Annotated in this window: 59 protein-coding genes and 1 tRNA gene (1 of these 60 running past the window's edge); 34 read left to right on the forward strand and 26 right to left on the reverse strand. The window is 45.8% G+C overall.

Translation table 11 applies throughout. The features are described 5' to 3' along the window. Positions 1-250: 250 nt before the first annotated feature. On the reverse strand, positions 251-448 hold the full coding sequence (locus B5F34_RS17865) for a hypothetical protein (RefSeq protein ID WP_239448846.1): 198 nt from the start codon (positions 446-448) through the stop codon (positions 251-253). 665 nt (positions 449-1113) lie between these two features. Here B5F34_RS17865 and B5F34_RS06615 point away from each other — a divergent pair. The 21 genes from B5F34_RS06615 (at position 1114) to B5F34_RS06715 (ending at position 20768) form a co-directional block, all read left to right on the forward strand. Beyond that, on the forward strand, positions 1114-2262 hold the full coding sequence (locus B5F34_RS06615) for a LegC family aminotransferase (RefSeq protein WP_087336365.1): 1149 nt from the start codon (positions 1114-1116) through the stop codon (positions 2260-2262). Then, positions 2262-3209 (forward strand): ATP-grasp domain-containing protein, encoded by a 948-nt coding sequence (locus B5F34_RS06620; RefSeq protein WP_087336367.1) that lies wholly within the window; start codon positions 2262-2264, stop codon positions 3207-3209. The genes B5F34_RS06615 and B5F34_RS06620 overlap by 1 nt, the downstream gene beginning before the upstream one ends. Then, positions 3193-3504: an HAD hydrolase family protein gene (locus B5F34_RS06625; RefSeq protein WP_087336369.1), complete on the forward strand. Its 312-nt coding sequence runs from the start codon at positions 3193-3195 to the stop codon at positions 3502-3504. The genes B5F34_RS06620 and B5F34_RS06625 overlap by 17 nt, the downstream gene beginning before the upstream one ends. Continuing rightward, positions 3501-4505 (forward strand): N-acetylneuraminate synthase, encoded by a 1005-nt coding sequence (gene neuB / locus B5F34_RS06630; RefSeq protein ID WP_087336371.1) that lies wholly within the window; start codon positions 3501-3503, stop codon positions 4503-4505. Before B5F34_RS06625 ends, neuB begins: the two co-directional genes overlap by 4 nt. Continuing rightward, positions 4502-5659, forward strand: coding sequence for a UDP-N-acetylglucosamine 2-epimerase (gene neuC, locus B5F34_RS06635; protein WP_087336373.1), 1158 nt, complete (start codon positions 4502-4504; stop codon positions 5657-5659). Before neuB ends, neuC begins: the two co-directional genes overlap by 4 nt. Positions 5660-5663: 4 nt before the next feature. Beyond that, positions 5664-6353 (forward strand): acylneuraminate cytidylyltransferase family protein, encoded by a 690-nt coding sequence (locus B5F34_RS06640; protein WP_087336620.1) that lies wholly within the window; start codon positions 5664-5666, stop codon positions 6351-6353. Continuing rightward, the gene (locus tag B5F34_RS06645) at positions 6350-7402 is read left to right on the forward strand and encodes a nucleotidyltransferase family protein (protein WP_087336375.1); all 1053 of its coding nucleotides are present in this window, start codon (positions 6350-6352) and stop codon (positions 7400-7402) included. The genes B5F34_RS06640 and B5F34_RS06645 overlap by 4 nt, the downstream gene beginning before the upstream one ends. Positions 7403-7408: 6 nt before the next feature. Then, positions 7409-8833, forward strand: a complete 1425-nt coding sequence (locus B5F34_RS06650; RefSeq protein WP_087336377.1) for a polysaccharide biosynthesis C-terminal domain-containing protein — start codon at positions 7409-7411, stop codon at positions 8831-8833. 3 nt (positions 8834-8836) lie between these two features. Further along, entirely contained in the window at positions 8837-10354 is a 1518-nt protein-coding gene (locus tag B5F34_RS06655; RefSeq protein ID WP_087336379.1) for a hypothetical protein, read from the forward strand. Continuing rightward, a complete protein-coding gene (locus B5F34_RS06660) occupies positions 10355-11332 on the forward strand; it encodes a glycosyltransferase (RefSeq protein ID WP_087336381.1) in 978 nt (325 codons plus the stop codon). Next, on the forward strand, positions 11329-12456 hold the full coding sequence (locus B5F34_RS06665) for an EpsG family protein (RefSeq protein ID WP_087336383.1): 1128 nt from the start codon (positions 11329-11331) through the stop codon (positions 12454-12456). The genes B5F34_RS06660 and B5F34_RS06665 overlap by 4 nt, the downstream gene beginning before the upstream one ends. A gap of 8 nt (positions 12457-12464) precedes the next feature. Beyond that, a complete protein-coding gene (locus B5F34_RS06670; RefSeq protein WP_162609299.1) occupies positions 12465-13526 on the forward strand; it encodes a glycosyltransferase family 4 protein in 1062 nt (353 codons plus the stop codon). A 9-nt stretch (positions 13527-13535) separates the two neighbouring features. After that, a complete protein-coding gene (locus B5F34_RS06675; protein WP_140392974.1) occupies positions 13536-14633 on the forward strand; it encodes a hypothetical protein in 1098 nt (365 codons plus the stop codon). A gap of 24 nt (positions 14634-14657) precedes the next feature. Then, positions 14658-14888, forward strand: coding sequence for an acyl carrier protein (locus tag B5F34_RS06680; protein WP_087336389.1), 231 nt, complete (start codon positions 14658-14660; stop codon positions 14886-14888). 15 nt (positions 14889-14903) lie between these two features. Further along, entirely contained in the window at positions 14904-15656 is a 753-nt protein-coding gene (locus B5F34_RS06685) for an SDR family oxidoreductase (protein ID WP_087336391.1), read from the forward strand. Between the two features lie 12 nt (positions 15657-15668). Continuing rightward, positions 15669-16679 (forward strand): ketoacyl-ACP synthase III, encoded by a 1011-nt coding sequence (locus B5F34_RS06690; RefSeq protein WP_087336393.1) that lies wholly within the window; start codon positions 15669-15671, stop codon positions 16677-16679. Positions 16680-16684: 5 nt separating this feature from the next. Next, positions 16685-17458 carry a polysaccharide deacetylase family protein gene (locus B5F34_RS06695; protein ID WP_162609300.1) on the forward strand — a complete coding sequence of 258 codons (774 nt, stop codon included), beginning with the start codon at positions 16685-16687 and terminating at the stop codon, positions 17456-17458. Between the two features lie 8 nt (positions 17459-17466). Beyond that, positions 17467-18264 carry a glycosyltransferase family 2 protein gene (locus tag B5F34_RS06700; protein ID WP_087336397.1) on the forward strand — a complete coding sequence of 266 codons (798 nt, stop codon included), beginning with the start codon at positions 17467-17469 and terminating at the stop codon, positions 18262-18264. Then, positions 18257-19039: a hypothetical protein gene (locus B5F34_RS06705; RefSeq protein ID WP_087336399.1), complete on the forward strand. Its 783-nt coding sequence runs from the start codon at positions 18257-18259 to the stop codon at positions 19037-19039. The genes B5F34_RS06700 and B5F34_RS06705 overlap by 8 nt, the downstream gene beginning before the upstream one ends. A gap of 241 nt (positions 19040-19280) precedes the next feature. After that, the gene (locus B5F34_RS06710) at positions 19281-19658 is read left to right on the forward strand and encodes a hypothetical protein (RefSeq protein WP_087336623.1); all 378 of its coding nucleotides are present in this window, start codon (positions 19281-19283) and stop codon (positions 19656-19658) included. 222 nt (positions 19659-19880) lie between these two features. Continuing rightward, complete coding sequence (locus B5F34_RS06715; RefSeq protein ID WP_087336626.1) at positions 19881-20768, forward strand: Rpn family recombination-promoting nuclease/putative transposase; 888 nt, start codon at positions 19881-19883, stop codon at positions 20766-20768. 129 nt (positions 20769-20897) lie between these two features. Here B5F34_RS06715 and B5F34_RS06720 read toward each other — a convergent pair whose 3' ends face one another. Continuing rightward, positions 20898-21092, reverse strand: coding sequence for a hypothetical protein (locus tag B5F34_RS06720; RefSeq protein WP_087336402.1), 195 nt, complete (start codon positions 21090-21092; stop codon positions 20898-20900). Positions 21093-21329: 237 nt separating this feature from the next. Here B5F34_RS06720 and mtaB point away from each other — a divergent pair, with 237 nt between their 5' ends. Further along, positions 21330-22670, forward strand: a complete 1341-nt coding sequence (gene mtaB, locus B5F34_RS06725) for a tRNA (N(6)-L-threonylcarbamoyladenosine(37)-C(2))-methylthiotransferase MtaB (protein WP_087336404.1) — start codon at positions 21330-21332, stop codon at positions 22668-22670. Between the two features lie 12 nt (positions 22671-22682). Next, a complete protein-coding gene (locus B5F34_RS06730; RefSeq protein ID WP_087336629.1) occupies positions 22683-23735 on the forward strand; it encodes a glycosyltransferase family 2 protein in 1053 nt (350 codons plus the stop codon). A gap of 302 nt (positions 23736-24037) precedes the next feature. Here the strand turns inward: B5F34_RS06730 and B5F34_RS06740 are convergent, their stop codons facing one another. The 3 genes from B5F34_RS06740 to B5F34_RS06750 all read right to left on the reverse strand — a co-directional run bounded on the left by B5F34_RS06740 (position 24038) and on the right by B5F34_RS06750 (position 29174). Next, complete coding sequence (locus tag B5F34_RS06740) at positions 24038-27013, reverse strand: PEP/pyruvate-binding domain-containing protein (protein WP_087336409.1); 2976 nt, start codon at positions 27011-27013, stop codon at positions 24038-24040. Between the two features lie 139 nt (positions 27014-27152). Continuing rightward, positions 27153-28028 (reverse strand): Rpn family recombination-promoting nuclease/putative transposase, encoded by an 876-nt coding sequence (locus tag B5F34_RS06745; RefSeq protein WP_087336411.1) that lies wholly within the window; start codon positions 28026-28028, stop codon positions 27153-27155. Positions 28029-28190: 162 nt separating this feature from the next. After that, entirely contained in the window at positions 28191-29174 is a 984-nt protein-coding gene (locus tag B5F34_RS06750; protein WP_087336632.1) for a GNAT family N-acetyltransferase, read from the reverse strand. A 249-nt stretch (positions 29175-29423) separates the two neighbouring features. Between B5F34_RS06750 and B5F34_RS06755 the strand changes: the two genes are divergently transcribed. Genes B5F34_RS06755 through B5F34_RS06775 form a run of 5 tightly spaced genes read left to right on the forward strand, consistent with a single transcriptional unit; the run spans position 29424 to position 32342 of the window. Further along, entirely contained in the window at positions 29424-29969 is a 546-nt protein-coding gene (locus B5F34_RS06755) for a nitroreductase family protein (protein ID WP_087336413.1), read from the forward strand. After that, positions 29966-30298 carry a hypothetical protein gene (locus B5F34_RS06760; protein ID WP_087336415.1) on the forward strand — a complete coding sequence of 111 codons (333 nt, stop codon included), beginning with the start codon at positions 29966-29968 and terminating at the stop codon, positions 30296-30298. The genes B5F34_RS06755 and B5F34_RS06760 overlap by 4 nt, the downstream gene beginning before the upstream one ends. Positions 30299-30313: 15 nt before the next feature. Further along, positions 30314-31150: a Rossmann-like and DUF2520 domain-containing protein gene (locus B5F34_RS06765; protein WP_087336416.1), complete on the forward strand. Its 837-nt coding sequence runs from the start codon at positions 30314-30316 to the stop codon at positions 31148-31150. A 27-nt stretch (positions 31151-31177) separates the two neighbouring features. Beyond that, positions 31178-31708 (forward strand): HAD-IIIA family hydrolase, encoded by a 531-nt coding sequence (locus tag B5F34_RS06770; RefSeq protein ID WP_087336418.1) that lies wholly within the window; start codon positions 31178-31180, stop codon positions 31706-31708. A 52-nt stretch (positions 31709-31760) separates the two neighbouring features. Further along, positions 31761-32342, forward strand: coding sequence for a Maf-like protein (locus tag B5F34_RS06775; RefSeq protein ID WP_087336635.1), 582 nt, complete (start codon positions 31761-31763; stop codon positions 32340-32342). A 251-nt stretch (positions 32343-32593) separates the two neighbouring features. Here the strand turns inward: B5F34_RS06775 and B5F34_RS06780 are convergent, their stop codons facing one another. The 11 genes from B5F34_RS06780 to B5F34_RS06830 all read right to left on the reverse strand — a co-directional run bounded on the left by B5F34_RS06780 (position 32594) and on the right by B5F34_RS06830 (position 41153). Continuing rightward, positions 32594-33178: an LUD domain-containing protein gene (locus B5F34_RS06780; protein WP_087336420.1), complete on the reverse strand. Its 585-nt coding sequence runs from the start codon at positions 33176-33178 to the stop codon at positions 32594-32596. Then, complete coding sequence (locus B5F34_RS06785) at positions 33175-34569, reverse strand: lactate utilization protein B (RefSeq protein WP_087336422.1); 1395 nt, start codon at positions 34567-34569, stop codon at positions 33175-33177. The genes B5F34_RS06780 and B5F34_RS06785 overlap by 4 nt, the downstream gene beginning before the upstream one ends. Beyond that, positions 34566-35306, reverse strand: coding sequence for a (Fe-S)-binding protein (locus B5F34_RS06790; protein WP_087336424.1), 741 nt, complete (start codon positions 35304-35306; stop codon positions 34566-34568). Before B5F34_RS06790 ends, B5F34_RS06785 begins: the two co-directional genes overlap by 4 nt. Before the next feature lie 71 nt (positions 35307-35377). Beyond that, positions 35378-35929 (reverse strand): radical SAM protein, encoded by a 552-nt coding sequence (locus B5F34_RS06795; RefSeq protein WP_087336426.1) that lies wholly within the window; start codon positions 35927-35929, stop codon positions 35378-35380. Continuing rightward, positions 35913-36248 carry a 6-carboxytetrahydropterin synthase QueD gene (gene queD, locus B5F34_RS06800; RefSeq protein WP_087336430.1) on the reverse strand — a complete coding sequence of 112 codons (336 nt, stop codon included), beginning with the start codon at positions 36246-36248 and terminating at the stop codon, positions 35913-35915. Before queD ends, B5F34_RS06795 begins: the two co-directional genes overlap by 17 nt. A gap of 416 nt (positions 36249-36664) precedes the next feature. Next, positions 36665-37693 (reverse strand): FAD:protein FMN transferase, encoded by a 1029-nt coding sequence (locus tag B5F34_RS06805; protein WP_087336433.1) that lies wholly within the window; start codon positions 37691-37693, stop codon positions 36665-36667. Between the two features lie 69 nt (positions 37694-37762). Further along, entirely contained in the window at positions 37763-38344 is a 582-nt protein-coding gene (locus B5F34_RS06810; RefSeq protein ID WP_087336436.1) for a manganese efflux pump MntP family protein, read from the reverse strand. A gap of 26 nt (positions 38345-38370) precedes the next feature. After that, positions 38371-39144 (reverse strand): DUF6048 family protein, encoded by a 774-nt coding sequence (locus B5F34_RS06815; protein ID WP_087336438.1) that lies wholly within the window; start codon positions 39142-39144, stop codon positions 38371-38373. After that, positions 39107-39595, reverse strand: coding sequence for a DUF6452 family protein (locus tag B5F34_RS06820; RefSeq protein ID WP_087336439.1), 489 nt, complete (start codon positions 39593-39595; stop codon positions 39107-39109). The genes B5F34_RS06815 and B5F34_RS06820 overlap by 38 nt, the downstream gene beginning before the upstream one ends. Positions 39596-39599: 4 nt before the next feature. After that, positions 39600-40556: a glycosyltransferase family 2 protein gene (locus B5F34_RS06825; protein WP_087336441.1), complete on the reverse strand. Its 957-nt coding sequence runs from the start codon at positions 40554-40556 to the stop codon at positions 39600-39602. Positions 40557-40586: 30 nt separating this feature from the next. Then, positions 40587-41153 carry a DUF4199 domain-containing protein gene (locus tag B5F34_RS06830; protein ID WP_087336443.1) on the reverse strand — a complete coding sequence of 189 codons (567 nt, stop codon included), beginning with the start codon at positions 41151-41153 and terminating at the stop codon, positions 40587-40589. Positions 41154-41633: 480 nt separating this feature from the next. Here B5F34_RS06830 and B5F34_RS06840 point away from each other — a divergent pair. Then, positions 41634-41707, forward strand: a tRNA-Thr gene (locus B5F34_RS06840). Between the two features lie 117 nt (positions 41708-41824). Here the strand turns inward: B5F34_RS06840 and crcB are convergent. Continuing rightward, positions 41825-42196 (reverse strand): fluoride efflux transporter CrcB, encoded by a 372-nt coding sequence (gene crcB, locus B5F34_RS06845; RefSeq protein WP_087336447.1) that lies wholly within the window; start codon positions 42194-42196, stop codon positions 41825-41827. A 315-nt stretch (positions 42197-42511) separates the two neighbouring features. Between crcB and B5F34_RS06850 the strand changes: the two genes are divergently transcribed. The 3 genes from B5F34_RS06850 (at position 42512) to gcvT (ending at position 46682) form a co-directional block, all read left to right on the forward strand. Then, positions 42512-43921 (forward strand): amidophosphoribosyltransferase, encoded by a 1410-nt coding sequence (locus B5F34_RS06850; protein WP_087336449.1) that lies wholly within the window; start codon positions 42512-42514, stop codon positions 43919-43921. 156 nt (positions 43922-44077) lie between these two features. Further along, positions 44078-45304, forward strand: a complete 1227-nt coding sequence (gene pepT, locus B5F34_RS06855) for a peptidase T (protein WP_087336451.1) — start codon at positions 44078-44080, stop codon at positions 45302-45304. A gap of 292 nt (positions 45305-45596) precedes the next feature. Further along, entirely contained in the window at positions 45597-46682 is a 1086-nt protein-coding gene (gene gcvT / locus B5F34_RS06860) for a glycine cleavage system aminomethyltransferase GcvT (protein WP_087336453.1), read from the forward strand. A gap of 97 nt (positions 46683-46779) precedes the next feature. Here gcvT and B5F34_RS06865 read toward each other — a convergent pair whose 3' ends face one another. From B5F34_RS06865 to B5F34_RS06875, 3 genes are all read right to left on the reverse strand, one after another. Then, positions 46780-47925: a 6-bladed beta-propeller gene (locus tag B5F34_RS06865; protein ID WP_087336455.1), complete on the reverse strand. Its 1146-nt coding sequence runs from the start codon at positions 47923-47925 to the stop codon at positions 46780-46782. A 30-nt stretch (positions 47926-47955) separates the two neighbouring features. After that, positions 47956-49485: a M48 family metalloprotease gene (locus B5F34_RS06870; RefSeq protein ID WP_087336457.1), complete on the reverse strand. Its 1530-nt coding sequence runs from the start codon at positions 49483-49485 to the stop codon at positions 47956-47958. A 150-nt stretch (positions 49486-49635) separates the two neighbouring features. Continuing rightward, complete coding sequence (locus B5F34_RS06875; RefSeq protein ID WP_087336459.1) at positions 49636-49890, reverse strand: type B 50S ribosomal protein L31; 255 nt, start codon at positions 49888-49890, stop codon at positions 49636-49638. Between the two features lie 183 nt (positions 49891-50073). Here B5F34_RS06875 and B5F34_RS06880 point away from each other — a divergent pair, with 183 nt between their 5' ends. Then, on the forward strand, positions 50074-51096 hold the full coding sequence (locus tag B5F34_RS06880) for an endonuclease (protein ID WP_087336460.1): 1023 nt from the start codon (positions 50074-50076) through the stop codon (positions 51094-51096). Positions 51097-51224: 128 nt separating this feature from the next. Here the strand turns inward: B5F34_RS06880 and B5F34_RS17725 are convergent, their stop codons facing one another. Next, positions 51225-51377: a hypothetical protein gene (locus tag B5F34_RS17725; RefSeq protein WP_204245587.1), complete on the reverse strand. Its 153-nt coding sequence runs from the start codon at positions 51375-51377 to the stop codon at positions 51225-51227. 177 nt (positions 51378-51554) lie between these two features. Here B5F34_RS17725 and B5F34_RS06885 point away from each other — a divergent pair, with 177 nt between their 5' ends. After that, a complete protein-coding gene (locus B5F34_RS06885) occupies positions 51555-52559 on the forward strand; it encodes a class II fructose-bisphosphate aldolase (RefSeq protein WP_087336462.1) in 1005 nt (334 codons plus the stop codon). A 296-nt stretch (positions 52560-52855) separates the two neighbouring features. On the opposite strand, the gene B5F34_RS06890 is transcribed toward B5F34_RS06885, so the two are convergent. The 5 genes from B5F34_RS06890 to B5F34_RS06910 all read right to left on the reverse strand — a co-directional run. Further along, complete coding sequence (locus tag B5F34_RS06890) at positions 52856-54655, reverse strand: beta-N-acetylglucosaminidase domain-containing protein (RefSeq protein WP_087336464.1); 1800 nt, start codon at positions 54653-54655, stop codon at positions 52856-52858. Between the two features lie 140 nt (positions 54656-54795). Further along, positions 54796-55956: a sodium ion-translocating decarboxylase subunit beta gene (locus B5F34_RS06895; protein WP_087336466.1), complete on the reverse strand. Its 1161-nt coding sequence runs from the start codon at positions 55954-55956 to the stop codon at positions 54796-54798. Positions 55957-55958: 2 nt separating this feature from the next. Beyond that, entirely contained in the window at positions 55959-56399 is a 441-nt protein-coding gene (locus B5F34_RS06900; RefSeq protein WP_087336468.1) for a biotin/lipoyl-containing protein, read from the reverse strand. A gap of 34 nt (positions 56400-56433) precedes the next feature. Then, positions 56434-57363, reverse strand: coding sequence for an OadG family transporter subunit (locus B5F34_RS06905; RefSeq protein WP_087336638.1), 930 nt, complete (start codon positions 57361-57363; stop codon positions 56434-56436). Positions 57364-57387: 24 nt separating this feature from the next. Then, on the reverse strand, positions 57388-57671 hold the 3' portion of the coding sequence (locus B5F34_RS06910; RefSeq protein WP_087336470.1) for an acyl-CoA carboxylase subunit beta. Its footprint extends 1270 nt past the window's final position; only the last 284 of its 1554 coding nucleotides appear in the window; its start codon lies beyond the right edge, outside the window; its stop codon occupies positions 57388-57390.

Here is a 57671-nt window from a genome sequence, read left to right on the forward strand (position 1 = left end):
TGGAAGATATTTTCCATGAGCCTGATTTTACCAAGGCCGAAGTGGTGGAAGCCATCAAACGCTTCCTGCCGAACTTTGAGCATGTGGAGAAAGGAAAGAATCTGGATCAGAAAATGTAATGCGTACATATGCGTCTGTCCAATTTTGAGTTGCTACGGATTGTAGCTATGTTGATGGTTGTGAATCTTCATACTTTTTTTCAACCGGAAACATTGAGCATAAATGACCTTACTGTTGGAACATTGGCAGATTATTTTCGAGAAGCTACTTCTATTTCGGCTGTCAATCTTTTTGTTGTGATTTCTGGATATTTTTCCATCAAATGGCGGTTAAAGAGTTTTGCTTCTCTGATTTTCCAAGTATTCTTTTGGGTATTCGCTTTATATACTCTTCTTTTGTTCTTAGGTGAAATTGATTTCTCTTTAAAGACATTTTTAGTTCGTCTCAATTTTGTTGTTACTGCCTATTGGTTCATAACTGCCTATATAGGCTTGTATCTGTTGGCACCTCTTTTGAATATGCATTCAAAGTATATGAATGTAATAGGGGGGGTAAAAAATATTTACTATATATAGTACTTTTCTTTTGTCTGCAATTTTATTATCAATTATTGGGAAACTCTAATTTTTTAGGCGGTTATTCCATACTGAGTTTTTGTGGCTGCTATATGATAGGACGATATATTCGTATGACAGATTTCCATCTGTTACGTCGTTCAGCTATTATAGGTATATTATTGAGTACTTTACTGATAATGATTTCTACCATCATCGGTGCATTTTATGGTAAAAATCTTTGGTATTATAATAATCCTTTTATCATAGCGCAAACAGTTTTTATATTTTGTCTTTTCAAGGGATTTAGATTTCAAAGTAAGGCAGTCAACTGGTGTTCATCTTCGGCATTGGCAGTCTATTTATTGCACATGCATCCGGATATAAAACAACGGTTTTATGATATTGCAGAAAGTCTATACGGTTATTCAATTGGAAAACATATAATTGGGCTTCTAGTTATTTTTACGGTCGTATTTGTAACTGCTATTATAGTAGATAAGGTACGGTTGATATTGTTTGAATATCTGTATAAAAGTACAGAAAATTATATTCTAAAATGGAAAGAAAAAAAGAAATAACCGATTTTATTCATCACTTGTTCGGGACAGAGGAAACCGTTCCCCTGCATGCCCCGCTCTTCATCGGCAACGAGAAGAAGTATTTGGAAGAGTGCATAGACACTACTTTTGTATCCAGTGTAGGCAAGTTCGTGGACCGTTTTGAGGCGGACATGGCTGCCTATACGGGTGCCAGGAGGGCCGTTGTGTGCGTGAGCGGTACGAACGCCCTGCACATGGCGATGATGCTTATCGGCGTAGAGCGTGACGACGAGGTGCTGACCCAGGCTCTGACTTTTATTGCCACCTGCAATGCTATCAGCTACATCGGTGCCCACCCCGTGTTTATTGATGTGGACATGGATACGTTGGGACTTTCTCCCAAGGCTGTGAAAGATTGGTTGGTAAGGAATGCAGAGGTTAAAAACGGTGTGTGCTATAATAAGCATACCGGGCGCAGGGTGAAGGCTTGTGTGCCCATGCACACCTTCGGCCATCCTGTCAAAATAGACGAACTGGTAGCCGTCTGTGAAGAATGGCACATTGAGTTGGTGGAAGATGCCGCCGAGAGCATCGGTAGCCTGTACAAAGGTCGCCATACCGGAACGTTCGGCAAGGTAGGGGCCATCAGCTTCAACGGCAACAAGACCATCACTACCGGAGGCGGCGGCATGCTTCTGTTCCAGGATGAGGAGTTGGGCAAATTGGCCAAGCACCTGACCACCCAGGCGAAGGTGCCCCATCGTTGGGCTTTCGTGCATGACCATATCGGTTACAATTACCGCATGCCCAACATCAATGCCGCCTTGGGCTGCGCCCAGTTGGAGAACATAGACCGTTATGTGGCGAGCAAACGGGAAACGGCTGCCATCTATGCAGATTTCTTCAAGAACATTCCTGACATCACTTTTTTCACCGAGTCGGCTGATTGCCGTTCCAATTATTGGCTGAACGTGGTGATGTTGAAGGACAAGGTCGCCCAACAGGAGTTCTTGGAATATACCAATGACCACGGTGTAATGACCCGTCCAGTGTGGGAACTAATGAATCGTCTGGAGATGTTCAAGCACTGTGAGACGGACGGGCTGAAGAATACGCAGTGGCTGGCGGACAGGATTGTGAATATACCGAGTAGTGTAAGATTATAATGGGTACGTTGAATATATTATTTTTAGGTGGTGCAAAGCGGGTATCGCTTGCCAAACATTTGAAAAAATGTGGCGATAGCATAGGGGTTGGTATAAATATTATTTCTTATGAACTTGAGGATAAACTTCCCATAGCTTTTGTTGCTAAGGTAATAATAGGGCTGAAATGGAATGATAAAAAAATAATTTCAGATTTACAGAGGGTGATAAGCGATGAACACATAAATGTAGTTTTACCATTTGTGGATCCTGCTATACTAATCGCTGCGCAATTAAAAATACTTTGTCCAGATCTTTTCATTCCTGTTTCTGAGATCTCAATTTGTCAAACAATGTTTGATAAATTGTTGGCGGCGGAATGGTTTCATGAGAATAAAATACCACAACCCGATTTTTATACGGACATTGATGACATTCACTATCCCGTTATCTTGAAACCTCGTACAGGATCGGCTTCAAAAGGTATTTCAGTCTGTTCAGGTCGAAAAGAGTTGCCAACAAATGTATTATCCAAGTATTTAATCCAGAGTTATATTAAAAATCCAATAGAAATATCTGTTGATTGTTATGTTGCAAAGGGAGGGGAGATTCTATCAGTTGTGCCTCGTATTCGTCTAAGCACTTTAGGAGGTGAAGCTGTTAAGAGTCAGACATTACGTGACAAGGCTATCATAGATTTGTCTTGCAAAATTCTATTGTTAGGCAATTTTAGAGGCCCCATTACTATTCAATTTTTAAAAGATGAGAATGGGAAATTGTATGTAATGGAGATTAATCCTCGTTTAGGAGGAGGGGTTGTTACAAGTATAGGAGCTGGTTCAGGTATCCTCTCAATGCTTATAGGCGAAGCATTACAACTTGATGTTGAGCCAAAATGGGATTGGAAAGATAAGACTATAATGGTAAGATATTTTCAAGAAGTGATTTTTTATGCAGATAATAATTGATATGGATGGTACTATTTGTACTGAAGAACGTCAATTTAGCCGTTGTTTAGCGAAGCCTAAAGAAGGGGCTATAGAAGCAATTAATTCTTTATATGAAGCTGGACATGTGATTATTATTTATTCAGCGCGTACATGGGCCGAATATGAAATGACGGTCGATTGGTTGAAAAGGTATGGAATTAAGTTTCATCAATTGTTTATGGGAAAACCTGTTGGTGACGTGTGGATAGATGATAGAGCCATAACCTGTAAAGGCAATTGGAATGATATATTGAAAATATTAGAGAAAAAATGAGCAAAGTTGTAATCATTGCAGAAGCAGGCGTCAATCATAATGGTAATTATGAATTGGCCAAAAGAATGATAGAAGTGGCGAAAGATGTTGGCGCAGACTATATTAAGTTTCAAACAGCTATTCCCAAACAAGTTATATCAAAGTTTGCAGAAATGGCAACCTATCAGAAAATTAATGTAGGAAAGCAAGAAAGTCAATTGGAAATGTGTGAAAAAATTCATCTCCCACTTTCCTGTTATGCATCACTAAGAGAATATTGTAATGATATCGGGATAAAATTTTTATCTACTCCTTTTGACCTACAATCTATTGATACTTTATCAATACTAGGTATGGATTACATGAAAATTCCTTCTGGTGAGGTTACTAATTTACCATATCTTAGAAAAATAGCTCGCTTGCATATGCCTGTTATACTTTCAACGGGAATGTGTAGATTAGGTGAAATTGAAGAAGCATTAGATGTTTTGTTATCTAATGGTTTGTCTTTAAGTATGATATCTTTATTGCATTGCAATACGGAATATCCTACTCCCATGTCGGATGTGAACCTTTATGCCATGCAAACATTGAAACAAGCATTTGGTGTGAGAGTTGGTTATTCCGACCATACGAAAGGAATAGAGGTTCCTATTGCTGCAGTGGCAGTGGGGGCAGAAATTATAGAAAAACATTTTACGCTAGATAAAACTTTGCCAGGGCCAGATCATGTAGCATCTTTAGAGCCTTCTGAATTCAAAGAGATGGTAAAAGCCATCCGCAATATAGAGCAGGCACTGGGAGATGGCATTAAGAAAGTTTCTAAATCTGAATATAAGAATTTGAATATAGCCCGTAAAAGTATTGTTGCCTCTCGCAATATTAAAGCCGGTGAACCTTTTACGGAAGATAATATAACAGTAAAACGACCCGGTAATGGTATATCTCCGATGTCTTGGGATTCTGTTTTAGGACAAATTGCAACGCGTGATTTTCAAGAAGATGAATTGATAGTGTTATGAGGAAAATCTGTGTAGTGACTGGTACTCGCGCAGAATACGGGCTTCTCAGCAGGTTGATGCGCTTAATTGCAGATTCTTCGGATTGTATTCTTCAGGTAGTTGCTACAAATATGCATTTATTACCTGAATATGGAAATACATATCAGGAGATTGAAGGGGACGGATTTTATATTGATGTAAAAGTACCTATGCATAAAGATGCTGATAATGCATATGGTGTAATACACTCCATGTCGGAAGAGATGAATGGCATGAGTGAAGCTTTTCGTAAATTATCACCGGATTTGGTTGTGATATTGGGAGATAGGTATGAAATGCTGGTAGTTGCCATTGTGGCAATGTTGCAACGTATACCTATAGCACACTTATATGGAGGTGAAATTAGCGAAGGTGCTGTTGATGATAGCATACGTCATTGCATTACTAAAATGAGTCATTTACATTTTACATCAACAGAGGAGAACCGAAAACGAGTGATTCAATTGGGTGAAGAGCCAAATCGGGTTTTTTATGTTGGGGCCATAGGAGTTGAAAATATGAAGGATATTCCTTTATTGTGTAAGGTCGATTTAGAAAAATCTTTAGGTTTTTCTGTAGATGACAATACTATAATGGTAACTTATCATCCTGTAACATTAGGAGAACGGAACGTCCGCGAAGAAATAAATGATTTTCTCAAAGCGATTGACTTTTTTCCTCAACTACGTGTGTTGTTTACCATGCCTAATTCGGATCAAGGGGGAGATAGTATAAAATCAGCTATAGAATCATATTGTATTTTGCACGCTGATAGGGCAAAGTGTTTTACATCATTGGGGGTAAGACGTTATTTATCCACAATGCAATATATAGCAGCTGTAGTTGGGAACTCATCAAGCGGTTTGGTGGAAGTTCCTTCTTCACACATTCCCACTTTAAATATTGGCGACAGACAGAAAGGACGCACACGTGGTAAGTCTGTTTATGATTGTGCTAGTGATACAACTTCTATTATTGAAGGGTTGAAAATAGTGCTTTCCAATGAATTTAGAGAAGAGGCAAGACGTGCGGTTAATCCTTATGAGAAAGGAAATACTGCTAAAAATATATTCCAAGTTATATCAACTTATCCCTTGGAGAATCTGAAACAAAAAAAGTTTTATGATATCAACTGAACAAATGAATGTGTTAGTGATTATTCCTGCTCGTGGTGGCAGTAAAGGGATCCCCGGCAAGAATATAAAGCCATTGCATGGCAAACCTTTGATTTGTTATACAATAGATGCAGCCCGTTGCATAGCAGATGATAACCATATCTGCGTGTCCACAGATGATAAGCGAATTATTGAGATAGTTGAGGATTATGGTTTGAAAGTCCCTTTTGTGCGCCCATCCAGCTTGGCTACAGATACTTCAGGAACGTATGAGGTACTTTTGCACGCATTAAAATTCTATGAGGATAAGGGAGAGTATTTTGATGCAGTCATATTGTTGCAGGCCACTTCTCCTTTTCGCACGGGTGTTCATATAAAGGAAGCCTTAAATTTATATTCGAACGACATAGATATGGTGGTAAGTGTAAAAGAAACAGAAGCCAATCCGTATTATTTGTGTTTTGAAGAGGATGCTTCCGGAATGTTGCATATTTCCAAAGGGGATGGGCATTATACGCGGCGGCAGGATTGTCCGCCTGTATACGAATACAATGGTGCCATCTATGTCATAAATCCGGAAAGTTTGAAAAGAATGCCATTATCTAAATTCAGTAAACGAAGAAAATATTTGATGGACAGGGAACACTCCTTGGATTTGGACACGATGCTGGACTGGCAAGTGGCTGAATTGATTTTTAATGATATGGATTTATGAGTCAAAATGCGTTGCATATTATTTCCAAAGAAAAAACTTTGCTGGATGCTTTGGAGGTGATTAACAGTATAAGCACGGGACCTTTGGTCTTATTTGTCATAGATGAAAGAAAGAAGGCTGTCGGGACTTTGACAGACGGAGATATTCGCCGAGGATTGTTAAAGGGACTTGATGTTCATGATAAGATAAGTGATGCGATGCATCGTAATTTCAATTTTCTTCGTAGAGATGTCAATGATGATGTAGTTCACCTCCATCAACAACGGGAGTTGAAAATGAAACTTGTTCCTATTTTGGATGATGATGACCACATTGTAGATATCGTCAACTTGGAAAAATATCGTACCAAACTTCCCATAGATGCCGTATTGATGGCCGGAGGAAAAGGGGAGCGGCTTCGTCCGTTGACGGAAAAGACACCCAAACCTTTGATTAAGATAGGGGACAAGTGTATTATTGATTATAACATTGACAACTTGCTGTCTTACGGGTTAAATCATATATCCGTTACGGTCAATTATCTTCGGGAACAGATTGAAGAACATTTCAGCGTGCCTCGCGATGGTGTGAAGATTAATACAGTTCGTGAACCCAAATACCTGGGAACCATAGGCAGCATTAAGTTCGTGGAAACTTTTTATAACGACACCATCCTGGTGATGAATTCCGACTTGTTTACCAATATCGATTACGAGGATTTCTATCTGCATTTTATGCAGAACGATGCTGATATGAGTGTGGCGGCTGTGCCTTACGTAGTGAAGGTTCCTTACGGTGTATTCAATTTGGAAGGTAGGGAGATTAAGGGGGTAACAGAAAAACCGACTATCAGCTATTATGCCAATGCCGGTATCTATTTGATAAAGAAAGAACGGTTGGATTTGATACCGGAGAATGAGTTCTTTAATGCTACGGACTTTATTGACTTATTGATAAGGGATGGGTATAAGGTGATTCGGTATCCTATTTCTGGGTATTGGATTGATATCGGTCAGCATGATGAGCTGGAGAGGGCCAAGGAGGTGGTGAAACATCTTATTAAATCATAAGATTTTATGGAAGCTCGTTATAAACGTTTGATAAAAAACACCTCTCTTATCCTATTCGGTGGAGCATTGACCAAGATTGTCAGTCTGTTGATGCTTCCTTTTTATACAAGTTGGCTTTCGGTATCAGATTATGGAGCAACGGATATCATTACAGTTTACGCGACGTTGCTGACAGGTGTATCTACGCTGTCTGTAGCAGAAGCCATGTTTATTTTTCCCAAAGGTGCGTCTGTAAAGGAGCAGAAACATTATTTCTCTTCGGCCATAGCATTCACCTTGATGTTGTTAGCAGGATTGGCTATCATTTTCAGTCTGGTAGATTTCTATGGAAACCGACATCAGATCAGCAACTCTTTTGTAACCTATATTTGGTTGATATATGGCATTATATGCTCATCGTTTTTCCAAACGCTGGTCCAGCAGTTCGCATGTGCCATCAATGCCATGAAAGTATATAGTTTTACAGGATTGGTTTATGCTACAGTTTTAGCAGGGACGGCTTTCTGCCTGATACCCCAATGGGGTGTAAATGGATATGTGTATTCCATGATACTATCCAATTTGGTGGCTTCTATGTATGCTGTCTTTTTTGCTAAGTTGTATAGATACGTTTCTGTTCAAAGCATTTCCTTTGCTTCTTATAAGTCCATGGTAAAATATTCCATACCGCTGATTCCGAATAGTCTAATGTTCTGGCTTGTCTCTTCGTTCAACCGTCCTTTTTTGGAAAGTTATGTAGGGATGGCCGGTATCGGTTTGTTTGCTGTCGCAAACAAATTTTCTTCGGTGCTGAGCATGGTGTTCCAGTACTTTGCTTCATCCTGGCAGGTGTCTGTTTGCGAAGAATATGGAAAAGAGGGGTTTGAGAGGTTTTATAATCGGGTATTGCGTATATTATATGTTACTTTAATTAGCTTCGCAACGCTTATAACGATATTTAGTAAAGAACTACTACTCATATTTTCTTCTCAAGAGTATTATTCAGCGGCTGTATTTATAGCCCCTCTTTGTTTGGGAGTTATTTTTAATTGTATGTCTGGACTTACGGGTGGCATTTTTGCCGTTGTAAAAAAAAGTAGATATTTTTTCTATAGTTCGGTGTGGGGGGCGATAGCTTCTTTGATTTGCAATGTATTATTTATTCCTGTATTGGGTATTTGGGGAGCTATTTTGGCTATTATTTTATCGTTTTTTGTAATGTGGATAACTCGTTCTTTGTATGCTAAACGATTTTTATCTTTGCAGTATTCGTGGATTTATATAGTATTATTGGGATACTTTGTCCTTATTACCTTGATGGCTTATTTCAGTCACTCCACACTGACGAATTGTGTGGGAGCAGTTATTTTCATTTTGATAATTATGCTAAACAAATCTATTCGTTTACAAATCTATTCAGTAATCAAATATTTATTTAAAAGAGTAAGATGAATTATGAAAAAGGTATTGATATATTCTATTTCATTACATGGTGATGAGGAAGCAATGGCACTTCAAGAAGCCAAAGAATACATATCCAAAGGAAACAGCGTCTTATATTTGAGCTGTGACGAATCTCTATGTGGTTGTAAATTGAATCCCTTGTTTAAGCGTAATCAATGTAAGATGTGTTCTTTCCTTCAGCATGCAAGAATGAAAAGAATTCTTCCTATTGGTGTTGTACTAAAGAATTTAAAGGATTATAGCGATAAAAACTCTGCAAGGCATATATCCGAGTTTAAGTATGCATATACAAATATTGCAGAATTAAAATCCTTGACTTATTGCGGAGTGAAAATAGGCTATGCTGCATTGTCCACATATATAACGTTAACTCGTAATTTGGATGCACAATTTATGGGTGCTGTAAAGTTGTATATAGACATTTTATTGCAGCATCAAATACGATTGACTGATTCTATCATTCGCATATTGGACGATTATAAACCAGATTTGATTTATCTATTTAATGGCAGATTCGCAGAATATCGTCCAGTGTTAGATCTTGCCCGAATTCGTAATATTGAATTTGTCGTAACCGAGAATGTTAAATGTCCGCCTAATTGTGTTAGGAGAAATTTGTTTTATAACTCTATTCCCCATGATGCGTATGCTTGTAATGAAAAATATGAAATTATGTGGAAATCTTATAGCGACCCAGTAGAGCGTGAAAAACTAGCACGTTCATTTTATGAAAATAGACGGAATGCGGTTTTTGCAGGAGATAAGATATATGTGAAGGAACAGCAAAATGGCTTGATGCCCCCAAATTGGGACAAGGCAAAGGATAATATTGTCATTTTTAATTCTAGTGAAGATGAATTTTGTTCTATTAATGAACGGATTGATTCAGAAAGGGTGTTCCCAACGCAAATAGACGGAATATGTACTATAGTAGCACATTACAAGAATGATGGTAATAAGCATTTTTGGCTTAGAGTACATCCCAATTTGAAAGGGCTGCCTTTCCATTATCATCAGGATCTATATAAACTTAGTTATTCAAATTTGACGGTCATACCTGCTGATAGTCCTATTAGTACTTATGCTTTAATGGATGCGGCATCAAAAGTTATAGTTTTTGGATCTACAACAGGTATTGAAGCAACATATTGGGGAAAACCTGTAATAAATTTAGTATTTTCATATTATAATCAATTACATGTAGTACATACACCTAAGACAGAAAAAGAATTGTGGAAATTGATTGATGATCAAGATTTGCCATGTCTATATAATGATAATGTTTTAAAATTTGGACTATTTCCTATGTCCGTGAGAAAAATGGAAGATAATCATGATTTCCCGATGGATTATAAAACCTATTCTTTCTTTGGAAAGAAACTATATGTGCAACATTATCGTAATTACTATTTTCATTCATTGGGGCTTACTGCATTGGTAGAGTTAGTAGCATGGAAATTAGGTTCATTATTGAGTAGAAATCCCTTTAAGAAAGTGCCAATAGATTAAATGAAAAAATTTAGTATTATTATTCCTGTATATAATGTTGAATTATATATTAGGAGATGTTTGTCTTCAATCTTTAATCAAGATTTGAGTGAAAATCTGTATGAAATAATTGTAATCAATGATGGTACTCAAGATAATTCGATGCAAATTGTGAATGAGTTTGCCAATCATCATACCAATTTACGAATTCTGAATCGTGTTAATGGGGGAGTTTCTATGGCACGAAACGTTGGTTTGCAAATTGCTGAAGGAGAGTATGTTACTTTTATTGATGCAGACGATTGGATTGTAGAAGGAAGTTTGAAAAATGTCTATGCTATTTTGAATGAAAAGATAGATGTACCTTTAGATGTTTTATTATTAATTTCCCAAGGAACAAATGGAACTATATATTACGCGTGGAAAGATAAATGTATTACTAATCATATTTATAGTGGTGTAGAAATCTTCTCTAACGGCTTTAGAAGGGGAAGTGTGTGTGGGGGGGTGTATAATCGAAATTTCTTGTTACGGAATAAAATAACCTTTCCTGAAGGAGTCCGAAACGGCGAGGATAGTATTTTTATAAATTTAGTTTTTATCTATGCGGTTAGATTGTGCTTTCAAGATATTCCATTTTATGTTGTTTGTGAAAGAATAGGTAGTGCATCTCGCACTTTTAATGAAGAACACTTGAAATTAATGATAAATGGTTTGGATTTTATTAAGAAGTTGATAGATACTCGATTCGATGAACTTTCACCAATTCAGAGAAACATGTTATCGGAAATGTTATATGCACAGATGTTTACTTTGACATATTCAGCTATCGCTGTTGGGAATATTCCGCTGAAAAAAATAAAAAAAGCTATTCCGTTATGTAAATATTTGCCGATACAATTTGAAAAACCTAATAGTAAAGGCTGGAAATTAATATTACTAAACAAATCATATACTCTGTATTATTGGCTCTTTAAATTGAAAGTTCGTTTAACATGATGCAATCTGTTGTTGTTTATTTTACAACAAGTTTTATTCTCGTACAGTTAAGTAGGTATTATGTAAAATTTCCCCATGGAAAACATAATTATTTACTATGGGCGTTAATTTGCTACTCTGTAATATTTGGTTTGCGGTATGGAGTGGGTGCGGATTATTTTGGTTATCAGGAGATATATACATACTATCAACAATTTGGAAAGCCATTGACTAATGGCCTTGAGTCTGGTTTTTTATTTTTGATGAAATTGTGCCCTTGGAGTTATCAATTATTTTTAGGTATTATTGCGTTTTTACAGATTTTATTTCTATTCAAAGGATTTCGACATGAGTCAGTTGTAATTCCTTATATAGGCTATACATTTATGGCTAGTTGTACATGGCTCATTTTTGCTAATGCTTTACGTCAAGAATTAGCATTTTCTATATTCATAGCTTCTTTACCTTTTATTAAAAGCAAGAATTGGATAGCCTATTACTTAGTAATTTTTTTAGCGATATTAATACATTCATCAGCATTTTTATTGCTGTTATTTTATCCATTATTTTGTTACAAAAATGAATGGTTTCGAAATATTAGAATTCAACTTCTATTAGTTTTGATTTCATTAATCTTGCTTAAAGCTGAACTTAGTTTGGAGGTTATTCAGTTGATAGATGTCTATATACAGATGACTCCTTATGCTGATTATTTTGATATGAGTTCTGAACGTTCATTGGCTAAACTCTCCTCGGAGGTTTCTTTAGGAATTGGATTCTATGTATCATTAATCATTATTGTAATTCAAATATGTTATAGCAATCGCGTAAAAGAATTTTTTAGGGATTCAATTTTCACTATAATTTATAATTTATTTTTCATAGGTGTTTTATGGAAACATCTTTTTGTAAGTAGCCAAATTTTTCAACGCGTAAATTTTTATCTATGGGGAACAAGCTTTATTGTTGGGGCATATACATTATTCTTTTTTTACAAGTCATCCAATCGCAAATTATTTATGTTGCTGCTTGGATTGTATTTTCTACTATTTGTAGGTACCCTTTCTAATTTCGAGTATGATTATGTACGATATTATTTTTTTTGGGAAAAAGATAGTTTCGTTTTACCCGCGGCCTTTAAATGATCAGCATAATGAAGATATTTTATATTTCAAGATTCCTAGATGACAACAATACCGGAGCTAAGTATGTAATGCAGCGAAATCTTAGAGCATTACAAAAAATAGCAGGCAGAGACAACGTGATAGTATATATGCATGAAAAGCCATCGATTGCTACTTATTTTATGTCATTGTTGCGACAGGGCAGTTATGGTGTGAGTATTCAAGATGAACAGTCAGTTTTAAAAATTGCACAATCAAACAACTATGATTGGGTGTTCTTAGAAGGGACGTTGTTCGGCAATGTTGTGAAGAAACTACGCAAAAAGGGCATACGAACTATGGTTTATGCGCATAACGTAGATGCCATGTTGTATAAGCAGGAAATGGAACTTAATTCGACTTTGATTGCAAAATTGCGTTATATACATGTCTCAATGAATGAACGTACAACGCTTCAATGGACATCTAAGCTTCTGGCTTTGACAGAGCGTGACAATGACGGATTCAAACAATTGTATGATCGTGGGGCAGATATTATTCTTCCTATTACTTATGAACGGCATCCTAATAATATACAAGTAAGTACACTCAATATTAAACCCTATTTATTGTTTGTTGGATCCAATTTCTTCCCTAATGTAGAGGGTATAAACTGGTTTATAGATTATGTAGCAACACATATTGATTTAGATGTGAGAATCGTAGGAGGGTGTTGTCAAAATCAACTTCTGCAAAATCGTCCTTTACCAGTAAATGTTTTTTTGGATGGATACGTGAATGACTTGTCTGCTTTCTATAAAGAAGCGGTAGCTGTGATAATACCAATATTCTATGGTTCGGGTATGAAAACTAAAACGATTGAAGCCTTAAGTTACGGTAAGACTATCATAGGGACAGAAGAGGCTTTTGTAGGAGTATCGGCAGATTATGACCGTATAGGTGGATTGTGCAATTCTCCTGAAGAATTTATTGATAAAATTTCATTATTAGATAAGAGCATTCGAGTCAATGAGTATTCTTTAAATGTATTCAATTCATATTTTTCTGAAGAGATTTTCATTGACAAACTGCGGGCATTTATAAACGAATAATTTATCTTTATGCCAACCATTACATATACTCCTATTTCTTTTAGAAATTATGACTCTGGGGACTATTATTTAAAAAAAGATCCCTATCATATTGCATCCTATTTATTGACCAAAGGGCGTATAGCAGCAGGGTTTAATTGCCCATTCAATATTTCGGGGGATAATTGTGCCTTTCTCTTCGTGAACGTAGATGATATAGTAGCAGCACGGCTTCAATGTTTCGGTACCCGTTTTTATGCGCGGGGGCAGATTTTACCTGCCGGAACAGCTTCAGCGTTGGAAGCTGCTGAACCATTAAGGTACTTGGGAGTAGGTGCTGAGCCACTTCTGGCATTTACTATGAGCGAAGAATATCCAGTAAATGTCGTTGCTGGCTTGTCGGAAATGGCGTTGCCTCTATATAAAAAGTTGCGCTATCATATCTTGGCTTTCCCTCGCATCATGCAATTACGAAATGTGCGATGTATGCTGGAAAGCAAAGGTGTAAGAGGAAATCTATTGAGGGTTTGTAGCAAGATTCTGAATGTCCCACTTGGTTGGCTCATATCTGTGTCGGACAGGAAAGGAAAGCGACTGCTGCGGGAATACCAGGTGGAGAAAGTAGACCGCATACCAGCATGGATTGACGAGATAGTACTGAATGATGGACACACCTATATGGAAGTGCATGATCATGTTTGGTTGCAATGGAACTTGGATAATAATTTCTATGAACAGCCACAGAATATACAATCCTTCTATATCGTGAAGAAGTCTGAAGAGCCGATAGCCTTTTTTATGACTAAAGAACGTTTTAGGGAACAAGCCGGAGGAGTATTGCGAGATGTGTTGATTGGCTCTATCGTGGAGTGGGGTATTCGTGATGAAAGCTTGTTGTCTGAGGAGGATATATACCGGATGGCAACCCTTACATTCTCACCTCAGGTAGATATCATTGAAACCGCAACCAATAACCTCCAAGTGGTAAGGGCTATGAAGCGATGCGGGTTCATTCCGCATGGCTATGCCCACATTGCCTTGAAGGACAAAACCAAGCAATACAAGGATGCTTCAGACATAAATCTATGGCGTGTCCGGTATGGGTACGCAGATGTGATATTAACATAATGAACTTCTAATAATTTACGAACTATGGAATTGAAAGATTTTATTGAAAAATTTGCAGAACAGTTTGATAACGTAGATGTCAATGAACTTACTCCTGAAACCAAATTTAAGGAGCTGGGTGAATGGTCTTCTCTGATGTCGCTCTCGATTATTGCCATGGCAGACGAAGAATATGACGTGCGTATCAAAGGTAGTGACATACAAGCGGTAGATACCATTAATGATTTGTTCATGCTAATTCAAAGCAAGAAGTAATATTCTTAGACTGATATGTATAATCCGTTTTCATTATCAGGGAAAAGAGTCTTGGTAACAGGTGCTTCTTCTGGAATAGGTCGGGCAATAGCTATAGAATGTTCCAAAATGGGGGCACAAATCATATTGACTGCCCGCAACGCAGAACGTCTGGACGAAACGCTTAGCATGATGGATGCTTCACAAATTCATCAGATCATTCCGGTGGATTTGTCTTCGGAAGAAGGACTAAGACTATTGGTAGAAAGAGTATCGGAACCACTGGACGGCGTAGTCAATTGCGCGGGGATGACCATGCCCAAACCTTTCCGTTTCATTTCGGATACAGACGTGGAAATGATTATGGGCGTGAATTTCAAAGCTCCTGCGATATTGTTGCAGCAACTACTCAAGAGAAAAAGAATCAATAAAGGAGCTTCACTGGTATTCATCTCATCAATTGCAGGCGTTTGGGTTTCATTTACTGGTGAAAGTTTGTATTCAGCCTCAAAAGGTGCAGTCAACGGATTGATGAAAAGTATGGCTATAGAATTGGCTGGTAAGGGGATTCGAGTAAATTGTGTGAATCCAGGCATGATTGATACCCAATTCTTGAAAAGTGGTTCCATAACGGAAGAACAACTTCAAGAGGATGCGAAACGCTATCCTTTAGGAAGATATGGAAAACCTGAAGAGGTGGCTTATGCAGTTATCTATTTGTTGAGCGATGCTTCTATTTGGATGACGGGAAGCAATCTGCTGATAGACGGAGGATATACATTACTTTAAAATTGAAATGCGATGCAAAAGGCATATATCAAAGATATAAGATATTACTTACCTGAGAGAAAGGTAACAAATGAAGAAATAGTTCAAAGTTTTCCTGAATGGAGTGTGGATAAAATCGCTTCTAAGGTTGGTGTGAACATCAGGCATATAGCCGAGGAAAATGAAACGGCTAAAGATATGGCGGTAAAAGCAGCAGAATGTTTATTCCGTGGGACAGATATTCCGCGTGAAAGTATAGATTTTGTGTTGTTTTGTACCCAAAGCCCTGACTATTTGTTGCCAACATCAGCTTGCATTATTCAGCATGAATTGCAACTTCGAAAGGACATTGGAGCCTTGGACTTTAATTTAGGCTGTTCGGGGTATGTGTATGGCTTATCCTTAGCCAAAGGACTGGTTGTTTCCGGAACAGCTCGCAACGTCTTGCTGCTGACAGGAGAAACTTACAGCAAACATCTGCATCCCAAAGACAAAGGGAACCGTACTATTTTTGGAGATGCAGCCACGGCTACGGTAATAAGCACATCCGGCTGGGCAGAGATTGGGAATTTCAGTATGGGCACTGATGGTTCCGGCGCACCTAATCTGATGGTGAAGACGGGAGGTGCTCGTTATCCCGAGAAACGCGGTGATTTATCGATTGATGAAAATGGCAATCCGGTTTCATCTGATTACCTGTATATGAATGGGAGTGAAATATTTACGTTCACATTGGATAATGTACCTCCATTAGTGAAGGACACACTGGTGGCAAATGGCAAAGGACTAGATGAAATAAACCTGTTTGTATTTCATCAAGCCAATAAGTATATGCTGGATTTTTTACGTCGCAAGATTAAAATCGCACCCGATCGGTTCTATTATGCTTTAGCCGATTATGGCAATACGGTATCGAATACCATTCCCATTGCATTATATGACGCGAAACAGGACGAAACTATAAAACAAGAGATGATGATTATGGTTGCTGGGTTTGGCGTGGGCTATTCATGGGGTGCTACCATACTTCATATTGTAGAATAAGCAATATGGATAATGACAGATATTCGTTTCGGATATGTCTCATGTATCACGACATATACCAGCGAACACCTTATGAGAGCGGCTTCCAAGACAAAAAAGCTTTCCCATATAAAATTCAAGCAGACATTTTCGAAGATCATGTGAAAGCTGTTGTCCGGTATTGCCATGAACACCCAGAGGTAGAAGTCGAGTTTACGTTTGATGATGGCGGCATTTCATTTTTGACATTGGCTGCTCCTATTCTTGAGAAATATGAATTACGTGGAACATTCTTTATCAGCACAGCATATTTGAACACTCCTCAATTCCTTACAACGGAGCAATTGGCCGAGTTGGCACAAAGGGGACATCGTATAGGTTCCCATTCACATACGCATCCGATGTTGACAGAACTGACCGAGGAAGAGATTGCCAAGGAATGGACGGATTCTGTAAACATATTACATCCGTTTGTCACAGAGGAAATGACGGCTTCCATTCCAAACGGGGATGGAAGTGTCGTGGTCATGCAAAAAGCTACAGAAGCTGGCATTCAACGGCTTTATACTTCCATACCCACTACGGAGGTAACACGATTTATGAGTATACAAGTCTTGGGCCGCTATGTTGTTTTGCAGGGAATGAGTGCTGAAGATGTTATGAAAATTGTCTGCAACAATAGCTTTCGGCAGAGATTGTATATCCGCTGGCAGGTTTTGCGTTGTGTAAAGGACTGTTTGGGCTCACAGTATGAGCGAATAAAACGCCTTTACTTTCGTATCAAGCGTGAATCAAAATAAATTTCGGTATGAAAAATTATGGTCTGGTTTCCATTATAACTCCGACTTATAATGCAGCACGATTTATAGGTGAAACTATAGAATCTGTCTTGAGACAAACCTATCCTCATTGGGAATTATTAATTACAGATGATTGCTCATCAGATGACACAGTACATGTGATAGAGGGATACGCCAAAAAAGATAGTCGGATTAAACTATTCGTTCTGAAGCAAAACGCAGGTGCGGCTGTAGCTCGTAATAATTCCATAGACAAGGCACAAGGACGTTATATTGCTTTCTTGGACGGAGATGATTGGTGGTATCCGAATAAACTGGAAGTCCAGCTGGACTTTATGGAGAAGCATAAGTATGAATTTGTGTTTTCGGCCTTTGAATATGCGGATGAGCATTTGAATGTGACAGGTATTTCTTGGAAACCCTGGCGTATATCCAAGCGCAATATGAAGATTGGTTGCAATATAGGTACTCCTGGAGTTATTTATGATACGAAGCGCATCGGTAAAATTTATATGCCGAAACTTAAGACAGGGGAAGATTGGGGAACATGGCTGAGGGTTGTTCAACAGACTGACTATGCGTATGCCATAAATTCTCCATTGTGGAAATACCGGGTGATAAAAGGGTCTTTATCGTCCGACAAATGGAAACTGGTCCAAAATGACATCAGAATGTACAGGGAAGTTTTGGGTTATTCCAAAGTTCAAAGCATACTGATGTTTTTTTTGCTCTTTCTGCCCAATCATTTCTTGAAATTGATAAAGAACAGAATTGACAGTAATCGCTATTTGCAGAAACATGGATAAATTAAAATTGGTCTTTCACTCTATTTTGCTAGTCATAAACATCCTATCTCTCATCATCCTTTTACAAGTAGTATTCCAAGTCATCCCTTACTGGGAATGTGATTGGCCAACGGACAAGATAGCACGGGTAAATGATATGGCAAAGGATTTTAGCATTACGGTGATTTCCAGCACGATATTTTATCTCTTGTTAGTGGTCATCCCTGAAGAAATCAAACGGCGTCAAATACGAAAGCGTACACAGGATGCCATAGACAGCCTTGCAAACGGTATGCAGGAAATCATAGCTTACTTGGCTTACAAATGTTCAATATCCCGGAAGACAGATGACCCGCATTATTTGAAGATTGAACCTGCTGCATTCGGGCCAATAACGGATTTTCAAAAGAATCAGCAAACCGGATTTTATTATAGCTACACTCAAAATGGCAAGAAGGAACTTACCAATGTTAGCAATTGGGATGAGATTTCCTATCTTTATTCACGCGTTTGTTGGTTAAAACATGCCACACTGGATTACCTGGATATCCCTGTCATCGTCTATGAAAATCCAGAGTTGGTGCTACTGATCAGGCAAATCCGGAGAAGTAGCTTCATTTGGGATGTGGAAATGAAACATTCCATACCGGTTTGCACCATATCCAAAATGAACGAGAGTATTCAAGTTTTCTACTCGCTGTATCTTTCACTTTGCAAACATGTCAAGCATCTACAGGAATTGAATGTGGGTGATGAAGATGCGGCCAAGATAACCCCTATTGCGGTAAAGCAATAAAAATCTCAGATTCTTATTAAAAGCCGGTGATGGCTTAATCCTTTTATAGCCCGAGGCATTCATGTTTCGGATCAGTTTTGTCACCAGAAAATAATCAATCCCAATCAAAATATGGATCAAAATCAACAGACCGAAGAGCAGGAAATCGACCTGCTGGAGCTTGCGTAAGCACTCAATTCCGTTATAGGCATTGAAATATAAGGTCAGTATATTTGCACTACAAACCTCAAATTATAAGATTATGGCAAGTAGTGAAGATTTTCAAAGAGTCTATGAACTCTACAAAAAGCAAGGTGTTCCTAACGGTATTTCCATCGTGAATTTCTGCCAGCAGCAGGGTATTGTGTACTCACAGTTTGAAAGATGGTTCAAGTCCAGGAAGAAACCGTCAAAGGCATCCGTCCATCCCATCCGTATCGTTGACGGGGATGACCAGACAACCCCAGCTCAAGAATCTGATGAAGACAAGCCCTCAGACTTGGATTCCGGCGGTCAGAAGGGAACCGTATTGCGTTTCGGCATAACGGTCCGTACCAATCAAGGGCTTTCCCTCCGGCAGAATAATTTAACCTACCGCCAGCTGTTGCATCTGGTAGAGAAGCTGGAGGTTCTATGTTAGCGATTACAGGAGGCATCTCCTTATGGTTATTTATGGCTTGCTGCCTGTAAAGCGGGGGCACGTCAGAATTGGACGCTTACCGCCGTTCGGCAGACATAGCTTACTAAAAACGCCGCTATCCGGAGACGCACTTCTGCATCTCCGGATTTTTTTTTGTTCGCTTTTGAGCATTTCCTGCAAAAACTTTATCTTTGTACGGCTAATTATAATTACCAATGTATTATGAGTGATTTGAAAGACAAATATATCCGTTTCGATTGGGCCATCAAACGTCTGTTGCGGCAGAAAGCTAATTTCGGTGTGCTGGAGGGGTTCCTAACGGTGTTCCTGGGAGAACCCATAACTATCGTCGAGATACTGGAAAGCGAAAGTAACCAACTCTCTGCGGACGACAAGTTTAACCGTGTAGACATAAAGGCCCGTAACAGCAAGGGGGAGATTATTATTATCGAGGTGCAAAACACCCGTGAATTGTATTACCTGGAGCGGGTGCTTTATGGAGTGGCTAAAGCCATCACAGAACATATCAGTTTGGGCAACTCTTACGAACAAGTGAAGAAGGTCTATTCTATCAGTATCTTGTATTTTGATTTGGGCCTGGGAAGTGACTATCTGTATCACGGACAAAACCAGTTTGTTGGCGTACATACAAAGGACCTGCTACAGATAAGAAGCAAGGAACGTAATGCCATTGTGTCCAGGCTTCCTTCTGAAATCTTCCCGGAATATATCCTTATTCGGGTCAACGAATTCGACCAGGTAGCCGTCACGCCTCTTGACGAATGGATGCGTTATCTGAAGGATGGTATCATTGCGGCCGATACCTCGGCTCCGGGGTTGGGGGAAGCTCGTGAGAAACTGAAATATTACTCCATGTCGCCCGAAGATCAACGTGCGTATGATGAACATCTGAATGCCATTATGATTCAGAATGATGTGTTGAACACAGCTAAGTTGGAAGGTCGTGCAGAAGGTCGTGCAGAAGGTCGTGCAGAAGGTCGTGCAGAAGGCATTTTGGAAACAGCCCGCAACCTGAAAAAGATGGGGATGGATGTTGCATTCATTGCACAAGCAACCGGTTTGCTTACCGATGAAATCGATGCTTTGTGATAATAATTTCCGTTTATTAGATAGGGATATTTACTGAATATCCCCTTCCACACCTACGGGCATAAAAAAAGTCTGGGTGCTTTCGCACGACAGACTTTCAATTCTCTCTTAAGTCCGAGATAAGCCGAATTATTCAGCAACTGCGGTAGTGTCTGTAGCGGCAGCTGTGCTGTCTGTTGCAGTTGTGTCAGCTGCTGCGGGTGCTACTTCTTCTGTTGCAGGTGCTGCAGCTTCTGTTGCTTCAGTATTAGCTGCTTTGTTACCACCACAAGATGCGAAAGATACGGCTACCATGGCTACGGCCATCAAAACTAACTTTTTCATTTTCTTTGCTTTTTAAAACGTAATACAATCAATTGCTTTATTAAAACGTCGCAAAGGTATAGACTTTTTGGATAGGTTGTACTCAAAAATACGATTTTTTTTTCATTTTTTTGTAAGTTCTCTCTTTTCGGTATGCTTTTGTCATTGAATTGTAATGACTTGGAGAAAGAAAAGAGGGGGCTGTTGTCGGTTTACTGAGAATAATGCGTACCTTTGCCCGCATATTTATAACTCCTTATGATAGATACTCAGATATTTCAGGATAAGACAGCGGTGTATTACACCCTCGGGTGCAAGTTGAATTTCTCCGAAACTTCCACCATCGGAAGGATGCTGCAGGAAGCGGGAGTGCGAACGGCACGACGGGGCGAGAAAGCGGATATTTGTGTGGTCAATACATGTTCTGTCACCGAGGTGGCAGATAAGAAGTGCCGGCAGGCTATCCATAGGTTGGTGAGGCAGCATCCGGGGGCCTTTGTGGTGGTGACGGGATGTTATGCCCAGCTTAAACCGGAGGATGTGGCAAAGATTGACGGTGTAGATGTGGTGCTCGGTGCTGAGCAGAAGAAAGATTTGCTGAAGTATTTAGGCAATCTGCAGAAGCATGGGGCGGGAGAGGCGCACACCTCTGCCCTGAAAGACATCCGCAGTTTTGTGCCTTCGTGTTCGCGGGGCGACCGCACGCGTTTCTTTCTGAAGGTGCAGGACGGTTGTGATTATTTCTGTTCTTACTGCACCATTCCCTTTGCACGCGGGCGCAGCCGTAACGGCAGCATTGCTTCTATCGTGGAGCAGGCTCGGCAGGCTGTGGCCGAAGGGGGAAAGGAGATTGTGCTGACGGGAGTAAACATCGGCGATTTCGGGCGTTCTACCGGCGAGACTTTCTTCGACTTGGTAAAGGCATTGGATGGGGTAGAGGGGGTAGAGCGTTACCGGATCTCTTCTATCGAACCCAATTTGCTGACGGATGAAATCATCGATTTTGTAGCGCAGTCACGTCGTTTTATGCCTCATTTCCATATCCCGTTGCAGGCTGGTTGCGATGAGGTGCTGAAGCTGATGCGCCGCCGTTATGACACGGCTTTGTTTGCATCGAAGATAGAGCGGATAAGGATGCGCATGCCCGATGCTTTTATCGGGGTGGACGTGATTGTGGGCACAAGGGGAGAGACGGAGGAATATTTTGAGCGTTCCTACGATTTCCTGTCCGGATTGGATGTGACGCAGTTGCATGTATTCAGTTATTCCGAGCGTCCCGGTACGCAGGCTTTGAAGATAGATTATGCAGTGCCGCCGCAGGAGAAGCACCGGCGCAGCCAACGTTTGCTGGAGCTGTCGGACGGAAAGCTACGGGCTTTTTATGCACGCCATATCGGACAGACGGTGCCGGTTCTGCTGGAACGTTCTAAACCGGGAATGCCCATGCATGGGTTTACACCAAATTATATCCGGGTGGAGGTGCCTCACGATGATACGTTGGATAATCAGGTAGTTCCGGTGCGTTTGGGTGATTTCAATGCTGATGCTTCGGCATTGGAGGGGGTGATACTTACGGCCGGGAAAGAGAGGTCTTTATAAGAGAGCCGGATGATGGATAAGGTAGCTGTAGTCATATTGAATTGGAACGGTTGTGAAATGTTGCAGCGTTTCCTGCCAAACGTGGTCCGCTTGACGGAAGAAGACGGAGGAGTGGTATGGGTGGCCGACAATGGGTCGACGGATGCCTCTGTCGGGATGCTGCGGCGTGATTTCCCTTCTGTCCGTCTGATAGTCTTGGAGCATAATTATGGTTTTGCCGAAGGTTATAACCGGGCCTTGGCACAGGTAGAAGCAGAATACGTGGTGCTGCTCAATTCGGATGTGGAGGTAACGGAACACTGGTTGCGCCCCTTGGTGGCTTATATGGATGAGCATCCTGGCGTGGCGGCTTGTCAGTCCAAGTTGCGCAGTTGGCGCGAGCGCGACCGCTTTGAGTATGCCGGTGCGGCGGGCGGCTTTATCGACCGTTATGGCTATCCTTTTTGCCGGGGGCGCCTGATGGGGAATGTTGAACAGGACCGGGGGCAGTATGATACTGTGTTGCCGGTTTTCTGGGCATCGGGTGCTGCTTTGTTTATCCGCCGTGCCGATTACATGGAGGCGGGGGGACTGGATAGTCGTTTCTTTGCCCACATGGAGGAGATAGACCTTTGCTGGAGGCTCCGTGCCCGCGGACGTGGGGTGGTGTGCATACCCGGTAGCGTGGTCTGTCATGTGGGGGCTGCCACGTTGAAGCGGGAGAATCCGCACAAGACTTTCCTGAATTTCCGCAACAATCTTTTGATGCTTTACAAGAATCTGCCTGCGCGGGAACTGGCCTCGGTCATGCGTGTGCGTGCCTGCCTGGATTATGTGGCAGCCTTGCAGTTTCTGCTGACGGGACAGTGGAAGAATGCGCAGGCTGTGCTTCGGGCACGTCGTGAATTTCATGAGTTGAAGCCATTGTATGCGGCGGTTCGGACGGAGAATCTGCGTCTGACAGTGGTGGAAGATATTCCGGAACGCTGCCGTTTCAGTCTGCTTTGGCAGTTTTTTGTGCGGGGGAGGAAAGAGTTCTCGCAACTTTACTCCGGTGGAAGGCGTGATGTGGGAATAATGAAATGACTCATGGGTGAGTGTCCGATATGTGAACATGTATCTGTTTGTCGGACAGATTATTGGTTCTAATTGCTTAGCTATCGGCTTTTAAGTGCGTAGCAGAACGCTTCCAAGCGCTTGAGAATTTACTTTGGGGCTCTTGGCGCATTGTGAGTCTTCCGGATGGCGTGGGGGTGACAGCAGGAATAGTTTTTTTAACGGCAGGTCTTCTATGAAGAAGAAAGGCATACGAAGAATCGCGTACTTCCATATTTGGGGTGGAAGTACGCGATTCACGACAAGTCTGGTTTGGTAAAATATCAAAGCGATCATTCCGATTCGCCCGGAAGCATCACCACGCCTTCTTTCTTTTTGCCGTCCATTTTCACCACCAGAGGGAGCCCGAAACGTACGTGGCGCAGGTGTTGAGTCTCCTGCACAGCCTGTTGGGCATTCAGGTAATCCTGGTTGTAGAGTCCGTCATTCATATAAGCATTGATGGTGAAATAGCCTACGCCGAATGAGGTCAGGTTCTGGAAGAAGTGAGTACCCTGACTGGGGTCAACGCGGTAGTTGGTCAGCCCGGCTTCTACGATGACGCGGGCGGCCGAGATGTGGGGCCATTTTACGGGAATGCCCAGCCAAGGGTCACTGCTGCCCCAGCGCCCCGGGCCGATGAGGATGTAGTGGCGTCCCAGGTCGAGGAATTGTTGGTTCAGCTTTTCTATCTCGCGGGCAATTTCCGGATTGCGGGAGGCACTGTAGTTTTGTGTCTTGACGTAGACCACGTCGAATATGTCGTCCATGATGCCATGTCCCAGTGAGTTGTTGGAGCGCAGCAGCAGGCGGTCGTCGGGGATGAGGCGAAGGTCTTCTTCCAACATCTCCTTGCTGTCTACGATGGGGCGTATCTGCAACAGGTAGAACGTGCCGGTGCGGTCTTTCTCACGGCTCAGGTTGGCAGCAAACTCTATTTCTACGGGGCGGCGCATCTCGGCCTGTCCGTATTTCAAAGCCAGTTGCAGGATGCGCGGCAGTGGAAAGACATCGTGTTGCAGGATGTTGGCAAAGGTGATGACCTTGCGTCCGCCTGGGTAAAGACCGTCGCGGATAATCTGGTCGTAGGGGTCGTAGGTAGAGGCGATATAGTTCAGTGACCCGTCTTTCTCGGCCTCCTTTACCGGGAGCTTCAGCAGGTTGAAGCCGTCGTCGATGGAAAAGTTGTGTCCGGCATTGCTCAGGTCGAGGGCATAGAAGCGGGTCTGCGTTTCGCGCAATGCCAGTTCCAGTTCGCTGGTTTGCAACACTTGGTTGGGGTGGTAGGGCGAGAAACGCAGCGTCATGCCGCCGTCTACGATGTATTTTCCCAATCCCAAAGCCAGATTGACAATGCCCTCTTCGGCCTGCTCGTCGCCGAGGGGGTAATAGTTGAGCGAACGTGCTACTCCCGACATGGACGGATAATAACGGTCGCCATACTGGATGCCGACTACCTGCTGCAGGATGACAGCCATCTTTTCCTGGTCGATAACGTTGCTTGTAGCCTGCATGTAGGCTTTTGAATCGCGGAAGAAGACCGAAGCATATACGCCTTTGATGGCATCGGACAACATGCGCAGCATTTCGTATTTGTCGTCCAGATAAGGTATCATGTAGGTATTGTAAATGCCTGCAAAGGGTTGGTAGTGTGAATCTTCCAGCAGCGACGACGAGCGAACGGCGATGGGCGACTTCACCACATCGAAGAAAGTGAAGAAGTCTTCTACCAGTCGGTCGGGCAGTTTGGCTTTGAGAAAATAGCGCAGAATGACGTCATCGTCGGCATCCGACAGGGCTACCTGATAGAGGTTGTTGCTGTCCATGAACTCGTCGAACACGTCGGTGCAGAGAACCACCGTCTTCGGGATGGCTACGCGGGCATTTTCAAATTCCTCAAACTCAGCGTGGTGTTTTACCAAGTTGTCAATGAAAGCCAGGCCGCGTCCCTTTCCACCCAACGAACCGTCGCCGATACGGGCAAAGTTGGAGTAAAGGTCGAAGCGGTCGCGCTTGAACACGGCCACCACGCCCTGGTTCTTCATTTTACGGTACTTTACAATCGCCTCGAAGATAAGTCGGCGGTGTGCGTCGACATCCTGCAGGCTGTTCCACGTGATGGGTTTCAGAAATTCAGCGATGGGGAACATGGCGCGCGAGTAAAGCCAGCGGCTGACGTGGTTGTGGCTGATGTGGTAGAGAAACGATTCGGCAGGCACAGCGAACAAGATGTTTTGCAGTTCCTTCAGGTTCTTGACGCGTGCAATCTCTTCTCCGGTTTCCGGATTGCGGAAAATGAAGTCGCCGAAACCGAAATTCTCCGATACGATGCGCCGCAGGTCTACATCCATTTTCTTGGAATTCTTGTCGATGAAGGCGGCACCGTATTTGGCGGCGTATGCTGCATTTTCCGATTCGCTGCTTTGAATGATAAGCGGTACGAATGGGTCTTCTTTGCGGATGGCAGCACAGAGTTTAATGCCGGACAAGGCATCCTTGGGACTACCCTCTGTGCGGGGGAAACGTACATCGGTGATGACTCCCAATATGTTGTTCTTGTATTTTTCGTAGATGCTCCATGCCTCCTGGTAGGTACGTGCCAATACAATTTTGGGCCGCCCCCTCATACGCAAGGTGCGTTGGTGAGCATTCAGTGCCTCGGTGCTGAATTCCTGACTCTGTTGCAGCACAAATTTGTAGAGATTGGGAAGTACGGAAGAGTAGAAGCGTATGCTGTCTTCTACCAATAACATGACCTGCACGCCTACCTGGCTGACATCGTGTTCAAGGTTCATCTTGTCTTCTATCAGTTTGATGATAGATACCAGCAGGTCTGTGTTGCCTAACCAGCAGAACACATATTCGAAGGCACTCAGGTCTTCATTGGCAATACGTTCGGTGACTCCATGGCTGAAAGGGGTCAGAATGACGATAGGCAGGTGTGGATAATCCTGCTTGATGCGTCGGGCGGTGTCGAAGGCTTCATTGTCTCCCGTACCTGGCATGCAGATAACCAAGTCGTAGGTCATTGATTCCAGTTGTGCCAGCGCCTCATCGCATGTGGTAGCCTGACTGAAGCGGGGAGGATAGCGCAGAGAGAGCGAGGCATATTCATTGAATATTTTCTCGTCTATACGCCCGTCATCTTCCAGCATAAAAGCATCGTAGGGGTTGGCGATGAGCAGGACATTGAAAATGCGCCGTTTCATCAGGTCGGCAAACTGGGTATCTTTGAAATAGAGTTGATTGAGTTTGAATTTGCTAAGCATAATGAAAAATCAATGATTGTGGGTTGACGATGAATAGATGGCAGTTATTTCAGCCGAAACCACACGAGGACATTACTCTTCTTTGCAGAATGAACCTCAATTTACTTGGCAGTAATGTTCTGAAGTAGAAATCTTTATCTTATAGATTTTCAATTTCAGTTTCAGTCATTCCGGTAAACTTGGCTATAACAGAATTAGAAATGCCTTCTTGTTTCATTTTTAAAGCCATTGTCTGTACAGCTTCTGTTCTACCTTGTTCTCTACCTTCCGCTAAACCTTCTGCTAAGCCTTTTCTTTTGGCTGTTTCCATTACGCTGAACCAATCACGATAGATTTTTAGGCTTTCTTCGTATGCATACCGTTCTTTGGGTTCGAATTTGGCGATTTCAGCTGCTTCAAACAATCGTTTGAATACTTTCTCCTGTAAAACGTGAGGACGTTCCATTAATGAAGCCAAGTTGCGGATGGCATACAACCATTTGTCGAACAGTGTGGTCAGTTCATTTTCAGTTTTTGTAAATTTAGGCATTTCCAAGTAGATAAACGTCAACTTGTCATAGAATACCTCTTTGGTTTCTGTGTCCAATAGCTTTACCTCATGGTAGTAAGAGGGGGAACTTCCTTCAAAGCAGAAATTCAGTATACCGATGGTGTAGATTTCTTTTAGTTCATAATCCCAATAGCCACGAGGAGCTTGTTCGCGGATGGCAAAACTGGAGTAATAGATGCTCCGGTCTTTGAAATATTGCTGTTCTCCTTTCTGCATTTCTACCAGAAAGTACTCGCCGCGGTTGTTTTTACAATAGACATCAAACACGGCACGACGGTCATACTCTTGTGTGCCCAAGTGTTCTGTATTTAGATAAGTAATGTCTTCAATATGTTCACGTCCTTGTAATAGAGAGTTCAGGAAACTGATGAGCAGTTCTTTATTGAGTTCTGTGCCAAAAAGTTTCTTGAATGCAAAATCCGTGTAAAAGTTGATATATCTGTCATAAATTCCTTCTGAACACATAGTAATGTACGGTTTTAGGGTTACGGCTACAAACTTACGTAAAAAATCTCATTCCCGTGTTGATTTTTCCGGAAAAATGCCGGAGGATTCGGAGGATTCGTGGTGGAGGTAGGGTGGCTTGTTAAAGGAGTCTTGGTTAAAGAAAAGGGTAAGGAAGTTTTGTTATTCCCACAGTTTGCTCAATAGTTGGTTCAGCCATGTCCAGCGGAAGCGGAACCAGCGTCGGGTGCTGATTTGCCTGCCGCCAAAGCGCAATACGAAATCTCTATATCCATGTCGGCGGAAAGGCAAGCCTACATCCATAAACTCCAAGTGTCGGCATCCACGTTGTTTGGCATCGCTTAGGGCTGCCCATACGGCCAGGATGCCTGGGTATTGGAGAGCATAGGTTTTGCGCATACCACCCGAAAACCACAGGTAGGCCGTGTCGGCTGAATATATGCAGGCACTTCCTCCGATGATGCGTTCTTTATAGGTGACGATGAATATCGTGCTTTGTTTGCCGTTGACCAATTGGCGTTCTAATTCGCGGAAGAAGCGCAGGCTGGGGAAGTGGCGTCGGATTTTGAAAGAATAGACATGGTGGAGCATCCGGGCAAAATGTTGGATTTCATCTGGAGTACGTGCTTGCCGGACTTGTGCACCGTTCTTTAGCCCTTTTCGGATTTGCCGTAATCGAGATGGACTGAAGCGGGCTTCTACCGGGCTGTTGTCGTGTAAGGAATTGCGCACGCGCAGCCAGTTAATGGGGAAGTAGTGGTTTTGGCGGAAGAAGCGATAGCCGAAACGTGGGTCGTCCAGGTTTCGGAATTCGATAAGAAACGAACGGCGCAAAGCTTCGTGGGTCAGTTTCCGGAGCATTTCGCCGAATATGTTTTCGCACTGTTCATCGGGCACAAAGTATTCTCCCGTCCCATACACTTCACAACGTTTGATTAAAGCAGGAGGTGTCAGCCGTACACTGCGGCGCACCACGCCCAGCAGTTTGGCTACGGGTTGGCCATTGAGGCTGGCCACAACCAGCAAGGGGGTATAGCCGGGTGTGGCTTCATAGATATGAAACAACTCGGTGGAGTGGAAGGTGTTGTTGCCCGGCAAGGCGGGAATGTTGCTTCCGGCACGGTATATGGTCAGTTGCAAAGGCATGGTGATGCAAATATACGAATAATCTTGTTTGTTGTGCTCTGTTTTGTTTCTTTTCTTTTTCTGTTGGAATGACATTTTGTTTGTTGACGGGTGTCATTCAACAGGGCATCTGGATTGTGTATTTGACGGACGTTCATCTGTTTACTTCCATTCGGCAATGTTTTTCTTCGATTGGACATTTTGTTTTCTTGTCAGGTACGTATGGGATTTTTCCCTATATTTGTGCCCAAAATCAATATTCGGATACAAATGGAAAGTTTCAGTGATTTGATAAAACTGCGTCGTAGCATGCGCAGATTTACCGAAGAGGAGTTGACGCAGGAGCAGGTCGTGGCACTGATGAAGGCTGCACTGATGGCTCCGTCTTCCAAACGCAGTACTCCCTGGCAGTTTATTGTAGTAGATGATAAAGAGTTACTTCTTCAGCTTTCGCTTTGCAAGGCGCAAGGTTCACAGTTTTTGGCTGATGCTCCACTGGCCGTAGTGGTTGCGGCAGACCCGCTTGCCAGCGACGTATGGATAGAAGATGCTTCTATTGCTGCCATATACGTGCAGTTGCAAGCAGAAGATTTGGGGCTGGGCAGTTGTTGGGTGCAAGTGCGTGAACGTTATACGCAGACAGGCATTCCTTCGGATGATTATGTCCATAATGTGCTGAATCTGCCCTTGCAGTTGCAGACGGTCTGCATCATTGCGGTTGGCCATAAAGGGATGGAACGAAAGCCTTTCAACGAAGAATTCCTGCAGTGGGAGAAAATTCACTTGAACCGTTACCAGGAGGGAGGACAGGAATGATGGCCAAGGCGCATAATAATAGCGATACATACAAAGCTGCTGCCGTGACACTTATCGTGTTTGGCATTATTTATCTGATAGACCGTATCGTGGGCTTTGGACGTCTGGGTTTACCCTGGGTGATGAACAAAGATTATTTTTTGCTCTACACAGCCGTTATCTTTCTTTTGCTGAAACATGATAAATCTGTGGGATTGGTGCTGTTGGCCTTATGGCTCATACTCAATTTCGGACTTATCACTGCGTTGCTGGGCACCATGTCGGCTTATCTTTTGCCACTTGCCTTGTTGGTAGTAGGCATTATACTGTATTTTATTTCTACGCGTTGAAAACTGGTTAATTTTATGAGAAGAAGCATTGAAGATACTTCGATAGTGATGGTGGGTGCCGGCAATCTGGCTACCAATCTTGCCAAGGCGTTTTATCGCAAGGGTTTCCGCATCATGCAGGTCTACAGCCGCACAGATGCTTCTGCCCGTGCGCTGGCGCAGCAGGTTGAAGCCGCCTGGACAACCGATGTGGGAGCATTGGCACCGCATGCCCGGCTGTATGTGGTTTCGCTGACAGACGATGTCTTGCCCCAGCTTATCCCCCGGTTGGTTGAGGGACATGAAGATGCTCTGTGGGTACATACGGCTGGTAGCCAGCCTATGGATTTGTGGAAAGGATATGCCGCCAATTATGGCGTTTTTTATCCCATGCAGACTTTCAGCAAGCAGCAGGAGGTGGATTTCTCACGGATTCCTATTTTTGTAGAAGGGTGCGACAAACCTTGTGTAGAGTTCCTTCATGCAGTGGCGTCTGTCCTTTCTGCCCAAGTTTATGAGGCAACGTCCGAACAGCGGCGTTATTTGCATTTGGCAGCTGTGCTGGCTTGTAATTTTACCAACTATTTATACGATTGTGCCGACCGTGTCCTGACTGGTCATGGACTTCCCTTTGATGCTTTGCTGCCGCTTATAGATGAAACTGCCCGGAAGGTACATTTCCTTGCTCCGCACGATGCCCAAACCGGACCTGCAGTCCGTGGTGATAGGGCTGTGGTGGAGAAGCATCTTGCTCTCTTGGCCGATGCTCCTGAATTGCAGGAGCTTTATCGGAAGATTAGCGAAAGTATCAGTCGTCTTCATTCTGACATTCCTTCATCTGGAGAAGCGAGTAAAAACGCCGTAGCTCCGTGACTTGGATTAAATAAAGTAGTTGCTTATATGAGTACCATTAATTACGATTTGACTCGGATCAAGGCGTTGCTGTTTGATGTAGATGGTGTATTGAGTGCGAATGTCGTTCCCATGAATGCGGAAGGTGAGCCATTGCGTACGTTGAACATAAAAGACGGTTACGCTTTGCAATTGGCAGTGAAGCAGGGATTGCTGGTCGGTATCATAACCGGCGGACGTACCGAGGCGGTACGTCATCGTTTTCTGGCATTGGGACTTTCTCCTGAGAATATCTACTTGGGTTCGTCTGTCAAAGTGCATGATTACCAGGATTTCTGTAAACGCCACGGATTGCAGCACGAGGAAATTACCTACATGGGTGATGATATTCCCGACATACAGGTAATGAACCTTTGCGGACTTCCTTGCTGCCCTCATGATGCCGTGCCTGAAGTCAAGGCGGTTTCACGTTATATCTCGCATGCAATGGGCGGATATGGATGCGGGCGCGATTTGATAGAGCAAGTGATGCGGGCGCAAGGCCTTTGGATGGCAGACAATCGCGCTTTTGGCTGGTAATTCCGGAAAGCTTGGCTTGTTAATTAATACTTTCTAAACATTACTTATGTATATGCTTGATAATTTGAAGAAATATCACCTGATTCTGGCATCTAACTCTCCTCGACGCAAAGAACTGCTTTCGGGATTGGGTGTAGACTATGAAGTGCGTACGTTGCCCGGTGTGGATGAGTCATATCCTGATACCTTGCAGGGAGCGGACATTCCTCTGTACATCTCGCGTGAGAAGGCTGAAGCTTATCGTTCTATGTTGAAGGACAATGAGCTGATAATTACAGCCGATACGATTGTGTGGTTGGATGGGAGGGTGTTGGGAAAACCCCATGACCGCGAAGATGCCTTGCAGATGTTGAGGGCTATGTCCGGACGTACGCATGAAGTTTATACAGGGGTCTGCCTGACGACGTGTGACTGGCAGCGCTGTTTCTCAGCCGGTACTGAGGTGCGCTTTGCTACTTTGTCGGAAGAAGAAATAACGTATTATGTAGACCGTTTTTGTCCGATGGATAAGGCTGGAGCTTACGGTGTGCAGGAATGGATAGGCTATATTGGTGTAGAGCATATAGAAGGCAGTTACTTTAATATCATGGGACTTCCCGTGCAGAGGTTATACCAGGAACTGAAAAAACTGTAAGTCGGATGCGCCTATACCGTGGGTAGAATGCGTTTGTTGCCATCCGTCTGCCCTGGCAGAAGAAGGTCCATTCTTGGGTATCTTCCTGTCAGACAAACTGTTTCACCTTATATAGAGGAGGTTTGTTTCTAAGCCTTTAGAAAGAAACTCCCAAGTGCTTGGAAGTTCGCTTCCAAGCGCCTGGGAGTTCATGTCTGAGATGTAAGGGCACAGTCGGCCTGCCATCTCATTGCAAGAAAATGCAGCTTTCTTCACGGCCTCAGCACCACCAATACCTCTCTGGCTCCGTGTGCTCCCATCACCAGTGCCTGTTCAATGTCGGCTGTTTTGGACGGTCCTGAAATAAAGACACCAAACTGATAGTCGCCGTCTTGTTTCAAGCGGGCATAGGCCTCGTGCATGTTGTGTACTATTTGGCTGCGCTCAAGAAGAATAACCAGACTTTCGGCTATGAAATACAGAGCCTTATGACGGACTGTCTGCGGAATCCAGACAGCTCCGTTCTCGGCCACGCCAAATTCTCCGCTGACTATGGCTACATCTGTCCCGTCGAGGTCTTGCGCACGTTCTACATTATCGGGGTTGAAGGTGGCACAAGTGATTTCCGGACAGACAGAACCGATGCGTCTGGCCTGTGGGAAATGCTCGCGGATGAGGGCATTGATGTCGGTGTCTTTGTCCGTCATGACAGATTGACCTCCCACTTGGGCGAGTGCTTGGCAGAAATGCGCTGCCGGGTCGGCGTAGGTAGTGGCACGGAGTGCCCATTGGGGATATTCGAATTTCTGCCGGGTATTTTGCCGGATGGCAGATAGGATTTCGTCTCTGCTGCTCATTTGGATTCCTCCTTTCCTTGTTCTCCTTGTACTTTATGTTTTTTCCACATTTCATTGAATGACTCATTGGCAAAACGGGGAAGTTCTCTTCCTTTGCCCCATTCGTCCAGACGGTTGTATTTCAGGAAGCGTGGCAGACTGTTTACCCATGGGGCAAATCGGAGCGCGGTGTTGAAAAGGCTTGGGTGCTCCATCAGGGTTTTCATGCCTCCAGACATGGCCTTCTTGACAGGATTGGCTTTGCCTATGCCGTCCAGCGTCTGTCGCCAGCGGTAAATCTGTTCGCCCAAGTCTACCATGACCGGGCAGACACTGGAGCAGGACAGGCACAGCGAGCAAGCCGACAGGTTGTCGCTGTATTTCATGGGGTCATGAGCCATTCCGAGGTTGATGCCGATAGGACCGGGCACGAAGTAAGTATATGAATAACCGCCGCTGCGCCGATAGACGGGACAAGTGTTCATGCACGCACCACAGCGGATGCAGTTCAGCGTGCGGATGTGGTCGGGATGGGTAAGAATGTCGGTGCGGCCATTGTCTACAATGATGATGTGGTACTCTCCTCCCTTACGCGGATGTCGGTAGTGCGAAGTATAAGTTGTGGCAGGCTGTCCGGTGCCCGAGCGTGCCAGCAGGCGGGTAAAGACTGCCAGGGCATCGAGGTCGGGTACGATTTTCTCCAGACCGAAAGCGGCGATGTTCAGTTTGGGGCATGAAGTTCCCATGTCGGCATTCCCCTCGTTGGTGCATACGACAATGTCGCCGGTTGAGGCTACAGCAAAGTTGGCTCCGGTCATGGCTGCTTCGGCATTGAGGAAGATGTGGCGCAGGTTACGCCGTGCCACATGGGTCAGGTAAGTGGGGTCGCAGTTGCCGGGTTCGGCATCCATTTCCTTTTGAAACAGCTCGGCTACTTGCTGACGTTTGATGTGGATGGCCGGTAGAACGATGTGGGCAGGCGGAAGATGCATAAGCTGTAGGATGCGTTCGCCCAGATCGGTTTCCACTACATCAATGCCTTTGGAGAGCAGGTAGGGATTCAGTTCGCACTCCTCGGCCAGCATGGATTTGCTTTTGACGAAGCGTTTGACGTGGTGGGAACTGAGTATGTCGTAGACAATAGAGCGATACTCGGCTGCATCTTTGGCCCAGTGCACGATAGCCCCGTTGGCTGTGGCTTTCTGCTCAAATTGGGTGAGCAATTCGTCGAGATGGCTGTTGGAATATAGTTTCAGCTCGCAGGCCTTGCGCCGCAGGTCTTCCCATTCGGGCACTTCGCGACTCATTTTGTCGCGTTTGGCACGGACCATCCAGAGGGTCTCGTTGTGCCAGGCCACCTGCCGTTGGTCTTTCAGGAAAGCTTCGGCGGCTATGGAATGTTTGGTACTCATTGTTTGGAAGTTAAGATGTCTACAATGTGGATGGTTCGGATGGGCAGGTGTTCGCGGTCGATGACACCCTGCATGTGCATGAGGCACGAACTGTCGGCACCGGTGATGTATTCGGCTCCCGTGTCCAGGTGGTGTCGGATTTTGTCACGGGCCATGCAGACGGACACGGCTTGTTCTTCGACAGCAAACATGCCTCCAAAGCCGCAGCATTCGTCCGCGTGTTCGGGCTCATGGATTTCGATGTCTTCTACCATCGAAAGCAGGTCGCGCAGCTTGTTATAGTAAGGAATATTGCGTTCGGAAGGCGACGAAAGGCCGAGTTCGCGTACTCCGTGGCAGCTGTTATGGATGCTGACGCGGTGGGGGAAGCGGGCGTTGAGGCGGGTGGGCTTCAGTACATCGTGAATAAATTCGCAGATGTCATATACTTTGCCGGCACTTTGGCAGGTGTGTCCGGCTTGTTTCAGGATGCCTGGATGGTTGAGCCGTATGAAAGCTACACAGCTGGCCGAAGGACCTATTACGTAGTCATAGTTGCTGAATAACTGTTCGAAGCGGCTGGCCAGTTGGGTCGATTCGTTCTCGAATCCGGCATTGGCCATAGGCTGCCCGCAACAAGTCTGGTCTTGTGGATAGTCTACGTCCACTCCTAAGCTTGTCAGCAATCGGTAGGATGATACACCTACTTGCGGATAGATGGCATTGATGTAGCAGGGGATAAATAAGCCTACTTTCATATTAGCGTGAATTTTGGTTAAATATTGGCGATGAAGTTTTCAGGCTGTCTTATCAACGAAGGTAAGAACAGTCATCTGATACCGATGAACTTATGCGTTTGCAGGCTGAGTCTCCAATGGGGGTGCTGCATCACATAGTCCACCGTTTCGGAGATGTTCTGGCCCGAGCAGGGTTGCAATAGGTAGTGGTCGGCTTTCAGTTGTTCGCGCAAAGTCTCTACGTCTTGTCCGGTGTAGACCACTTTCAGTTCGTTGATGCGCGGGATGACTACGGTGCTTTCGGCTTTCGGAGAACAAGTCACCCAGTCTATGCCAGGAGGTAGAAGAGTGGTCCCGTTAGTTTCAATGCAGATATAGCGGTGTTCTCGGTGCAGGCGGTCAATGAGGTCTTTGTCTATTTGGAGTGCCGGTTCTCCGCCGGTGAGTACGACCATGCGGGCCGGGTATCGGCAGGCTTCCTTTATAATTTCCTCGTTAGTCATCGGCGTACCTTCTTCATGTTGCGTATCGCAGAATGAGCAGTGAAGGTTACATCCGGAAAAGCGGATGAAAACGGCGGGAGTTCCCGTATGGCAGCCTTCTCCCTGCAGGCTATAGAATATTTCGTTAATCTTCTTTTTCATAAATGGCAGTATTTCCTTCCGATTCTTGCACATCAACTCGGTAGCAGTGTTCGATACGGTCGCACAGCCAGCGGGCTATGTTTTCGGCAGTAGGGTTAAAAGAAAGTATATCATTCAGATTGCGGTGGTCCAGCGTATCCTGTACCAGTTGTTTGATGTGGGTAAAGTCTGTTACCATGCCATCTTGGTTCAGTTCGCGGGCACGGCAATAGACTGTGATAATCCAATTATGTCCGTGCAGTTGTTGGCATTTGCTGGGGTAGGAGAGTTGGAGCCGGTGAGCAGCCGAAATCTCCATACGTTTAATCACTGTATACATATCGGTGTAATGTTATTAATCTTTTCAGGCAGCAAAATTAGATAAAAATCCTCGGTATTCTATATTGGCAGAATAAAAAACAGGACCGACGGCTTGTTGCCGTCTCCTTTTACGGGTTCTTGGTCCCGTTTATAGGGACATTGCTATAGAACAAAGGGACAAAAACGAAGGTCGTGAAGACAGGCACATTCTCTGCATATCCTCCTAAACCTTCATTTGAGCGTCCTAAACCTTCATTTGAGCACCGTAAACCTTCATTTGAGCAGCCTTATCTTCAGAGTGGACTATACGGATATGACTTTCTTTTCTCCCCAATTGCCTTCACGCCTTCACGCTATTGCAACTATATGTCAATTAGTTATTTGTTGTGAAAGATACTTCATTCACGCATCTTTCACAACCTTCACGGTGAAACATCAGCTGAATTCATTTATAAAATAGCGGGCCATGCCTTCAGTTTGGTATATGGCAGTCTTTCCGTCCGGTGTGCTGTAAATGAGATAAGCTTCAATGCCCGGATGCTCTTTCAGGAAACGGATGGTGTGCTGCAGTCCCATGACCATGAATGAGGTGGCATAGGCATCGGCGCTCATGCAGTCGGGGGCAATGACCGTGGCCGACAGTATCTCGTGCTGTACCGGATTGCCCGTACGGGGGTCGATGGTATGGGCGTATTTTTTCCCGTCTTTGTAGTAGAAATTCCGGTAATTGCCGGAAGTAGCCAGAGCAGCTTGGGTGATGTGCAGCACGGTCTGGAGCTCACCGTTTATCGAGAGGGAGTCATCCACCGGCTTGTTGATACCGATGCGCCACGGTTGGTCCGAAGGATTGGTGCCGCTTACCACCACTTCGCCGCCTATATCGACCATGAAGTTATGTATGCCGTGTCGTCGTAGCAAGTGGGCCACCACATCCACCGCATACCCTTTGGCTACGGCACTACAGTCGAGCATCAGGCGTGGGTCTTCTTTTTCAATGATTCCTTTGTCGGTAAGACGCACCTTCTGCCAGCCGGTAAATTGCAACAGACTGTCTATGGTGAGTGAGTCGGGAAAGGCACCGTCTTTGAAGCCGAATCCCCAAGCATTGACCAGCGGAGCTACCGTGATGTCAAAAGCACCGTTGGTCTGTGCGGAGATTTCCCGGCTGCGGCGGAAGACATTGACGAAGAAAGAGTCGGGCACTACCGGATCGTTGCGGTTCACACGGCTGATAACCGAGGTGTCGTTGAAGGGAGAGAGCGAACCATCGAAGCGGTGCAGTACAGCTTCGATAGCCTCTTTCATGTTTTTGTCCGATTGATAGGTTACGTTGTAGAGAGTACCGAATATCATGCCATTGTCTTTCTGGTAAGGGGGAGTGGCCTGGTGTCGGCTGAGAATCCAGACAGTACCCGCTATCAGAAGCAGTAGCCATAGGAGATTAATAGTCTTTTTGCGAGTCATAAAGTTTCAGAATATGGATGGTTTTGTGGTTGCAGGAGTGCAAAGACTGATACCATTGGAGGGGGAAGTCTATGAAAAGAACAGATGTTCTACCAGAATCTTGCTTCCAATAAGCACCAATATAATGCCTCCCAACATTTCTGCCCGTAATTTGCGTGCCAGGCCGCATCCGCACTTGATGCCGAATAGCAGTCCGGTCAGAGAAAGCATGAACGATACGAAACCGATGATGCCTGTTACAGGAAGGATGCCGGATATGCCTTTTATGCCCATAAAGGCAAACGACACCCCCACGGCCAGGGCATCGATGCTGGTAGCTACAGCAAAGGCCAGTATGACCTTCAGGCGTGTGGGGTCGAAGGCTCGGCGGCAATCTTCTTCTTTGAGCGATTCGCGAATCATGCGGATGCCCAGGAAAGCCAGGATACCAAAGGCTATCCAGTGGTCTACGCTTTCTATAAGATGGCTGAACAGGCTGGCGGCGGCCCACCCTATGAGTGGCATCAGTGCCTGAAAAAAGCCGAAGAAGAATGCCATAGTCAGCATCGTTTTCCAGCGGGTATGTTTCAATATGATGCCGCTGGCTATGGAAACGGCAAAACAATCCATGGCCAACCCGACGGCCAGCAACCAAGTCTCAAATCCGGTCATAATTACGTTATCCTATTTTTAATCCGTTAAAACGGTAGTTTGTACATAATGGTGTATTGTACTCCCAAGGCATTGTTGCCGTATTTTCCAAAGCCGGGCACATACCACGGGTCGCCAAACCGGCCTTTGGATTCGCTTAGCTTGAAGTGGTACTTTATCCCCCATCCCATATAGAGGGCGCGCCAGACACGGGTACGGATGCCTACACCAAATTCCAGCCATTGCATGGAGCCTTTCATGCCGGGATGCTGGTAGAGCACGCTTCCTCCCCAGATGTCATCCGATATGTTAGGATTCATGGGGGGGCCGCCATAGATGGGGTCGTTCAGTTCGTAGCTGCCAATATCATAGTTGAAGCTGCTGAATCCGTAGCGCAGGCCGACAAGTATCATGTGTCCGTGCTTCTTTTTATAGAGGGCATTATAGTCCATGCCTATCCGGAAATAGGGGGCACCGCTTTTGTAATGTATTCCATCGTCACTCCATTCGTCTGTTTTCCCATATCCCAATTCTACGGTAGGGAAGAAACGGTGCTTCAAGTCTACGCATGCCACCACTTCGCTGCTGGTCATGTTCCCTCCCAGCAGTCCGCTACCTATGCCCCAAAGGTCGATTCCAACAAATACGCCGTTGTAGAGCGGATATTCTATCTCGGCAGCCTTTTTTTCTTTTTTGGTCGCTACCGGTCGCGTATCACGTTGGTTGTTATAGTTCTGTGCCGTACCTTTTAGGGGGAAGAACAGCCACAGTGCGCATAGCAGACTAATGAATATAAAATAGTTTAATGTTTTCCTGACCATAAATGTCGGCTTCATTAGAGGTTATGTATATGGAGTCCAACCGATGACGAGTATGAAGGACCTCGTTGATGCTCTGCTGCATTTGATACCCGCAATCCATCGACAGGAAATAGGGCGTGTTGGTATGGCGTATAATCACGGTGTCGGTCGTGTTGCGGCTATACCGGAACACCAGTACTGTCGAGTCGGCTGTATAGCGCAAAGGCAGTGTAAGGTCTCTCACATCCTGTTGGTTATTGACAATAATACTGTCCGTGCCCCATGCCGTGACGGTGAGCGAGTCGAGTGTGTCTCTGATGGCATATCCGTCTCGGTCGAGGGTGTAGAGATTGCAGTTCATCATCGGGCGTTCGGCCATAGAACAGTCGGCTTCTTCCGAACAGGAAGCGGTGAAGCCGATGAAAACACAGAGGAGTAAACTCCCAAAGATTATTCTTATCAGTTGTCTCATCGTTTTACAGGGTTTTCTCTATTTGGTAATTGTTGCGTCCGTCTGCGTTTCGCGAGATCAGTTCGCCCAGGAATCCTGCCAGGAACAGTTGTGTGCCTATAATCATGGCAGTCAGGGCTAAATAGAAATAGGGAGATTCGGTCACGAGACGGTAAGGCAAGTCGTTATACATATTATATAGTTTGCTGACTCCTACAATGATTACGGAAATGAAGCCGAGTATGAACATCAGCGAGCCTAAAAAGCCAAAGAAATGCATGGGCTTGACGCCGAATGTGGAAAGGAACCACAAGGAAATAAGGTCCAGATAACCGTTGAAGAAACGGTTCCATCCACCGAACTTGGTCTTGCCGAACTTGCGTGCCTGGTGGTGTACTATTTTCTCGCCAATCTTGCTGAAGCCGGCATTTTTGGCCAAGTAGGGTATGTAGCGGTGCATTTCGCCGTAGACTTCTATGTTCTTGACCACTTCTTTGCGGTAGGCTTTCAGGCCGCAATTGAAATCATGCAGATTCTTGATGCCGGATACTTTGCGTGCCGTGGCGTTGAACAGTTTGGTCGGAATGGTCTTCGACAAAGGGTCGTAGCGTTTCTTTTTCCAACCGGATACTAAGTCATAGCCGTCTTGCGTAATCATGCGGTAAAGCTCAGGAATTTCATCGGGGCTGTCCTGCAGGTCGGCATCCATGGTAATGACTACGTCGCCTTGGGCTTCCTTGAAGCCGCAGAACAGGGCGGGCGATTTGCCGTAGTTGCGGCGGAACTTGATGCCTTTTACCACATCGGGGAACTGTCGGTGCAGTTCTTCGATGATGTTCCAGGAGTGGTCGGTACTTCCGTCGCTTACAAAGATAATTTCATGAGAGAATCCGTGTTGTCCCATCACCTGCTCAATCCAGGCGAAAAGCTCTTTCAGAGATTCTTCTTCGTTGTATAAAGGTATGACTACTGATATGTCCATTCGGTTCTTATCTTTATTATATAAAGGCAATCATCTTGAGATGTCAGAGGGGTTATCTGCGGTTCTTTTTTTCTTCATGACGCAAAGTCCGGTAGGTATGGCCAGCAGGATGCCCCAGAAGATGTTGTTGGAGAAAAGCTGCATGGTGATTTCGATGGGGGTGAGCGAGGAGAGTTGTTCGCAAGCCTGCTCCATCTGTTCTTTATAGATTTCCATACCGGTTACCGTCGGGCCCCCCTGGCTGAAAAGTTCGTCGACCATGCGTGTGTAGGTGTCTACAAGGAATCCCTGGTCGATAAAGCGGAAATAAATGTAGTGGGCCGCTGCCGCCAGCAGGGACGCAAATACATACATCAAGGCGGTGAATACCCACGCATGAGAGAAACTGATGCTGCCTCCGCAAACCCGGTTGCGGTAGTTCTTTGCATAATAATAGCCTACAAACGGGCCTCCTATCACAAAACCTATGAATAGCAGCAGCAGGAAAGGAATGGTGAACCCTAAGGGGAAAAGCGCGGAACCTATAATCCAATATACGCCTAAGTAGGCACCAAAGAGCATGGCGTATCGTTGTATGTAAATTCTGTTTTCTGCCATTTTTTTGCTTATAGTTCTGAAATGATGCGCAAAGGTATAAATAATATTGTATGTTACGCCTTGTCTGCTTGTTAAAGTTGAAGTGATTTAAACTTTTTATGTTCAGCACGGATGCCCCGTATGCCCGACGGCTTCCCTGACAAACTCTCCGAAAAAAGCTGCCAGCCCCTAAGCGGTCTGCTGCCAGGCGATAAGCAGTCTGCTGCCGGGCGATAAGCAGCCTGCTTCTAATATGTTAGAAGTAAGGTGCTGATTTTTAATTCTATATGGATTTGTCTGTTCGCGAATCAGAAAGTTTAAATTACTTCGTTGAAAAAAGTTCGGTCAAGGTATTGTAGGAATGAAAAAAATGCGTACCTTTGCACCCGCAAAACCAAAATGGGTAAGTCCTACACGGCCAGCTCCTTGTGAATCCTCCAGGGCTTGACCGCAGCAAAGGTAGCAGGTCGTAGCGGCGCGATGTAGTAAGCTTACCCACCCGCCTCTTTAGCTCAGTTGGCCAGAGCACGTGATTTGTAATCTCGGGGTCGTTGGTTCGAATCCGACAAGAGGCTCTCAAATAAGGGTTTAAGTGATTATACAAAGAAAGGATGCCTTTAGGTAAGAGGCATCCTTTCTTTGTTTCTGGCGCAGGTGTTATTCTTGCGTGGGCTGTTTCGGGTCGGCGGATATTATTTTCCTATCCATCCTCCTGCAAATGCCGCCCCTATGCCCAATATCACACTGGCGCATAAATAGAGGGCAAAACTGCCGTAGAATCCCTGCTTCAGCATATCAAGGCTTTCGTGGCTGAACGTCGAGAACGTGGTGAAGCCTCCGCAAAGGCCTGTGGTGAGCAACAGGCGGGTTTCGTCGGAAAAGTTGAACCGGGCACTCCAGGCATAGAACAGTCCGATGAGAAAACTGCCGGCTATGTTTACGCTGAGTGTGGCCCAAGGAAACAGAAAGGGGGTAATGCGTTGATGGAGCAGCAGTTGCACACCGTAGCGGAAAAGACTGCCGGTGCCTCCGCCCAGGAAAATGAGGAGCAAGGTTTTCGTCATAAATGGAATCTTTGAAATGGGTTATGCGGCGCAAATATAGGAATTTTGTCCTGCTTGGAAAAAGAAATGGTAAAAAGGTTGGCTGTTTGGATAAAGATGCTTATATTTGTAGGCTTATGTAAAGCTACAAGGTAAAAAGTTGTGGTTTTCATGCAGGTGTTAGTTTTGGGAAGCCGTTTCTACGGGCACGTTGATGTCGGTAGAACGGCTTCTTTTATGGGCTTATCTCAAAAAAGACACCTCCTCTTCTTTGAGCGTGCCGACTATATTTGTACCTTTGCACGCATAAATGCTTAATTAAAATACTAATTCTATATGGGAGGTTTTTTCGGAACCGTGTCGAAAGCCGGATGTGTGACCGACTTGTTTTACGGCACTGACTACAATTCGCATTTAGGAACCCGAAGGGGAGGAATGGCCACGTATGATGCAGAAAAAAAACTGTTTACCCGTTCCATTCACAATCTGGAGAGCACGTACTTCCGCACCAAGTTTGAAGACGAACTGGATAAATTTACCGGAAATTCCGGCATCGGCATTATCAGTGATACAGACGCACAACCCATCATTATCAATTCTCATCTCGGTCGTTTTGCCATCGTTACCGTAGCCAAGATACAGAATATCGACGAACTGGAGAACGAACTTCTGGCGCAAAACATGCACTTCGCAGAACTTAGTTCGGGAAAGACCAATCAGACTGAACTTATCGCTTTGCTTATCATTCAAGGGAAAAACTTTGTAGAAGGCATTGAGAATGTCTATAACCGCATCAAAGGCTCCTGCTCCATGCTGTTGCTGACGGAAGACGGCATTATTGCTGCCCGCGACAAGTGGGGGCGCACGCCTATCGTGATTGGCCGTAAAGACGGGGCATACGCTGCCAGCAGCGAATCCAGCAGTTTCCCGAATCTGGATTATGAGATAGACTCTTACCTGGGACCGGGCGAAATCGTGCGCATGCGTCCCGATGGGTTGGAACAGTTGCGCAAGCCCAACGAGCAGATGCAGATTTGTTCGTTCCTGTGGGTGTATTACGGTTTTCCCACTTCCTGCTACGAAGGGCGCAACGTGGAAGAGGTGCGTTTCCTTTCGGGCCTGAAGATGGGGCAGACGGATGCCTCGGAGGTGGATTGTGCGTGCGGCATTCCTGATTCGGGGGTAGGTATGGCGTTGGGGTATGCCGAAGGAAAGGGAGTGCCTTATCATCGCGCCATTGCCAAATATACGCCGACCTGGCCACGGAGCTTCACACCCAGCCGTCAGGAGTTGCGCAATCTGGTGGCTAAGATGAAACTTATTCCCAACCGCGCCATGTTGCAGGGGAAGCGTGTGTTGTTCTGTGACGATTCTATCGTGCGTGGCACCCAGTTGCGCGACAATGTGAAAGTGCTTTTCGATTGCGGTGCCCGCGAGGTGCATATCCGGATTGCCTGCCCGCCTCTTATCTACGCCTGTCCTTTCATCGGCTTCACAGCTTCGCGCAGCGATTTGGAGTTGATAACCCGCCGTATCATCAAAGAACTGGAAGGGGATGAGAACAAGAACCTGGAAAAATATGCTACTACCGGTTCGCCCGAATACGAGAAACTGGTGGACGTTATCCGCCAGCGTTTCGGGCTGAATTCGCTGAAGTTCAATACGCTGGAGACATTGGTCGAATCCATCGGTCTGCCCAAGTGCAAACTATGTACGCATTGCTTTGACGGTACCGGGTGTTTTTGACGGACAAATTCATGGAAATAAATGAAAAAGAGGTGTGGATTGCTTGGCAGTTCACGCCTCTTTTGTTACTTTTACGGCGGTAAAACGGGATTTTAATCCTTTTAGGCGCGTAGCCGTGTCTAAAAAACAGTCCGACAAAATTATCATTTATAAGTTATGACATTAGTAGAAAGATTTTTGAAGTATGTGAGTTTCGATACCCAGTCGAGTGAAGAGACTGACGTGACACCCAGTACTCCCGGCCAGATGGTATTTGCCCAATACCTGAAAGAGGAACTGGAAACCTTGGGCTTGCAGGAAGTGTCGTTGGACGACAACGGTTATCTTTTTGCTACCCTTCCTGCCAATACGGATGCAGAGGTGCCTGTGGTGGGGTTCATAGCCCACATGGATACCAGTCCCGACATGAGTGGCAAGCATGTCGCTCCGCGCATAGTGAATAATTATGACGGGACGGATATCGTATTGTGCGAGAAAGACAACATTATCCTTTCGCCCGTGCAGTTTCCCGAACTATTGGAGCATAAAGGCGAAGACCTGATTGTGACCGATGGGCATACTTTGTTGGGTGCCGACGACAAGGCCGGCATTGCCGAAATCGTCTCGGCCATTGTTTACTTGCAGGAGCATCCGGAGATTAAACATGGTAAGATTCGCATTGGCTTCAACCCCGATGAAGAGATAGGTCTGGGTGCGCATAAGTTTGATGTAGAGAAGTTTGCCTGCGATTGGGCTTATACCATGGATGGAGGCGAGGTAGGGGAGTTGGAGTTTGAGAACTTCAATGCAGCTTCGGCCAAGCTTACATTCAAGGGACGCAACGTACATCCGGGCTATGCCAAGAACAAGATGATAAACTCGCTCCGGCTGGCCAATCGTTTTATATCCTTCCTCCCCGGGCATGAGGCGCCGGAACATACCGAAGGCTACGAAGGCTTCTATCACTTGATAGGAATGAGCGGAGATGTGGAGCAGACGACCGTGTCTTATATTATCCGCGACCATGACCGCGCGCGTTTTGAAAGTCGTAAGGCCGAGATGCAGCGCCTGACCGACCTGGTTAATGCCGAGTATGGCGAAACTGTCGTTACCCTGGAGCTCAAGGACCAGTATTATAACATGCGCCAGCAGATAGAGCCGGTGATGCACGTCATCGACATCGCTTTCAAGGCCATGGAAGAGGCTGGGGTGACTCCTCATGTGAAGGCCATACGTGGAGGAACGGACGGCGCACAGTTGTCTTTCAAAGGTTTGCCCTGCCCCAATATCTTTGCCGGCGGTCTGAACTTCCATGGACGCTATGAGTTTGTGCCTGTCCAGAGCATGGAGAAAGCCATGAATGTAATAGTGAAGATAGCCGAACTGACAGCTGCCCGTCAGTAAGCTTGATTGAAACTTTCTGACTCATTCAGAAGGTGTTAACTCCTTATATATAAGAAGCAAATGGCTTGTATATAAGAAGCGGGGTGCCTATATATAAGCAACAGGCTTGTCATATATTAGAACCGCCCTGCTGAAAAATGTGGAAGTTGTAAAAAGCATAGCCGCTTCACTTGCTGTGCCGACAAGACGATGCCGTGGCATATCGGCGCATCTGTCATGGCTTCCACAGAGGAGAAGGTTTGAATCATTGCAATACATACATATACCATTTATCTTAAAACCATATTTTTCAATGAAAACAACTCCGTTTACCGAAAAGCACATTGCGTTGGGCGCAAAGATGCACGAATTTGCCGGTTACAACATGCCTATTGAGTATTCCGGCATTATTGACGAACACCTAACCGTCTGCCATGCTGTGGGCGTATTTGATGTCTCTCACATGGGTGAGTTCTGGGTGAAAGGACCGCAGGCCTTGCCCTTCTTACAGAAAGTCACTTCCAACGACGTATCGGCTTTGGTGCCGGGCAAGGTGCAATATACTTGCTTCCCCAACGAGACGGGCGGCATTGTGGATGACTTGTTGGTTTATCAATACGAACCGGAGAAGTACCTGCTGGTGGTAAATGCTGCCAATATCGAGAAGGACTGGAACTGGTGTGTGTCGCATAATACCGAGGGTGCCGAGTTGGAGAATGCTTCCGATCGCATGGCTCAATTGGCTGTGCAGGGACCTTTGGCCATTAAAGCCTTGCAGAAGCTGACACCGATAGACCTCTCTGCTATTCCTTACTATCACTTCACGCACGGTGAGTTTGCCGGTGAGCCTGATGTTATCATCTCTAATACGGGATATACCGGTGCCGGTGGCTTCGAGCTTTATTTCTATCCTGAAGCGGCTATGAAGATTTGGGATGCCATCTTTGAAGCCGGTGCTGAGTTTGGCATTAAGCCTGTAGGGCTGGGTGCACGCGACACGCTTCGTCTGGAAATGGGATTCTGCCTTTATGGCAATGACTTGGACGATACTACTTCGCCCATAGAGGCAGGACTGGGATGGATTACCAAGTTTGTAGAGGGAAAGAACTTCATCAACCGTCCCATGCTGGAGCAGCAGAAGAAGGAAGGCGTCACGCGCAAGCTGGTGGGCTTCGAGATGATAGACCGCGGCATTCCCCGTCATGGTTATCAGCTTTGCGATGCCGAAGGCAATGCCATAGGCACAGTCACTTCCGGCACCATGTCGCCTATGCGCAAGATTGGTATCGGCATGGGATATGTGAAGCCCGAATTCTCGAAGCCGGGCACGGAAATCTGCATTGATATGCGTGGCCGTAAGTTGAAGGCACAAGTTGTGAAACCGCCTTTCCGCAAATAAGGATTCTCTGATAGGATAAAAAGAAACACGGAAGTGCAGGGGAGGATTTTCCCGGTGCTTCCGTGTTTTGGTTTATAAATGTGACGATATTTCCTGCTTATTTCTTCAGTTTGGCTATCATCAGGATATTGTTGTCATTCTCGTGGAGCGAGTCTTTCAGTTTGGTCATTTTTTCCACCTCGTCCTTGGGGCAGTCGCCCGAAGCAAGAGTCTCTTCTATCCATTCTTGCAGTTCCATAGGTTCTGCGCAGCTGAAGTAATAACCGTCTTCAAAATTGATGCCCGCACCCATGTTTCCCATAAAGTCGTTGATAAAGGTGGCTTCGTAGGCTTCACCGGTCTTCTTGTCCATCAGCACCTTGCGGCTCTTTTCACCGGCCACGACAATGATGGCGAAGTGATGGGGCAGTTCGTTGACAATGAACCATCCGGTTTTCCGCACCTCCGGATTCATGGCATAGAGGAAGCGGGGCGTCATCTGGTTATTGGCAACATCGTAGTGGTAGACGGTGTCGTTGAAGGTGGTCTGGAATGAGAAGGTATCGGTGTTGCGGTACGACCATATTTCATTGTTGAAGCCCACATTCATTCCGCCGGCATCTCTGAAGTTGGAAGCCACCGACTTGTTGAACACATATTGCGTGCGGCTCGTGTCGTTAGGCTGTATGTTGGCCCCGGTAAATGTACCGTCGAGGTCCTGGAAACACAGGTGCACCATAGACAGCGTGCCATCGGGTTGCAAATACAGCTTTCCTTTGTTGATGTTTCCTTTCAAGGTGATTTCTCCTTTGAACTTGCCGTCAAAACCGTATTTCAGAATTCTGGGATTCCAGGCGAAGGGAGCCACATAGATATTGCCGTTTTTCTCGTCGATAAGGGCATCATAGATGCTGGTGTATTCCCCAGGTCCTTGTCCCACTGAACCCACATCGCAAAGGAATTTTCCCGTTTTGTCAAACAGTTTCAGCGGAGCCTGTGCCCTTCTTTGTTTGATGCAGATGTAGTTGTCGGAGAAATACGCGCCTCCGAACTGAAACAAAGCCTCGTCGCGGTTGTCCATGCGGATGATGCGGAAGTCTTCTGCCAGTTCACTCAGTTTCACGTCTTTCTTTTGGGTCACATCGTTGTCGTTCAGCACGACAAAAGCGTTTTCCGTGTTTTGGCTTTCTGTCTTCTTGGGTGAAGACTGACATGCCGCCAATAGGGAAAGGGCGGCACATGCAAAAATCATTTTCTTCATCATGGCTTTCTCAGAAATGTTTTAAAGGTTCGTTTATATTTGGTTTATTTTCTCTATCAGCAGCTGTGCCCAGTTCATTTCCTTCTCAATCCATATCTGTTCTTCACGGTCGGCAGGTCTTTGTTCCTGGTAGGCGTTGAGCAGGTTCATATAGTCTTGCAGGGTGTGCAGGGCTTCGGTTTGTTTTTTCATGCGCATCAGCAGAAGGATACGTTGCTTGCTCACTTCCGGATTGCGGGTTGCGTGAGGCAGAGCCTCGGCTTTGTCCAGCAGGGAAAGGCATTCTTCGTTGACTTCCTCCGTGTTGTAAAGAGCCATTTTGGATTGCACCATCAGCAGGTAGGTCTGGCTGTCGGCCAGGCGGTTGTCGATATTCTTTTGGGTCAGCATGATGGCTTCTTTAAACAGTCCGCCTGAATAGTTGAGTGCAGCATTGAAGTTTACAGCATCGTAGACTGTCCGCAGGTAGGGGCGGTCGGCAGGTGCTGTGTCTGTTTCGTCTGCAGGCAGTTGGGCGATACGTTCTTGCAGCTTGTCGATGCTGTTGTAGCGCAGAATGTCGCTTGTCTGTCGGTTGCGGATGTAATAGTCTCTTATTTTTCTCAATGCCGAGCCCAATGCTTCCTTGCGACAGCCGTTGAAGGTCAGTATGTCCAGGGCCAGCAGGTCGGCTTCTTCTTCCTGTTTGTCGCTGTAGTTCATTCCCAGGCGGTCGATGACGGGCAGACAGAGCAAGGAGATAATGGTTCCGACGTCGGCCAGGGCACTGGCTCCCAAGGTACGTTCGTTTCCTCCGTAGTAATAGGCATCTTCGAGGGCATAAGATGTTGCGCTGAACACGTCGGCCCAGAACAGGGCGCGTTGGGCACGCCGTTCGGCTTTGCGGATGTTGTTCAGCTGATGGTCGAAGAGATAATGGCTTATTTCATCGGCCAATACGGCAGTCAGCTCTTCTTCGGAGTCCAGCGCACAGAGCAGTCCGGTGCTGACGATGAGGCTTCCGCTGGGTAGCATGAACGATGAAGGCTCGGGCGATTGGATGACATACACGTTGAGGTTGCCGTTGCGGTAGGTAGTGATGTTGTCTCCGCACATTCGTGCTACGATGCCTTGCACGTAAGAGGTGATATAGGCATCTTCATATAGGATGTCGTTCAGGTGTTCCAGGTATTCCCGGCTTTCCTCTTCCACTTCGCGCCGGAATTCTTCCAGTTCGGACGTCTTTATTTTTTGTTCGTAAAAGTGGTGGGTCAGGTAGATTTGCTGCCAGAATTCGGTCGTGTTTTGCGGCGAGGCCAACTCAATCTGGCTCAGTCCGCCTTGGGGGAGCATGAATGTTTCCCCGTTGGCTTCTGTCATGTAGTAAATGCCCGCTTCATACTGGGTGGTTCCGCTGATTTTCATTACCATCCGTATAGTGACGGGGCTTCCGGCCGGAATCTGTTGATAAGGACTCTTCAATGTGCCTTTTATGTTGAGGACGTCGCTATAGGGTTCTTGTTTGGCCATGCTGTAGGTAACGCAGAGCAATAGAAGCAGACAAAGAGTGAGAATTCGTTTCATAAGGCTGTTGGATATGGTTTTCGCAAAGTTAGTAAACTTTTCTTTCTAAGGACTCTGTGTTATCTTTTTTTGAGCATATTTCACAAAGGAAAAAGGGGAACCTTTGGCGGGTTCCCCTTTTTTCCTTGATGTTGTTGAATGTACTCAAGTTTATTTTTTCGTGCTCTTTCCGTAACGGCTCATAAACTTGTCTACGCGACCGGCTGTGTCAACCAATTTGGACTTACCGGTATAGAACGGGTGCGAAGAGCTGGAGATTTCCAACTTAATCAACGGATAAGTTTCGCCTTCAAACTCGACAGTCTCTTTTGTAGCACAAGTAGAGCGAGACAAGAACATGTCGCCGTTAGACATATCTTTAAATACTACCGGACGGTAGTTCTCGGGATGAATACCTTTTTTCATTTCCTAATTTCTTTTTTTAGTTTTACTATGCGGTTACTTTCGGTAATAAAAAGTAGTGTAATGGTCTTTGTTTCGGGGTGCAAAGATAAGACATTTCTTTGTAATCGAGAAAAAGTTTTGCCAAAAAATAGGTTTATCACGTTTTATTTCTGACTTTTGCAACCGGAAAAACTTAATTGGCTTATGAAGAAATTCCTTTTTTTGATTCTGACAGTCTGCCTCGCTTCTTTTTCGGTGATGGGGCAGGAGCGTGCTAAAGACAGGCACGAACTGTATAGTGTGGCATTTTATAACTTGGAGAATCTCTTTGACACCATTCACGACGAAGGCAAGAATGACTATGATTTCTTGCCCGACGGCCGTTATGCCTGGGGTACGAAGAAGTATGAAGCCAAGTTGAAGAACCTGTCGCGGGTACTTTCCGAACTGTCGCGCGACGAGGTGCCGCAAGGGCCTGCCTGCATCGGTGTGGCCGAGGTGGAGAATGGCCGGGTGCTGGATGACCTGCTGGCCCAGCCCGCACTTGCCCAATATAAATATGTGCACTACGAAGGACCCGACAAGCGCGGCATTGATTGTGCCTTGCTGTATGACCCGCAACAGTTCACGGTCCGCCATTCCAAATTGGTGCTGTCCGTTCCTTATCAGGGAGACACCACACACCTGACGCGCGGCTTTCTCGTGGTGGACGGTGAGCTGGCAGGCGACCGCCTGTGTATCATAGTCAATCACTGGCCTTCGCGGGGGGCCGAGTCGCCCGTTCGGGTGCATGCAGCCCGTCAGGTCAAGGCGTTGAAGGATTCGCTCTTCCGCGAGAACCGCAAGCTGAAACTCGTTGTGATGGGCGATTTGAACGATGATCCGATGGACGAGAGCTTGCAGACGTTGGGGGCGCGCAAATACCCCAAGCAGGTGAAAAAGCGTGAGTTTTACAATCCCTGGTGGGAAACCCTGGAAGATGAGGGCATCGGTACGCTCTGTTACCGCGACAAATGGAACCTTTTCGACCAGATTGTCATCACCCGTCCTCTGCTGAAGGCACGTCGTGGTTTGCGTTACGAAGGGCATGAGGTGTTCCGTCCGGATTACCTTTTCCAGCACGACAGCCCTTACGAGGGGTATCCCCTGCGCACACACGGAGGCCGCAAGTGGCTGAATGGGTACAGCGACCATCTGCCTACCATCATCTATCTGGAAAAACGTTGATGGGAGGGAACCGAAAATAAATCTCCAGTCTTTTGCTTGCCTGTTTTCGGGAGTCTGCTTCCTGTACCTTAGGAAACCAATGGCTAAGGTACAGGAAGCGCGCTTTCAAGCCATAAGCACCAGCCTTCTTATATATAAGAAACAAACTGTTGATTTTTAAGTTGATATACGGGAGCCTCAATATGCTTCATTTTCAACGTGGCAGCCCCGCAGTGGAGCAGCCGTTGGTCCGTATGCGTGTGCAGGTCGTTGTTTGTCTGCCGGTTTACGGGTTCTTCCATCGGCTACCTGGACCATTTGAGTTTAGTATGAAACTGTTAAAGAATACTTTCTGCCTTTAAATTGTCTGCAAATATCACCGGAATATAAATATTTTATGCCCCTACTCCTTTCTGTATTGCGGGAGAATGATTACTTTTGCATAGAATTTTATTCACTAACAATAAATTTAAAACAACATGGTTAATTACAAAGATTTAGGTCTCGTAAACACCAGAGAGATGTTTGCGCGTGCCATCAAGGGCGGTTATGCCATCCCGGCATTCAACTTCAACAACATGGAGCAGTTGCAGGCCATCATCAAGGCTTCTTCTGAAGAGAAGAGCCCGGTTATCCTGCAAGTTTCCAAGGGTGCCCGTAACTATGCAAACCAGACTTTGCTGCGTTACATGGCTGAAGGTGCTGTTCAGTATGCCAAGGAACTGGGATGCGAACATCCGGAAATTGTTCTGCATCTGGACCACGGCGACAGCTTTGAACTGTGCAAGTCTTGCGTAGACATGGGCTTCTCTTCGGTGATGATCGACGGTTCTCATCTGCCTTATGAAGAGAACGTGGCTCTGACGAAGAAAGTCGTTGAATATGCTCACCAGTATGATGTAACTGTTGAAGGCGAACTGGGCGTATTGGCTGGTGTGGAAGACGAGGTTTGTGCCGAACACCATACTTATACGAACCCCGAAGAAGTAATTGATTTCGCTACCCGTACAGGCTGCGATAGCTTGGCTATCTCTATCGGTACTTCTCACGGTGCTTACAAGTTCAAACCCGAACAGTGCCACGTTGACCCCGCTACGGGCCGTCTGGTTCCTCCTCCCTTGGCATTCGATGTATTGGATGCTGTGATGGAGAAATTGCCGGGCTTCCCCATTGTGCTGCACGGTTCTTCTTCCGTTCCTCAGGAATATGTAGACATGATCAACAAGTTTGGCGGCAATCTGGAAGCTGCTATCGGTATCCCCGAAGACGAGTTGCGTAAGGCTGCCAAGTCTGCTGTCTGCAAGATCAACATCGACTCCGACTCTCGTCTGGCTATGACGGCTGCTATCCGCAAGGTATTTGCTGAGAAGCCTGCTGAGTTCGACCCCCGCAAGTACCTGGGTCCGGCTCGTGACGAAATGGAGAAGCTGTATAAGCATAAAATCATCAACGTGCTTGGTTCTAACGGCAAGCTGGCTCAGTAATCGGTTGATTGCTTAGCTGCAAAATATAGGGGGAAGGCGTACTGCTATGAGTGGTACGCCTTTCTTTTATATGGTAGGATTACCCGGGCTAAAATAAAGGTTTACGCGGCTAAAATGAAGGTTTACGCAGCTAATGTGAAGGTTTACGCGGCTGAACTGAAGGATGGGCGGTAAGGTTCTGTCTGCCCTTGCCGTTGTGCAGAAGATGGGTAACAAGAAAGGTGCAGATGGACATCCCTGTATCGGTCTGTGCCACCTGCACCTTGATTTCGCTTTGGGTTTCTGAATGGATGAGCTTACTTGGATGCCGCTTCCAGCAATCCGTCGAAAGCAGGCAGCAGGTATGTGCCGCCGCATTTCACTCCGGGCTGGCTGGCTTTTTCATTCAGGTGTTTGCCCGTTTGTTCCAGCCAGATGCGTTGGGTACGGGCCTGCTCTAAGGCACATTTCACGCATTGTTTTCCGTCCTGCTTCACTTCCAGGACATGCAGCACGCTTTGGCCGTACAGACCCAGTTGCTTGAAGTAGATGAGCCACGGGGCCATTTCTTCTGTCAGTGCCGGGTTCTCATCGGTGGCAATCAGCTTGTCTGCCGCCTCACAAATCTTTTCGCACTCTTTCTTTACCTGGTCGAAAGCCGCTTTGTCTATCTGTCCGTTTTTCTTATAGGTTTGGCAGAGGGCATCGAGAGCGGGACGGATGTTCTGCGACTCTTCGCGGCGGAATTTGTGGTTATTCTTTCCCAGGTCCGAACTGTGGATGGCGAAGGTTTCCAGATAGTCAGCATGTTTGGGCATGAGGACACGCAGGGCCTGGTGCCAGGATGCCTGGCTGTCGTAGTCTTCTAAATTCCATGTATAGTCGGCTACGCTATAGAGGGAAATCTTAGATGCTTCGGCATGCTCCATGGGGTTGGAGACGAAAGCGGTCATGTCATCTTTGATGTCTGTACCGTTGCCGTAGGTGGGACCCATAAGGATGTGGTCCTGCACATAGTCCGATACGGGATAATTCCACCAGATGTATGCTTTGCGCCGGATGAGCGGGTTGATGAATTCCATAGACTGTTTGTCGATGTTGGCCACCACGCGGTCGCCCGTCCACATTATCTGGATATCCGGGTTCAGCTTTTCGCCCAGTGTGGTCAGGTAGCCGCCTTCTACGTTGGTCCACGACTTGTTGTATTCCGTGGGACACATGATGAGGGGCGACACGTCGCCTTTCGTTTGTATGAAGTGCTCGTCGATATAATTCAGCAGTTCGGCTTGTTTGTCGGCTTTAGTGCCTTCGCCGCTGATGTCGTCGAAGAAGACGGCAAAGCCGCGCACTCCCAGGTCGTACATGCTCTCGAACTTCTTCAGCAGCAGGTCGCGGTCTTCATCGTTCCACTTGATGTCCTGCCCCGGGTGGATGGCCCAGTAGAAGATGACATTGTTCTGCTTGGCGCGTTCCACCAATTCCTGCAATTGCTTCGCTTCTTTCTCCGGATAAGGTTTGCGCCAGTTCGGCGTACTGTGATACGGGTCGTCCTTGGGACCGTATATATAGACGTTCATCTTGTTGCGTCCGTAGAAGTCCAGCTGGCTCAGTCGTGCCTCATGGCTCCAGGGCTGGCCGTAGAAACCTTCCACCACGCCGCGGTAGGGGATGTCCGGATAGTCGGTAATCTCCACCTGGGGGAGCTTGTCCAGCGTGAGCAGTTGCGCCAGTGTCTGTACGCCGTAGTAGGCACCCCGTGCGTCAGTTCCGGCAATGACAATGCCTTTCTTGTCAATCTTCAGGTAATATCCTTCGGCTGTTTCGGGGATGTAGCGGTTGTATTTCTTCACTGTCTTGTCGCCTTTAATGCCGAGGCTGATGCGGAAGGATGCTTTGGAGGTAGACTCCGGCAGCAGATGGCGGAGCAGGACAGAAGCCGGTGCCAAAGCTTCGTCGGCTTCTGTTTGTAACTGGTATTGTGCAGGCAGGGCAATGCTGTCTTCCTGCACCGAATAGGTTTGCGGAGTGGGGCTAAGGCGGAATTCCTGTGCGTGGAGCGTGTTGCCCAGTGTAAGCAACCCCAGCAAACCGGAAACTAATAAGATGTTTTTTCTCATAAATGTAGTTTTTATGGGTGATAGATGTAAAATCAGAAACAATCAGGCGCGGATTTCACGGATTTAGCGGATAATGTTCATCCTGTTATCCGTGTGTTCCGTGCAATCCGCGCCTTTGGGAATAATCAATGTTCAAGGACTTAAATCAGGAAGCCCAGCAAGATACCGGCGGCAATGGCCGAACCGATGACGCCTGCCACGTTCGGACCCATGGCGTGCATCAGCAGATAGTTGGTCGGGTCATATTCCAAACCGACAATCTGCGAGATACGTGCCGAGTCGGGCACTGCCGATACGCCTGCATTACCGATAAGCGGGTTAATCTTGTTGTCTTTCTTCAGGAAGAGGTTGAATATCTTCACAAAGAGCACACCCGAAGCCGTGGCGATGAAGAACGAGATGGCACCCAAGAAGAAAATCCACAACGAATCGGTAGTCAGGAATTCCGAAGCCTGCGTCGAAGCACCTACCGTCAGTCCCAGCAGGATGGTGATGGTGTCGATCAGCGGACCACTGGCAGTGTTGGCCAGACGGCGTGTCACGCCACTCTCCTTCAGCAGGTTGCCGAAGAACAGCATTCCCAGCAGCGGCAGGCCGGAAGGTACGAGGAAGCACGTCAGCAGCAGACCCACGATGGGGAAGATAACCTTCTCCGTATGCGAAACCACGCGGGGCGGCTTCATGCGGATGAGGCGTTCCTTCTTCGTTGTCAGCAGACGCATGACGGGCGGTTGGATAACCGGCACCAAGGCCATGTATGAATAGGCTGATACGGCGATGGCACCCATCAGGTTCGGTGCCAGCTTGGACGACAGGAAGATGGCGGTAGGACCGTCGGCACCGCCAATGATACCGATGGCTGCTGCCTGCATCGGGTCGAACCCGACGGCCAAGGCAATCATGTAGGCACCGAAGATGCCGAATTGGGCAGCCGCTCCGATAAGCATCAGCTTGGGGTTGGAAATGAGCGCCGAAAAGTCCGTCATGGCTCCGATGCCCAAGAAGATGAGCGGCGGATACCAGCCAGAGGTGACACCCTGATACAGAATGTTAAGCACAGACCCTTGTTCGTAGATGCCGACCTGTAGTCCGGCTTCCATGTTGAAGGGAATATTGCCGACCAGAATGCCGAATCCGATAGGAATCAGCAGCATGGGTTCAAATTCCTTGGCAATGGCCAGGTAGATGAAGAACAGGCCTACTACCAACATGATGAGATGACCCACCGTCGCGTTGGCAAAGCCTGTGAATGCCCAAAAGTCGGACAGATTGTTTCCTAAAAAGTTAATAAACTCTCCCATAATTATTCAAGGATTACGAGGTCAGTACCTTCAAGCACGGAGTCTCCCTGCTTGACATTGATGGCGGTCACTTTTCCGTCGCGGTCGGCGTTGATGCTGTTTTCCATCTTCATGGCTTCCAGGATGATTACCGTCTGTCCTTTCTTTACCACATCGCCTACGTTTACCTTGATTTCCAAGATAACACCGGGCAGCGGTGACTTCACGCCCGATTTGCCGGCCGATGCAGCTGCCGGTTTCGACACCTGGGTGGTTTGGGCGGCAGGTGTGGTGGACGGTTGGCGCACTACTGGTTTCACAACGACAGGCTTGGGTTCCGGTGCCTTCTCCATTTCCACTTTATAGTGGGTACCGTTCACTTCTATGTCGGCAATGTTGTCCTCTATGTTTCCAACGGTTACCTTGTAGATATTTCCGTTGATTTTGTATTTATACTCTTTCATCGTTTATCTGTTGTTTAAAGGTGTTAGACTGACTTTACTTTTTGTGCGGCGTCTCGCGCAGCGTGTAGATTTTCGAACTCCACGGCGAGTAGCTTCTCTTGACGCGGGTGATGGTAAGCACGGTTTCCTCCACATCGTGCACGTCGTTCTGCATTTCGTGCAGAGCCATGGCAATGGCGGCATATACTTCGCCCGGTGCATGTCCCAGCATCTTTTCCTTGGCTTCTTCGCGGTCGGTGACGCCTTTCACCTTCATGGCGCGGGTCGTACGTATGCGTACCGATGCCTTGCCGATGAACTTGAAGGAAATGTACAGCAGAATAAGTCCGACGAATACCACCAGCATGGCAGTGACAGACATGCCGATACCGATGCTGTCGTGCAATTCGAACTTGTCCATCTTCACGTTCTTGTCCAGTGTCTTGTTATTGGTGCTGGGCGTCACGTATTTGTCGGTCGATTCATCTTTCACTTCCCACTGGGCAGCTGCATCGTCCACGCGGGCATAGGAGTAGTCGGCTTTCAGCAATCCGGCCGGAATAGTAATCTGGTCGAGCAGTTTGCGGCCTGAGTCATACAGACCGATCCAGTTCTCTTTGTCAGTTTCCAGCAGGAAATTGGTATGGAAAGTACCGCGGTTGGGCTTGTTGTCGGCCCAGAACAGGGCGTGCTGGCGTGGGGCCACTTTGGTTTGCACATCCCCTTTCGGAATGAAATATACGGCTGTGTCACCCGCTTCGCTGCTGTGCTTCAGGTAGCATCCGGCCAAGTCGGCTGTGCCGTATGATTTATTGAATATCTCAATCCATGCGCTATGTACACCGTAGTCATCCTGAAAGTTGGTCTCGTTGTCCACCAGCACCTCGTTCAGCAGCAGTTTGCTCTCCGAGTCTTGTCCGCACGAAGAGAAAAACCCCAGTGTCAGCAGCAGGGAAAAGAATATTCCTGTATGAAACTTTTTCATCATAATCATCTGTTTAAAGTTTATTTAAAGAGGAATATTGCCGTGCTTCTTGGCGGGATTGGTCAGCTTCTTGGTCTGCAACTGTTGCAGGGCACGGATGATGCGGAATCGTGTGTTGCGCGGTTCGATGACATCGTCGATATATCCATACTTGGCTGCATTATACGGGTTGGCAAACAGTTTGGTATATTCAGCCTCTTTCTCGGCCAGGAATTGGGCAGGGTTTTCATGTTCCTTGGCTTCGCGGGCATAAAGCACCTCTACGGCACCGGCACCACCCATTACTGCGATTTCGGCTGTGGGCCATG

The organism is Mediterranea sp. An20, from assembly GCF_002160055.1.
In the GTDB taxonomy this organism is placed as follows: Bacteria; Bacteroidota; Bacteroidia; order Bacteroidales; family Bacteroidaceae; genus Bacteroides; species Bacteroides avicola.

Bases quoted from the DNA above. Each gene is read 5' to 3' on its own strand.
- B5F34_RS06720 (WP_087336402.1), bottom strand. From the start codon at position 21,092: ATGAAAAAGTTAGTTTTGATGGCCGTAGCCATGGTAGCCGTATCTTTC.
- B5F34_RS06615 (WP_087336365.1), top strand. From the start codon at position 1,114: ATGGAAAGAAAAAAAGAAATAACCGATTTTATTCATCACTTGTTCGGG.
- B5F34_RS06685 (WP_087336391.1), top strand. From the start codon at position 14,904: ATGTATAATCCGTTTTCATTATCAGGGAAAAGAGTCTTGGTAACAGGT.
- B5F34_RS06730 (WP_087336629.1), top strand. From the start codon at position 22,683: ATGGATAAGGTAGCTGTAGTCATATTGAATTGGAACGGTTGTGAAATG.
- B5F34_RS06770 (WP_087336418.1), top strand. From the start codon at position 31,178: ATGAGTACCATTAATTACGATTTGACTCGGATCAAGGCGTTGCTGTTT.
- gcvT (WP_087336453.1), top strand. From the start codon at position 45,597: ATGAAAACAACTCCGTTTACCGAAAAGCACATTGCGTTGGGCGCAAAG.
- neuB (WP_087336371.1), top strand. From the start codon at position 3,501: ATGAGCAAAGTTGTAATCATTGCAGAAGCAGGCGTCAATCATAATGGT.
- B5F34_RS06715 (WP_087336626.1), top strand. From the start codon at position 19,881: ATGAGTGATTTGAAAGACAAATATATCCGTTTCGATTGGGCCATCAAA.
- B5F34_RS06810 (WP_087336436.1), bottom strand. From the start codon at position 38,344: ATGACCGGATTTGAGACTTGGTTGCTGGCCGTCGGGTTGGCCATGGAT.
- B5F34_RS06905 (WP_087336638.1), bottom strand. From the start codon at position 57,363: ATGAAAAAGTTTCATACAGGAATATTCTTTTCCCTGCTGCTGACACTG.
- neuC (WP_087336373.1), top strand. From the start codon at position 4,502: ATGAGGAAAATCTGTGTAGTGACTGGTACTCGCGCAGAATACGGGCTT.
- B5F34_RS06690 (WP_087336393.1), top strand. From the start codon at position 15,669: ATGCAAAAGGCATATATCAAAGATATAAGATATTACTTACCTGAGAGA.
- B5F34_RS06705 (WP_087336399.1), top strand. From the start codon at position 18,257: ATGGATAAATTAAAATTGGTCTTTCACTCTATTTTGCTAGTCATAAAC.
- B5F34_RS06625 (WP_087336369.1), top strand. From the start codon at position 3,193: ATGCAGATAATAATTGATATGGATGGTACTATTTGTACTGAAGAACGT.
- B5F34_RS06660 (WP_087336381.1), top strand. From the start codon at position 10,355: ATGAAAAAATTTAGTATTATTATTCCTGTATATAATGTTGAATTATAT.
- B5F34_RS06680 (WP_087336389.1), top strand. From the start codon at position 14,658: ATGGAATTGAAAGATTTTATTGAAAAATTTGCAGAACAGTTTGATAAC.
- B5F34_RS06875 (WP_087336459.1), bottom strand. From the start codon at position 49,890: ATGAAAAAAGGTATTCATCCCGAGAACTACCGTCCGGTAGTATTTAAA.
- B5F34_RS17725 (WP_204245587.1), bottom strand. From the start codon at position 51,377: ATGGAAGAACCCGTAAACCGGCAGACAAACAACGACCTGCACACGCAT.
- B5F34_RS06825 (WP_087336441.1), bottom strand. From the start codon at position 40,556: ATGGACATATCAGTAGTCATACCTTTATACAACGAAGAAGAATCTCTG.
- B5F34_RS06850 (WP_087336449.1), top strand. From the start codon at position 42,512: ATGGGAGGTTTTTTCGGAACCGTGTCGAAAGCCGGATGTGTGACCGAC.
- B5F34_RS06695 (WP_162609300.1), top strand. From the start codon at position 16,685: ATGGATAATGACAGATATTCGTTTCGGATATGTCTCATGTATCACGAC.
- B5F34_RS06665 (WP_087336383.1), top strand. From the start codon at position 11,329: ATGATGCAATCTGTTGTTGTTTATTTTACAACAAGTTTTATTCTCGTA.
- B5F34_RS06670 (WP_162609299.1), top strand. From the start codon at position 12,465: ATGAAGATATTTTATATTTCAAGATTCCTAGATGACAACAATACCGGA.
- B5F34_RS06890 (WP_087336464.1), bottom strand. From the start codon at position 54,655: ATGAGAAAAAACATCTTATTAGTTTCCGGTTTGCTGGGGTTGCTTACA.
- B5F34_RS06645 (WP_087336375.1), top strand. From the start codon at position 6,350: ATGAGTCAAAATGCGTTGCATATTATTTCCAAAGAAAAAACTTTGCTG.
- crcB (WP_087336447.1), bottom strand. From the start codon at position 42,196: ATGACGAAAACCTTGCTCCTCATTTTCCTGGGCGGAGGCACCGGCAGT.
- queD (WP_087336430.1), bottom strand. From the start codon at position 36,248: ATGTATACAGTGATTAAACGTATGGAGATTTCGGCTGCTCACCGGCTC.
- B5F34_RS06775 (WP_087336635.1), top strand. From the start codon at position 31,761: ATGCTTGATAATTTGAAGAAATATCACCTGATTCTGGCATCTAACTCT.
- B5F34_RS06745 (WP_087336411.1), bottom strand. From the start codon at position 28,028: ATGTGTTCAGAAGGAATTTATGACAGATATATCAACTTTTACACGGAT.
- B5F34_RS06900 (WP_087336468.1), bottom strand. From the start codon at position 56,399: ATGAAAGAGTATAAATACAAAATCAACGGAAATATCTACAAGGTAACC.
- B5F34_RS06895 (WP_087336466.1), bottom strand. From the start codon at position 55,956: ATGGGAGAGTTTATTAACTTTTTAGGAAACAATCTGTCCGACTTTTGG.
- B5F34_RS06675 (WP_140392974.1), top strand. From the start codon at position 13,536: ATGCCAACCATTACATATACTCCTATTTCTTTTAGAAATTATGACTCT.
- B5F34_RS06740 (WP_087336409.1), bottom strand. From the start codon at position 27,013: ATGCTTAGCAAATTCAAACTCAATCAACTCTATTTCAAAGATACCCAG.
- B5F34_RS06870 (WP_087336457.1), bottom strand. From the start codon at position 49,485: ATGAAACGAATTCTCACTCTTTGTCTGCTTCTATTGCTCTGCGTTACC.
- B5F34_RS06750 (WP_087336632.1), bottom strand. From the start codon at position 29,174: ATGCCTTTGCAACTGACCATATACCGTGCCGGAAGCAACATTCCCGCC.
- pepT (WP_087336451.1), top strand. From the start codon at position 44,078: ATGACATTAGTAGAAAGATTTTTGAAGTATGTGAGTTTCGATACCCAG.
- B5F34_RS06805 (WP_087336433.1), bottom strand. From the start codon at position 37,693: ATGACTCGCAAAAAGACTATTAATCTCCTATGGCTACTGCTTCTGATA.
- B5F34_RS06650 (WP_087336377.1), top strand. From the start codon at position 7,409: ATGGAAGCTCGTTATAAACGTTTGATAAAAAACACCTCTCTTATCCTA.
- B5F34_RS06880 (WP_087336460.1), top strand. From the start codon at position 50,074: ATGAAGAAATTCCTTTTTTTGATTCTGACAGTCTGCCTCGCTTCTTTT.
- B5F34_RS06885 (WP_087336462.1), top strand. From the start codon at position 51,555: ATGGTTAATTACAAAGATTTAGGTCTCGTAAACACCAGAGAGATGTTT.
- B5F34_RS06755 (WP_087336413.1), top strand. From the start codon at position 29,424: ATGGAAAGTTTCAGTGATTTGATAAAACTGCGTCGTAGCATGCGCAGA.
- B5F34_RS06700 (WP_087336397.1), top strand. From the start codon at position 17,467: ATGAAAAATTATGGTCTGGTTTCCATTATAACTCCGACTTATAATGCA.
- B5F34_RS06790 (WP_087336424.1), bottom strand. From the start codon at position 35,306: ATGAAAGTAGGCTTATTTATCCCCTGCTACATCAATGCCATCTATCCG.
- B5F34_RS06760 (WP_087336415.1), top strand. From the start codon at position 29,966: ATGATGGCCAAGGCGCATAATAATAGCGATACATACAAAGCTGCTGCC.
- B5F34_RS06815 (WP_087336438.1), bottom strand. From the start codon at position 39,144: ATGGTCAGGAAAACATTAAACTATTTTATATTCATTAGTCTGCTATGC.
- B5F34_RS06620 (WP_087336367.1), top strand. From the start codon at position 2,262: ATGGGTACGTTGAATATATTATTTTTAGGTGGTGCAAAGCGGGTATCG.
- mtaB (WP_087336404.1), top strand. From the start codon at position 21,330: ATGATAGATACTCAGATATTTCAGGATAAGACAGCGGTGTATTACACC.
- B5F34_RS06785 (WP_087336422.1), bottom strand. From the start codon at position 34,569: ATGAGTACCAAACATTCCATAGCCGCCGAAGCTTTCCTGAAAGACCAA.
- B5F34_RS06655 (WP_087336379.1), top strand. From the start codon at position 8,837: ATGAAAAAGGTATTGATATATTCTATTTCATTACATGGTGATGAGGAA.
- B5F34_RS06640 (WP_087336620.1), top strand. From the start codon at position 5,664: ATGAATGTGTTAGTGATTATTCCTGCTCGTGGTGGCAGTAAAGGGATC.
- B5F34_RS06795 (WP_087336426.1), bottom strand. From the start codon at position 35,929: ATGAAAAAGAAGATTAACGAAATATTCTATAGCCTGCAGGGAGAAGGC.
- B5F34_RS06865 (WP_087336455.1), bottom strand. From the start codon at position 47,925: ATGATGAAGAAAATGATTTTTGCATGTGCCGCCCTTTCCCTATTGGCG.
- B5F34_RS06820 (WP_087336439.1), bottom strand. From the start codon at position 39,595: ATGAGACAACTGATAAGAATAATCTTTGGGAGTTTACTCCTCTGTGTT.
- B5F34_RS06830 (WP_087336443.1), bottom strand. From the start codon at position 41,153: ATGGCAGAAAACAGAATTTACATACAACGATACGCCATGCTCTTTGGT.
- B5F34_RS06765 (WP_087336416.1), top strand. From the start codon at position 30,314: ATGAGAAGAAGCATTGAAGATACTTCGATAGTGATGGTGGGTGCCGGC.
- B5F34_RS06710 (WP_087336623.1), top strand. From the start codon at position 19,281: ATGGCAAGTAGTGAAGATTTTCAAAGAGTCTATGAACTCTACAAAAAG.
- B5F34_RS06780 (WP_087336420.1), bottom strand. From the start codon at position 33,178: ATGAGCAGCAGAGACGAAATCCTATCTGCCATCCGGCAAAATACCCGG.